Here is a 57,671-nt window from a genome sequence, read left to right on the forward strand (position 1 = left end):
CCCTATCCGCTATCTCTCGGTTAACTCATCCCTGAATTTCAGGAATAGCTCTTTCGCTTGTCCTGTACTCATGTTTGTCAGGTCTTTGATTTTCTTGACCATACCAATATCATTTTCGTTTTTTGAAAGCATTTGTCGTGCCATTTCTTCTTTGATTTCTGCTTCTTCTTCCTTCGTTAAATTTCTGACTTCTTTCTTTTTACCAAATAATCCCATCCTGCTCTCTCCTTCTTGTAAAATTTACACGCTTTTTACACTAGTCGTACTGAACCTAAAATGCCGTTTTTCTGTCCATGACTTGATTCCTATACCCTAATCTACCATTTCCGTCGAAATCGAGGAAATGGTTAGTTCTCCTTTTTATTTTTTGGGAAGATATAAAAATAAAACGCGGAGCCAATGATGATCGCTGGCGGCACAGAGATGCTCAATAATTTTAAAGCGGTGGTTAAAAATACTCCTAACTTTTCTTGAATAGAAAGATTCATAATCGTGCTGAAGTCTTGATTGAATGAAGTTACGATCATCGTGACAAAAAAGATCAAGCAAAAACTAATCACCCCATACTTGATGCTTACTTTTAGATCCTCATTGTCTTTCTTAGTTTCTTCCAAAAGTAATGTTTCTAATGAAATATCCAATTCTTCGGCTATTTTGATCATATTTTTTTTGCTAGGGTACGTAGCACCTAACTCCCATTTTGAGATCGTCTTGTCACTTACTTCTAATAATTCTGCTAGCCTACTTTGCGTTAGCTTGTTTTTTTCTCTATATTCTTTCAGCTTCATTGCTAATATCGTTTCTTTCATATCAACCACTCCTCATTCATTTCTACCTTTCATTTTGACATAAAACCTACCATTTAACAGGAATTCTTGAAAAAGAGAGTAGAATAGAGTGGCTTTTTAGCTATTTCTGGCGATTTGCCTGAAACATACTACCGAATCCTTCCTTACAACAATAGTTGCTGTGCATTATAGGAAACCTATTCTGATTACCTTCTAAATATTGTCCAATGAGACACAGTTAAATCAGAAATTAGAAACATGTGCAAATGACTAAAAGAGGGACAAAAACTTCTCAGTTTTGTCCCTCTCTCGTTTTTCAAGAAAATTTGATAATAGTAGATTTTCTCTCTATTAGAATTTTTCAAGCATTCAGTAAATCAATCTTATCCTATAGACAACAAGCTCATCCCTACAAAATGATTTCAGGACTTTCTTTACTTAGCACATAATCATCACCTGTTACGTTAAAATACTCTTGAATCAACAGACTTAATTCTTTGATTGCTTCATTCGCCCGAGCCCGTTGCGTTTCATTGATCGACTCAATGAATAAAACAGCATGGGTGGTCTCTTCTGTTAGCATCGTACGTTGGGCTTCCCGCCAATTCAAGCATCGGCAAATCGCACCTTTCTCATCATAATAAATGACTTCATTTGCCAAGGCTGGGGAGTCAATTTCTGCACCTAAAGGGAAAAAGGATTCGCCGCCTTTTGCAACGCCTAAATGAAGGTCGCCAACGATTGTATCGAGATCTTCTCCACCTAAAGGGACACCATATTTCAAGGAAATACTATTATAGATATCTACTAGGGGATTGATGGGAGAAAATTCTCTGTCTTGATTCACCCGTTTCAACAGTGCTTCGATGGAAGAGCGTACCCCTTTTTTCGTTTTAAATTGCTGAAAAGCACTTCGCCATTCTTGGATCACCTGATTTTCACTGAAGGTATCGGTCGTTAAGTAGCGCTTTGCTTGTTCTTTACTACTTTTTAGCAAGTCAGTAAAAAACGTTTCTTGTGCAGCATCGGCAACATTGTTTATATTTTTTACAACAAGGCAGTTGATTTGTGCTTCTGGAAACAGCGCCCAAAATTCTTGATCGATCATTATTTTCTTCACTTTCTCTACACTCCTACTAAGTTTATTTGAACAACTTCCTGTCCTTTATTTTTCAGGCTCTTTGTTTTTTCAGCAGACATCCTCGTTATATCCTTTTTAACAAAATATCAGCTACCTGTGCTTCCTTTCCTAGGTAACATGAATGTACATTCAATCAGAGCCAATCTCCCTAGCGGCGCTATTCGTTCAATAGTCTCTTTTGATCCCATTCTTGACGTTGACCCAATCAACTTCTACCGAAGATTTTATTTTTGCCAGCATTTCCGCAAGATTTTTTCTTTCTAAAGCAGATAACTGTTGAATCGCTACTTTATTTGAATAGTTATTTTCTCTTATGATTAATTGAACCGCCTGTTTTCCTTTGATGGTTGTGTATAAGTGTTTGATTTTTTTATTTTCTTTGTCTGACTCTTTTAGAATGAACCCATTTTCCTCTAACTTTTTTACTGCCCTGGACAAAGTCGTGCGATCAACTTTGATGAGTTCGGCTAATCGTTCAGGAATAATTCCTTCATTTTCAAATATACGAACTAAGTAAATGTATTGTCCTTTACTGAGTTGAACCTCTTTAAATTCAATATTAGCAATGGATTCCAACATTCTACTGATCGAACCTATCTCACGAAGTATATCCTCCACGAACTATCCCCTCCCTATCTAGCACTATAATAGCTCATTATTGTTGCATATGCAACAATAATGAGCTTGGTTTACTTTTTTACTCACTCTTAGAAAATGGGTGCATGGCATAAGCTTGTTGTTTCTGTTCTCAAAAAAAGCAGGAGAATACCGAGAAAAACTTCTCTGTACTCTCCTTTTACAATCATTCCAAGTAGAAATACTATCCGAATTTCTCCTAATTTCAAAATCAAATTCATAAAGACTGATTGCTTAGTACAACAGGGAATGAACCTACTTCGCTTTCATTTATTTTCCCAGAATCATATAATTCCTTCGCTTTTTGTTTGCTGAGTTTTTCTTCAGCCTTGTCTAACGTAGCTTGATTGGTTAAACCCAAATTGTTATCTAAAATCATGCAAAATCCCCTTAACTTTATGAAATAAATTTATGGAACGATCTCAAGCCTATTATACCGAGAGTTTACCCGCGTATCAAAAACTAAAAAGTTTCTGACCCCTTCCATTATGAATTAAATCAATTTCAAAATTCGCTGGTAATATCTCTTGCTACGGCTGATAGTAGAATTCAAAATTATTTTAGATATTTCTAAAGTCTTGAAAATTCTCTAGTTTTCTATCTTTTAACATGTATAGCTCATCGCAAATATTTGCTACGGAAGCGTCATGTGTCACCATTACAAAGCTCGTATTATTCCATTCAATTCTTTGAAAAATATCTAATACCATTAATTCTGTCTCTGAATCTAGTGAACCAGTTGGTTCATCTGCCAAAATAAGTTTTGGATCAGTAATCAGTGCTCGAGCAATTCCTACTCTTTGTTTTTCACCGCCAGATAAATAGCTAGGGTTCTCAGATAGTAAGTGTGAAATATCTAAGCGCTTTGACATAACATGAACTTTTTTCTCCACATTTTTTTTCTCCACACCTAAATATTTTAGTGGTAAAGCAATATTTTCAAAAACATTCTTACTTTCAATCATCGGATTATCTTGAAATATAAATCCAATATTCCTTAAACGATTGAAGCTTCGCTCATTCGCATTCATACTGCTTAAATTCTTTCCATCAAAAATGATAGCTCCTGTTTCTGCTTTAATCAATCCCGCAATTAGTTTTAACAATGTTGTTTTGCCACTGCCGCTTTTTCCCATGATTGCGACTTTTTGGCCTTCATTTAAAGTTAAGTTAAGATTTTCAAAAAGTTCTTTTTTATTCCGACCATCTTTTATTTGAAGTGCAACGTTTTGAATACTAATCATTTGTAATTCTCCATTTCTTAAGAATTATGGTTACTGAGAGATAAAATAATAAAAATAGTAATAACGCCAGGCATAGTAATGATATCAGAAAGCTACTGGTAACTACCCCTAAGTAATTGGTTATAATCACACTGATAATTACAACACTAGATAAAAGTAATATTTTTTCTCCAAGGAAGTACTGGCGAATTTCTTTTTTTGTAGCACCTAAAAACAAATGTAAATGGTAAACCTTTTTATCACGAAACATTTCTAAGTAAGAAAATACTATCGTTACCGCTATTAATACAACAATTGAAAAATAAGCAACTAGTTTTAGTAACCTATTGTTTTTAGTGATCGTATATAGAATAGAAGATAGATGAAATCCTGATTCTCCTATCAAATCAATTGTACCAACTTGGTAAGGCTGAGAAAGTTCATTCACGAATTTATACATTTGTTCTTGCGATAAAGAATCAGGCACCTGATAGTATCCATTAATTCCGTTTAAAAAATGTTTTTGAAAAAATGAAAAATCTTCTTTATTTAGTTGTTGGGGAGCCTTTTCGATGAAAGGAAGAATAATACGATCATCTAATACATAATCATCATACTCATTAAAAACAATTCTTTCCCCTTTTTCAACAAAACCGATTACTTTAGCTTCGAAATTCTTAAATAAATAAGAAATTTGAATTTTGTCTCCAACAGAAAAGTATTCTGAATAATTGTCTCCTAATATCACCGAAATTTTATTGTCATTGTATTGATAATCCTCTTGTGAGAACAAATTTCCTTGTGATAACCTAAGTTTAAAACGTTGAAGCACCTTATTGTTTATTTGCAGTGATTTATATGGAATTTCATCACTACTCATATTATCAATAACATTAACAATATGTTCATAGTTATCAATAAACTGAGTATCCAAATTGTTTTCCTCTAAATAGTTTATACCTTGGCTTCCAATCACTTGGTATTCTCCTATTGTGCTTCCCAATAATTCGTTATACATAGACGAGAGGTAATTTACACTCTGAAGATTTTTTAAAAAGTTCTCTTCGTCTTCTCCAATTAGATTATCAACTAACTTGAACGTTTTAGTATCTCCAGTGGAGATCCTTTTCTCTTCATTACTATTTTCTTGTGACATAACATTAGAAACTGAAAGTGTTAGAAATGAAAACAACAAAAACAAACTGTAGAAAAATAACAAATGTTTTTTTCGTTTAACAGATTCAAAAATCTCTGACAGATAATTACTAAATTTCATCAAGCTTCCTCCAATTTCTCAAGAAAAGAAGAATAAATAGGGTAGCTGCACTACATATGATAAGAAACTGAGAAGATATATAATTAGTTGTAAATGAATGTATCGAATCATAAATATATTTTTTAAAAGGAAAATATAGAATAGTTAAAACTAGAACACTCTCAACCAACCATACAGCTAATAACTGTTTTATCTCTTCTATAAGAACCGTATTTCTAGATATCCCTATAATTTTTTTTAAATAATTTGTAGATTGAGATAAAGTAAGATAGAAAAATATACAAATTCCTACCCCTAACAAGCAGAGTATTTGAAAAGAATAGCGCAACAAATTATTATTGCCTTCTGTATTTTTCGCATTATATATTTTGGTATCATCGGAATACGTAATGGCGGAAATATCATTGATCAAATGTTTTTTTACTTTTTCCATCGCTGATTCATTTGAGTTAATTTGATAAACACCTTGAGTTTGAGTTCCTTCCAGTGAATCAATGTTAATTAAAGCCGTTTTGTTTAAATTTTTTGAATAGGATCCGTCTAATACGCCAATGACTTCGTAATTTTTTCCTTCAATATTTACATTGTTTTTATTTTTAGAAGCCAATTCTTTTCCGACAATCGCTCTGTTCTTCCCATCATAGAAATCTTCTTTAACAAAGTTTCTCCCCTCAGAAAGTGGAAGATACCAGTCGTAGTTAGTATAGATTGCTTTATAGTAAAAATTACTTTCTAAATTTTTTACAACAAGCATTTTCTTTTGATCACCTAGCAAATTTCCCCATGTTTCGGAAGATAGATTATTATTAACAATAAGACGTACTGACTCTTTAGACGTAAAATTATTGGAAACAAAGTCTAAATTACTTTGATAAAAAAAATAAAAAAAGGAAAAAGCATTTATGAGTGTTGCAATCAGAAAAATTAGATTTGTTACGAAAAAAAGTGTTCTTTTCAAAAAATTCCCTCTTTTCTCTTTCCTAATGTTAGCATAACCTTTGGCGCTTATTGAATTAATCGGCCTAAATAAATATACCCAACTTCAAGAGTTGGGTATCCTAATTCGAACATTAGATTTTTTTAGCAATCAGCTTCCCCAGTAAGTATAAGTTACTAGATCTCGAACCCCTGTTGCTTCAGCATATGAATAAGCTTGCCCGTATTTTCTTCCCGAATCTACACGTACATCTTTAAGTATAGGGGCTTTTAGCTGCACACGAGAATAGTGGTAAACATTACGCCAGTAAGTCTCAGCCCATCCAGTTTTTTGTCGGGTAGTAACATTCTTGTTCCCACTATTATGATAGAAATCTTTTGCTCTTGCTGAAATTAAAGAGTTTGCATTTGTTGGTTTGTTTCCAAACTCCCCTTCTCCTTCTATCCAGCCACCAGAAAACTCAGACGTAGCTTCTGACGCTACAGCGGAATTGGGTTGATACGCAATAATACCTAATGATACAACACCAACTAAAAATAATCCTTTGATACTTTTTTTAGCAACACTAATCATTTCCATTATTTCCTCCTTGCACATTATATTTTATTCATTATTTCATAATAAAACGATATCATATAAAAACATTAAAAGTCAATAACAAAATACAAATAAGTTTATTCAATAAATTTATAAAACACACTATTTATGAAACGATTCGGTTTAAAAATAGCATTATATATAAATTCAGCTAAATTCTATAGTTTCTTTCAGTGCTTAACTTTATGATATGTCTAACAGCTGAAATTATGGTATCTTGAGCAAAAATTGTTTTCAGGGTTTCTATTTTTTTATCTGTCGTATTTGTAGACAAGACGATCATTTTTTCTAAAAAAGAAAAATTCCTTCTGTTTGCAATAGAAGGAATAAAGTAGTATTAGATTTCTTACCAAACTCTGTAACTCCATGTATAATAATAAGTGTCAAACCAAAGTCCTCTTTTGATACTGGTAGTAGTTCTCCCTGATTCTGAAACACCATTAGTGAACCAAATACTTCTCCAAGTTAGGACGGTTACCCCTCCCCAAACGTCCATTTTTTCTCTGCCCTTACATCAAGAAATCCCCATTCCTCACCCTTCCTCCTCCCAAGACAGCTCATCCAAGATCCTAATCAACTTCTGGACTTCTTGATTCAACATCGCACTCTTTAAATAGGCATATTGAATATAAAAGATTTCCTTATCTTCAGGGACCAATGGTATTTTCACTAAGCCTTCCATTTCTTGAAACACGGGAAATTCCGTCATCAAGGTAATGCCGATATTGGAACTGACCAGCTGGCCAATCGTCTGGACGTCTGAAAAATAAAAGGGGACTTCTGGCTTCTTCTTTGATTTCTCACTTAAATTCTGAAAGGCCCGCATATGGGTATAGCCTTTTTCCAATAGGATAAAGGGATATTCGGCAGCTTCTTCGAATGAGATTTCCTTTTTTTCTGCCAATGGGTTTTCTTTTGACACAAAGATAAAAAACTCTTGTTGATGCAGCAACTTCACCTGCAGATTCGGGTGGACGAGGGGATTGACACTGCCCAGCAAGCTAAAATCGATTTTTCCTGATAATAGTTTCGAAAGCAATTCATTGGATCCCCCAGATACTAAGTGGAAATTCGAAATAAAGCGGATGATCTCTTTTTCATCTAAGAGTTTTGAAAAGACTTTGGAACGAATGATTGGCGGCAAACCGATGTGGGTCCGATTGTTTTTAGCATGGTCGATGGCTCGGTCCAAGGTCACAAATTCATCTAAGATATATTGCGCATGAGCCTTCAAAATTTCCCCCTCTGTCGTCAATGAGATGGAGCGATGAGAGGCTTCTCGAGCGATCAAATCACAGCCATAATGCTCTTCCAAGCGTTTGATAGCGTAGCTGACGGTTGGTTGACTGACAGCAAATTTATGCGCCACTTGCGTAAAAGAAAGCATCTCTGCCAAAGCGTTAAAGTATTCTAAATCTCGTATGTTCATCGTCTGATTTCTCCCTTAGCCGATTCAAGCTCGCATCGGTTTTGTTATAAATAATTTTTATTATACCACCGATAGTTGACTATAATTCTGTCCGAGGATTAAAGTAGCTAATGGAAATGAACGAGTACTCAAAATATATCCATTGGAGGAACATAATGAAAGCACATGACATTTTAAATAACCCATTTTTAAACAAAGGAACCGCGTTTACGCAAGAAGAACGAAAAGAACTAGGGTTGATCGGTTTATTGCCCCCTCACGTGCAAACGATCGAAGAACAAGCAGAACAAGCCTATTTGCAATATGTCACCAAAGAATCCGACATTGAAAAACGTCACTTTTTAATGGAGATCTTTAATACCAATCGGACATTGTTCTACTATTTGTTCAACCAACATATCGTTGAATTCAATCCGATCGTCTACGATCCAACGATTGCTGATACCATTGAAAATTACAGCCGCCTATTCGTTGATCCTCAATATGCAGCATACTTAGATATCAATCATCCAGAAAACATCGAAGAAACGTTGAAAAACGCCGCTGGCGATCGGGACATTCGCTTGATCGTAGCCACAGATGCTGAAGGAATTCTTGGGATTGGTGACTGGGGTGTCCAAGGTGTCGATATTTCTGTCGGTAAATTGATGATTTATACAGCAGCTGCTGGGATCGACCCTGCTTCTGTTTTACCAATCGTGATCGATGCTGGGACCAACCGTAAAGAATTGTTAGAGGATCATTTGTATCTAGGCAATCGTCAAGAACGTGTCTACGGTGATGCTTACTACCAATTCATCGATCAATTTGTTCAAACGGCAGAATCATTGTTCCCTAAACTTTACTTGCATTGGGAAGACTTTGGCCGTTCAAATGCTGCAACGATTTTGGACAAATACAAACAATCGATTCCAACTTTCAATGATGATATCCAAGGAACGGGAATCGTTGTACTGGGCGGTATCTTCGGCGCATTAGATATTACAGGTGAAAAATTAACGGATCAAGTCTACTTATGTTATGGCGGTGGTTCCGCTGGTGCTGGGATTGCCAGTCGAGTCCATGCCGAAATGGTCAGCGAAGGTCTTTCAGAAGAAGAAGCCTACAATCATTTCTTTATGGTTGACAAACAAGGGCTTTTGTTCGATGATATGTCCGATTTGACTCCTGCACAAAAACCATTTGCCAAAAAACGGGCTGACTTTGCCAATGTTGGCGATATGACGCAATTGATCAATGTCATTAAAGTCGCAAAACCAACGATTTTGGTCGGTACTTCAACCAATGCCGGTGCCTTTACCAAAGAAGTTGTGGAAGCGATGTGTGAAAACACAGCTCGTCCAGTGATTTTCCCTATCTCTAATCCAACCAAAAAATTAGAAGCAACGGCTGAACAAGTAATCGAATGGTCTGATGGAAAAGCCTTTGTGGCAACCGGTGTCCCTTCAGGAACGATCCAATACAAAGGAGTCGACTACCAAATCGGTCAAGCAAACAACGCCTTGATCTATCCTGGTCTAGGGTTAGGTATGTTGGCTTCAGAAGCCTCTCTCTTGACCGACGAAATGATTGGTGCCGCTGCTCACTCATTAAGTGGTTTGGTTGATTTGAGCCAACCCGGTGCACCTGTTCTCCCACCATTTGAATACGTTGCGGACGTTTCTATCAAAGTGGCTGAAGCAGTTGCCAATAAAGCCAAAGAACAAGGACTAGCCCAAGCGCAAGAAACCGATATGGCAAAAGCTGTCCAAAATCTTAAATGGTATCCAACATACTAGGAAGGTCTGAAAAATGAATAAATTAAAAACGATGACGATTTCGGGAATTAGTCTTCCCTTGTATCTCTTTTTCATGGTTGTCATATTCAGTGCGATTGCCTTAGACAAGTTGCCATTAAATATGGTTGGGATCACCATTTTACTGGTTGCCTTAGGACACCTGCTGTATTTCATTGGGGAAAAACTCCCGATCATGAATTCTTATCTTGGCGGCGGGTCAGTTTTTACCCTGCTTGGTGCCACCCTTTTAGCCTCCTTCCATCTCGTACCCACGAAAGTCATTGACGCGGTCAGTGACTTCATGGGGGGCGGTTTTGGCTTTCTTGATTTCTATATTGCCGCTTTGATTTGCGGCTCGATTTTAGGGATGAACCGTAATTTGTTGGTGAAAGCTTCTACGAAATTCATTCCCGTTGCTTTGATCACTATGGTAGTAGGCTTTTTCTCCGTCGGCCTTGTCGGTATGCTGCTAGGCAATGGCTTTGCTGATTCGGTGATGTATGTATCTCTACCAATGATGTCTGGCGGGATGGGAGCGGGAATCACCCCACTTTCACAAATTTATGCCGATGGCTTGGCAAACGGCAATCAAGCTGCCATCTTTTCTCAATTAGCGCCAGCAGTTACTTTCGGGAATATTCTTGCCATTATTGGTGCTTTATTTATCGCCAAAGCTTTTGCTAAAACCAAATACAATGGCCATGGCACCTTGATTAATGCCACGAAAGAAGAATTAGAAAAACCAAAAATTACGCTTGATGCCCAACAAATCGGGGTCGGGATGCTCTTTTCCTTCTCACTGTTGGTCGTTGGTGCGATTTTAAGTGACTTTTTCCCTAAAATTCACGAGTATGCCTTTATGATCGTGATTGTCTTTATTCTGAAAGCCTTGAACATTGTCCCTAAGAAACTTGAAGATTCTGTGGTGATGTTCAACAATGTTGTGATGACGAATTTGACCCATGCGGTCTTGGCGGGGATTGGTTTGGCATTGATTGATCTGTCAACATTGGCATCTGCCTTTACTTGGCAATTTGTCGTGCTTTGCCTAACCAGTGTCGTATCTATGGGGGCTGCCAGCTGGTTCTTCGGGATGGTATTGGGGATGTACCCCGTTGAAACCGCAATTGGCGCCGGTATGATCAACAACTCCATGGGGGGAACAGGCAATATCGCTGTATTGTCTGCCTCTGATAGAATGGAAATGATTGCTTTTGCCCAAATGGCCAACCGTTTATGTGGTGCGATCGTGCTGATTTTAGGTGGGATCTTGATCCGTTTCTTCTATTCTTGATCTAAAACAAAAAAACAGGTGCTGCTGTGCATGACGCATAGCAGCACTTTTTTGCATTTATCAAACGAATTCGGCCAATTGGTTGCACGAATCAAACAAAGGTCCAATCATTTCCTCATAAAAGAGTCAAAAAGAGCAGTGCCTCCGCACTGCTCTTGCTTTACTGATTCATTCAAGGGTTACAGCTTCTTAAACAAGGTTGGTGCTTGATCAGGAGACCATGTTGTGTCCCCGTAATTTGAGTGGGTGTTGATCACGACATAGTTGCTGCCTTTATGGCTCACGTTTTCACCGCTTGTATACACTTCTGGTGAAGAGAAAGTACCTAGTTTCCACACACGGTATTCTGACTCCCCGCCTCCAGGTGTTTCCGTTTCTTCTTTGGTATTGGTTTTCACGCTCAGCTGGTTACTAAAGGCGGATTGTTCGCCCGTTTTGCTGATTGCTTTGATTTGGTAATTGTAGGTTGTATCCGCTGCTAGATTCGTGTCTTCATAGGTTGTTCCTGTGGCTGTAGCGATTTTGACGCCATTGCGGTAAACATCATATCCAGCGATCCCATTTGTATGAGTGGATGCTTGCCACATTAAGGACACGCTGCTGTCTGTCACACTCATTTGGTGTAGGTTTCCTGGTGTCGAAGGGGTTTCGACTTGATTGTCTGCTGAGGTAGTCACTTTCACTGCAGCACTTTTTTCTGAAACTAACGCCGTAAAGCCGACTGCTTCTACTTGATAGCTATAGGTCGTGTTGGCTTTTAATTGCGTGTCGGTAAAGGTTGGCTCAGTAGTCGTTGCCACTAAGGCACCATCACGATACACGTTGTATTCTTTCGCATCGGTTTGACCGTTCCATGCTAAAGCCACCGTGCTGCTAGTCACTCGTTCTGATCGGACATTTGCCGGTGCTGCTGGTTTTTCAGGAATGACTGTTGAACCAGAAACGTTAACGTCGATCACGTTATAAAAGGCATTTGGCGTATCGGCAACATCCCAGACCGCTAAAATGACATGGTAACCGAGACGATTTTCTGGAATGGTAATGGTATGGCTTGGGCTATTGCTGGCAGCCGATCCATCGTGATTCACAGTAGCGATCAATTCCAAGCTATCTCTTGAAAGTGGCGCGTTTTGATCCCATCCTGGTTTCGTGATATAGTAATGCCATTTTGTGGTCTTGTGAGGCGCTGTATAATGCCAGTTGACCCGCAATGGTCCTTGATTGATGTCTTGTTTGGTCCAACGATTGGTTCCTTGTTCATCAAGAACAAAGTCCCCGATTTGTCCGAGTCCACCATCTGCCGAAGCGATGCGACCATCTACTGGTCCTGCTTCTGGAAAGCCTTTTTTGGTTTCCAATGATTGTGGGTTTGAAATGACATTGCCATATTTTTCAAACGCAGCGCTCCACCCTAACGTATTGCGATCCAAAGACCCTTGATAGCCCCGACTGATCGGTGATTCCACATAACCATGAGCAAATACTTGTTTCCCCGTGAAGAACAAGGTCCCTCCAAGTAAGATTGCCACCCCGACCGACCATTTTACCAATGCGTTTTTCATACTCTGCCTCCTAAAATTTTTTATCATCGAATAAACCAAACTTATCAGTTTATTCCTTGATTCCGATTCAGTGAAAAGCAAACCCTCTATTTAAAAATAGTTTATTTATATATGTATGATAAACGACTAAATCATTATAAGATTATAATGACTAGTTTTCCGTCCTTTCAGTGAGAAATACAAAAAAACTTGAAACGATTCTCCTCCTAATCGCTTAAGAGGATTCGTTCCAAGTTTCTTTCTTTATATACGGTCTTTTTTAGGAAAAAACAGCCGCTTATTTCCCGTTTTCTTTCACATAGTCAGAGGATTGCGCGCCTGCTTGGCGACCAAAGACCATAATGTCGGCTACAGCATTGCCGCCGATTCGATTTTGTCCGTGGATACCGCCGGTCACTTCACCTGCTGCATACAAGCCAGTGATTGGTGTGCCATCTTCTTTCAATACTTGGGTCTTCGTATTGATTTTGACGCCGCCCATTGTGTGGTGGATCCCAGGTGCGATTTGAATCGTATAGAATGGCCCTTCCGTCAGATCATAGTCCATCGCCGTTTCACGACCGAAATCTTTGTCGGCTTTGTCTGCCACTGCTTGGTTCCATGTATCTAAGGTTTTCTTCAAGGTTGCTGGATCGACATCGATTTTTTCAGCTAAGGCTTCGATGGTGTCGGCTTCTACCACTACACCTTGTTCTTTGTAGTAATCGACTTGTTTGGCTCTGCCTGCTAACGCATTGTCAAAAATCAAGTAGGCATAGCTTTCTGGCAGATCTGTGATAGCAGCAGAAACATTGTCGCGGGTTTCTAATTCATTGTAGAAACGTTCTCCTTGTTGGTTCACCAAAATGGCGCCTTCTCCACGAACGGTTTCACTGATCAACATACCTGTATCTTGAACCACTGTTGGATGGACTTGGATTTGATCCATATCAACCGTTGCGCCGCCTAATTCTTCGATCATCTTGATGCCATCGCCTGTACTTCCTTCAGAAGTCGTGCTGACATAGCCTTTCAGATCTGGACGATATTTTTCGATCAGTTCTTTGTTGGAGCCAAAACCACCAGTAGTAACAACCACTGCATCACCAGCGATTTCTTTTTCTTCGCCATTGATTTTCACGTTGACGCCAGTGACTTTGCCGTCTGTTTCATTGATTTTTGTCACATCAGCATTTACAAATAAAGGAATTTCTTGCTCATGAATGTTTCTCAACAGGCCATCCACCAAATACGTACCGACTGCTGAACCGTCGTGAGGACGATGGATCCGTTTTACACTGGCACCGCCGCTGTAACTGATATTGTCTAAAGTGATCCCCATTGAATCCAACCAATCAATCGCTGAAGCAGAGTTGTCTACTAAATAATGCAGCAATTCTTGATCGTTGGTTCCTTTACCACCTTTAAGGGTATCTTCAAAAAATTGTTCATTCGAATCTTCAATGCCTTGGGCTTCTTGGAATTTGGTTTCTGATGCGTTCATTCCGCCAGAAGATTTCAAGGTATTTCCGCCTGCGATCGGCATTTTTTCTAAAATGACTGGATTCATTCCAGCATCTTTAGCCGACAAGGCTGCTGCCATCCCTGCACCGCCAGCACCAACGATGACGATATCATATTGATCTTTTAACTCTGCTGGATCGGTATACTCTTGTTGGGAAGCACCTGAAGTGACTTCACTTTCTGAAGAAGAGCTTGCCGCACTGCTGCTGGCTTTTGTACCGCCATCGGCACCACATGCACTAAGCAACAATAATGAGGCTGCCCCAATCACCCATTTTGACCATCCACTTTTTTTCATTTGTTTCCCTCCGTTTTTCTTGCTCTTTTCTCCTCACTGATCCCCGTCATATATGATAAGAAAAGAAGCATTTTTCTTGCGAACCCTGCTTAACTTGTTACTTTATTAACAATGGTAAACATCTTGCGATCGGACTATTTTTCTATTCGATAGCGATAAAAACATTGTTTAAGCAACGTTTCAACAGAGTTCTATTTTATTTAACCATTGTAACAAAAAAAGAAACTAAGTGTCTCGTAATAATTTGTGTATATTTTAACTATCCATTCTCATCTTTTTCTAATTTTATTGGAAAAAGATACTATATTTTCCTCGCTACTTTCTTCTATTCAAAGCTGCCACAAAGGTCCCGCTCATAGAATGACCGTTAAGTTCGCGGTCAAAAAGATATTGCCGCGATTGTTCTTTCACTGTTCTTTTCTCTTTGTCCTGCGCCTTCTTTTGTATAATAAAAGAAAAAGCAGAAATGGAGTGGCAAATGGAAAAATTGACCCGGATGTTCGAGCGAGTGATCAGTATCTGTATTGATAGCATGTTAGCGATCTTAGTCGTTGTCGTCTTGATTTTTATGGGAAAAGCGATTTTTATGATCAGCACGACGCTCTTTCCTTTAAGTGAAGCGCCCCACCTGTCCTTTTTGATTGAAGAAATTGCCACGTTATTCATTTTGTTAGAAATCATTTTGATGTTGCTGCGGTATATGAAGGACGGACACCATATTCCCGTCCGTTACTTGATTTTGATCAGTATTACTGCGATTTTGCGCGAGCTATTGTTGACGCAAGGCATGGCGAACGATGCCCTATTTTTTGCTCTAGCGATTTTTGTCTTGGTACTGGTCTTGCTAGTCCTGCAAAAAATCAATGCCTTCCAGCATGCCCAAGAAAAAGACCACTGAAACTAGCCCGTCGGATCAGTTGAGTTCAGTGGCTTTTTCGGGATCAGTTAGAGGAATACCAATATAAAAGGTGGTTCCTTTAGGCGTACTTGTAACATCGATCAACCAGTCGTTTTTTTCCACGATCGAAGAGACAGTAAAGAGTCCTAGACCAGTACCGCCAGTGGCACTCTTGGTCGTGAAGAAGCGGGTAAAGATTTTTTCTTGGATCGCTTCTGGTATGCCGGGACCGTTGTCGACGATTTCGATCAAAGCAAACTCCTGTTGTGCGGAGAAAGCTTGCTTACGAAACGGAAAGGTGGCGCTTTCTGTCGAAGTGCGACTCAATCGAATGCTGCAATCGGCATTTGCTTGGTACACATTCATCAACAAATTGTAAATAATGACTTGCAGATCGATCTTCTCGTAGACGGCATATCCTACTTCTTGGATATCATACGTAAGGGAAAAGGCTTTTGGCAACAGTGCGCGCATAGTATCGATGGCTTCTGTCAAGGTAGTAGTGATCGACTGCACAGTTTTATCGGCACTTTCGAGTTTCGAAAAACGTAGCACATTGCTGGATAACTCTTTGCCTTTTTCCGCCGCTTTGCAGACTTCTTGCAAGTCCTCCACTAAGACTTCATCGTGTTGGTTTTCCTCGATCAGCAATTGCAGATGACCAATCATTGGCGTCAAAAAGTTGTTAAGGTCATGGACGATTGAGGTCGTTAGCAAGCCAATGGTTTCCAGTTTTGATTCTTGCAAAATGTTTTTTTCGATTTCGTGCTTTTCTTTTAACAGCCGTTGTCGTTCTTTCAATGCTTGGTTTTCGACATAGGCTTGATTGCGTTTCATGTAGTTTTTGATCAGGACGGTCAATAAAATCATAATGACAAACAACAAACCCAGTAGGCCGATCAAAATCAAGTTGTCTTGTAAGAAGAGACCGCTTTGCTCCAAAAAATCGGCATTGCTAGCGACGATCAGCCGACTGTCGCCGATGGTGATCCATTGATAAGCAGCCAATTTCAGCACTTTTTGCAGTGTTTCTTCGTTCCACCAATAAGAATAATAGACGGAGGTGCCTTCTTCATTGTCGATTTGTTCTTGCTCCAAGCGCTCAAGATCGGTGAAATCCAGCTCTGGAAATTCTTTTTTGCGGCTCTCAACGATGGAAAAACCAATTTGTTCGTCCGATGGGTGCATAACGATCCGCATATCGGCGTTTTTGACCATCGTATAGCCGGAAACATTGCGATCGGTGGTAAATTCATGATGATACATGCGCTGCAGATTCAAAGGCATCACAAGAACCGCTTCTTTGTCGTCAAGGGTTAAGGACTGATACACATTTAAATAGGCCTGCTTGCCATCAAAATAGACTTGCCCATTTTGTACTTGTCGTCCTGCCAATACTTTGTCTAAGGATGGGTCTTTGAATAACAATTCTTGCACCGGCGGGTCTTCTGGTTTATTGACCGCCGTTACGGTATTTTGGGCGATGACCTGCCCCGTTTGGTCGATCAAAAACAATCCGACCATGGCATTGTTCGCGGAATTGATTACTGGTAACGTTAAGGGGCGCTGCAAATCAGCCAAGGCGGCGCCTTCGAGGTGGTCATCGGCATAATTGGTAAGAGCCATGTGGTACGATTCGATACTGCGACTAATCAGCTTGATCGCCGCTTGGTTGACCGTTTCCAACTGCCGCAACCCGACAGTTTCAGCTTGTCTTTGTGCGCTTTTATAACTTGTAAAGGTAAAAATAAGTCCAATCAATGTAATGAATAAGGTAGCGACCACACTTAAATACAGCCAAAACTTTGATGGCGGTTTCATTGTAAACCCCTTTCATATTTACTATAATACTATTGATACAGGAGGCGGATATTTTGCGAGATGAAAAAATTTTAATCGTTGATGATGACCCTGCCATTCGGCGGCTGATTTGGAAATCTTTACAGTCGACGGGTATTTTGATCTATCAGACCGATTCCGTTGAAAAAACGATTGCGATCAACTCTCGTGTCAGCTTTGATCTTTTTTTACTGGATATCAGTTTAGAGCATGAAAATGACGGCTATCATTTGGCACAACTGATTCGGGAAGAAAACCCCACGGTGCCGATCGTTTTTTTAAGCGGAAAAAGTGACGAAAAAGACATGATCAACGGCTATGAGATTGGCGCCGATCATTACATTACGAAGCCTTTTTCACCGGCACTCTTAAAAGCACAAATCGTTTCGATTCTTGATCGCCGCAACGTGCTGCGAGAAAAAGGGATCGCCAAACCGGAAGGCGATCTGTGCAGCGGCATGTTTCGTTTTGACCAAAAACGCTATCAGTTTTTCAAAAATGATCAGCCCATCAAGTTGTCTTCAAAAGAAATCATGCTGATGCGCTTTTTCATGGAAAATCCAGATCAAGTGTTCTCGAAAGAACAGATTTACAGCAATGTCTGGCAAGATGGCCAATTCGATGCCAATACCGTGATGGTTTTTATCAATCATCTGCGAAACAAAATTGAAGATGAGCCGAAGCACGCCCGCTTTTTAAAAACCGTTTGGGGGATCGGCTATACCTTTTTACCAGAAGGAGACGCCTTCTAGCTGCAAGAAATAAAGGGCCAAGGCTAAAAGATCCGCCGAGCCGCCGGGACTCAAATGGCGTGCGATCAATACTTGATCATAGATCGTTAATTCACGAAGCAAGTCTGTATCCGACAGATTGGCTTGGTGAATTTTTTGCATCTCCTGCTGCACGGTCTTCATCGCCTCGTAGCCGCCTCGGTGGACGAGGTTGCTGTCTTCGGTTTCACTCATTAGATAGACTAACCCGCGCAACAAGGAAACGGAGGTTTTTTGCGGTTGCTGCCGTAAGTACTCCAGCAGTTTTTTGACCGTTGGATACCCAGCAGCAGCTTCTCCACGAATCCCCATCGTGCCGTAGGTCAAATAATTTTTTTCTCCGTAAGACAATTGGTCTTTGTGGGTGATTTGCTGCAAGTCTTGCTTGACCAAATGCTGGCAGATATCAGCGGCAAGCTGCAGGATCTGATTGGTATCTTCAGCCGTCAGCTCCGCCTTGCCATTTTGTTGATAATAGACTCCTGTCGCCCCCAACAAAACTGCAAAGGAAAAATTTGCCCCTTTGTGGGTATTGATGCCTTTGGTTGCCTGAAACATCGCTTCTTCTGCTTCTTGACCGATGCCTCGTAACTGGTCAAATAGCTGGATCAGCGAGCCTGTATGGGCAAAGCCCGCTTGGCTATAGCGCTGAAAAAACGGCGCCAAACAAGTGCTACTGTTGATAAAGGTAAACACATTCATGTCCTGATGTGCACCAGATGAGCAAGGATCTACTAAACCAGGCTTGGGTGCTAACGCTACCTCATAAAGCAGCGCATTGACTGCATAGCTGCTGGCGGTAAAAAGACGGGAATCAGTCAATTTTTCTTCGCTCCATTTCAGCAAGAATAAATTGCAGGGAGTGATCCAAATGTTCATGGGTCAACAACGTGATCTGTTCCGTGTCATTGGTTCTCATGCCGCGATAAATCAGCCAATGTTCCGCCAATGCCGCATCCCTTCTTCTAGAAGAGCGAATCGCAATGTCACGAAAATACACGAGGTACGCTTGCAGATCTAGCACGATACTTTTTAACCGCAGCATTTGACTTTTTTCGTAAATAAACGCATTGAAGTCCGAAAAGTTTTTCAAGACCCCATCCACATCATCCTCACGATTCAGCTGTTCGCCATGTTCTAACAAGCAGCGCATCTCCTGGAAATCTTCCTCAGTCATCAAGTCCATCGCTTTGATAGTCGCCAACGTATCCAATGATTTACGGATATCGTAAATCTCATAAGCATCTTTAATACTGATCCCTTTTACGACGATGCCGATTTTTGGCACATGCTCCACCAGTTTTTCAGCCACGAGCTGAGTCATGGCGTAACGAATCGGAGTTCGGCTGATATTTAGCGTATCGGAAAATTCTTTCTCATTGATGCGAGAGCCTGCGGGAATATCTCCTAAAATGATGGTTTTTTTGAATGCTTCATAGATCAAATCTTTTAATGGTTTATTTTTGGTCAGATCCAGATTTTTATTTACTGCATCAATAATTGGATTCATGATTTACTCCTATCATACTAAAAACAAATGAGATTTTTGGGAAAAAATAAGTTTATCGATAAACAAGGAAAACTACCGAGCAAAATGGCAGCCTGCTCGATAGTTTCTGTATGAAATTACTGTGGAATATAAAACGGCATGTGACCTAATAGCACGATCGTAACGACGAAGATCACGAAAATCCCCAGTGCGTATTTCGCAGCTTCTTTTTGCCATTGCCCCATATCTAAGCCCGTCAAGCGCAACAGCAAGTAGATGAAGGCAACCAATGGACTTAGCAAGTGGAACGCTTGGCCCATTAAAGAGGCTAAGGCCATCTGCATATTGGTAAAACCATACGAACGACCTGCTTCTGCTAAGACTGGCAGGACCCCAAAGTAAAATCCGTCATTGGAAATAAAGAAGGTCCCAGGTGCAGAAATCAGGGCAATGACTAAGCCCCAGAAACCAGCCAATTGTTTAGGGATGATTTGCGTGAAGCTATTCGCCAAAGCCGTTGCCATCCCTGAGCCTTGGAACAAGCCCATGAAGACGCCTGCTGCAAAAACTAAAATTACGACTTGCACGGCGTCACCACCGTTGGCACCGATCCGTGACGACTGGTCTTTCAAGATTGGGTAGTTGACCATCAATGCGATACACGTACCTACTAGGAATAACAAGATTGGCGGTAAAGCGATACTAGAAATAAAGGAGCTTGCTACTAACCAGCCAATCAAGACGATCGTTAAGATACCGTTGAAGACAAAGTTTTTCGGACGGCGGATCGCTAATGTATCAGGATCAGTCACAGTTGTCATTTCTAAAATCTCATCATTCGTCAGCTCGGTAACTCCTAAACGTTTCCGTTCTTGGATCCCCATTCTGCGAGCTACGAAGAAAATCACATATAACAGAGACAAAATCATTCCTGGCAACAAATAAGAAAGAATATCCGCATCGACTTCCAGCACGGCCATTGCCCGAGCAGTTGGTCCGCCCCATGGCAACAAGTTCATGATGGTATTTTGCAAAATGATCAAGACACCAAGGTTCATCATTTTCATATTCAACTTCTTATAGATGGGAATAAACGCAGAACAGCAGATCAAGGTAGTGGTCGTTCCATCACCGTTCAAAGAGACTGCAGCGGCAACGACTGCCGTTGCCATCAAGACTTTCATGGGATCGCCTTTAGCAAAATAAATCATTTTTTTCGTGATTGGATCAAACAATCCCGCATCCAACATAATGGAAAAGTACAAAATCGCAAACAGCAACATGATCCCTGTGTTGGCTGTGGTGGAGATTCCCTCAAGGACAAAATCACCGATATTGCCTTTTTCTGAAACACCAGCAACCATCGCAACGAGGGTAAATAGTAATGGGATAATTACTAAGGATGTAAAGGGTGACATTTTTTTCTTCATGATGACGAACATGAAGACAATAATCATAGCATAGGATAAAATCGTTAAGAACATTTTCTTCTTCCTTTCATGCATCGAAATGTGTAAGCGTTATCAAAAAACATTTTAAAAAAATTACAGGCCCGTAATTTGTTAGCGACAAGCGTCACTAGTTTGTGAATCTTTTTCTTTTCTTAAAGGAAATAATGTTATTGAATGCTTTACACGTCTAAGAATAAACAATCAAGAAATAGAAAAAAAGACCCGTTTAAAAAAAGAACAGCAAAAAAACAATTTCTCTTTTCAAATCTTATTTTTCGTTTAAAAAGTTCTTAACAGAATATTAACGCAAGGAAAACATTGATAAATCAACGTTTATCGATGTTTTTTGCTCTTTTTTAAAAAAAGGAACACTGAAAAAACAATTTTTAGCCGAAATAAATCTCGCTGATTGAACGGGAGTTTCTATAATGAAAGGGAACGAATCATTGAGAAAGGAGAAACCCATGAATCTTATTAAAAGATTGTTCAAAAAAACGCATGATGAACCTGATGCGCCTGTCAGCTCCCCTTTGAAGCCACAGGAAATGATAACGGATCCACCCGCGTCTGATTGGCAAGAAGTGTCAAGCTATCAGCCAGCGCCTGCAGAAGATTATCCATTAGTCAGTCTGATAGCCGCCGCACTAGGGGCTGAATGTTACCCTGAAAGTCAGTTTGTCATTCGAAGAATTGAGAAACGCAATCCTGAATTTAAGCGAGTCGCCCTGATTGCTGCCAGTATTGCCGCAGGAGAGCTGCCTGATTCTCAGTTCACAATCAAAAAAATAGCCAAAAAAAAATGAAAACAAGTGAGGGAAAAACATGTTACGTAAATTTAAAATAGCGATCGATGGGCAAGAATACCTTGTCGAAATGGAAGAAATCGGTGCGCCGCAACCTACCGCTCCTGCCCCAGCAGTGCCAACACCGGCTCCTGCAGCGGTACCTGCTCAACCAGAGGCAGTCAGCACACCAGAACAAGAAGTAGCACCGCAGCCAGCGCCAGCTACGCTTCCTGCTGATGGCGAGCCGATTCATTCTCCGATGCCGGGAACGATTTTACGTCTCTTGGTCAATGTAGGTGATACTGTACAAGAAAATCAGTCGTTGATGATTTTAGAAGCCATGAAGATGGAAAATGAGATCGTGGCACCAAAAGCAGGAACCGTGGTTGCGATTGCAGTCAATGCGGGCGACATGGTCAACCCAGGAGAACTGCTGATTACGATCGGCTAATTTATTGAAAAGGAAGTGACGTAGTGGAAACGTTAATTGAAGGTGTAGTCGGGTTAGGATCGGAGCCGGGACGGATCGTTATGATGTTCATCGGTGGTCTATTAATGTATTTGGGGATCAAGAAAGAATATGAACCGACCTTATTAGTACCCATGGGATTGGGCACGTTGTTAGTGAACTTCCCGAACTCAGGTGTGTTAAGTGCTGGCGGAGAAGCTGGCCCGTTCCAAGTATTATTTGATATGGGGATCTCAACTGAATTGTTCCCCTTGCTTTTGTTTATCGGGATTGGCGCCATGATCGATTTTGGTCCCTTGCTGCAAAATCCATTTCTTTTGTTGTTTGGCGCTGCTGCGCAATTCGGGATCTTCTTTACGATCATCGTTGCCGTGTTGCTTGGTTTTGATTTAAACGACGCAGCTTCCATCGGGATCATCGGCGCTGCTGACGGTCCGACTTCGATTTTTGTCGCAAATACGCTGAACTCGAAATATATGGGTGCGATCATGGTAGCAGCTTACTCTTACATGGCGCTAGTACCGATCATTCAACCGGTTGCCATCAAAGCAGTGACGACCAAGCATGAACGAAAAATTCGTATGTCGTATCGTGCCGGCGAAGTTTCGCAAACGGCCAAAATTTTGTTCCCGATCGTGATCTCGATCGTAGCAGGGTTGATTGCGCCTGTTTCATTGCCATTGGTCGGATTTTTGATGTTCGGGAATCTCTTGCGGGAATGTGGTGTCTTGGATCGTTTGTCCATCACTGCTCAAAACGAACTAGTGAATATCATTAGTATCCTCCTAGGTTTATCAATTTCTGTGAAAATGCAATATGAAGAATTCTTACAAGTCGATACATTGATGGTTATTGGTTTAGGGCTGGTTGCCTTCATTATGGACTCCGTCGGCGGCGTGTTGTTTGCGAAAGTGCTGAACTTGTTCCGTAAAGAAAAAATCAATCCAATGATCGGTGCCGCTGGTATCTCTGCGTTTCCAATGTCTAGTCGGGTCATCCAAAAAATGGCGACAGATGAAGATCCGCAAAACTTTATTTTGATGCATGCAGCCGGTGCCAACGTTTCAGGACAGATTGCTTCGGTCATCGCCGGTGGCTTACTGCTGGCACTGATTGCTTAGGTCACTAGAAAGGAGAGGAAAACTATGAGTCAAGATTTACTGACTTCATTTGAATTGTTGTTATTCGGTTGGGGCGGCGTCTTTGTCGTGATCCTGATCATCTACTTCGCATCCTTGCTTTTGTCGAAGCTCTTCCCAGTAAAAAAATAAAGAAGGCATTGTATGTATACCCTAAAAAGAATCTGGCTGCAAAAAGATCCAGAAGTCTTTTTGCAATGGCAAAAATTGATCACCCTTGCTGGCTTAGCCGTCGGTGAAGAAGTAGCCTATACCGTTGGCATTTTTGACCAGCAAACCTTGATTGCTACTGCTTCTTGCTATGCCAATATCATCAAGTATGTGGTGGTCTGTGAAAAAAGACGCTCCGAACAGCTGTTGACGCAATTGATTTCACACCTTAGCGATCATATCAAAGACGAAGGCTTCACCAAGTCCTTCGTCTATACAGCACCGAAAAACCGCCTGTTTTTTGAATCCCTCGGGTTTCGTGAAGTGCTGGCAGCACAAGACATCTTGTTCATGGAACAAGGCGTTCCTTCTTTTGAAAGCTATGCCCAACAGCTGCAACGGCAGCGAATTGGACAAAACAACGGCGCGATCGTCATGAACGCTAATCCTTTTACTAAAGGACATTTGTACTTAGTCGAAACGGCTGCGAGTCAAAAAGAACAGGTTTATGTGTTCGTTTTATCAGAAGACCGCTCGCAATTTTCTGCCAGCGAACGGCTGCAGATGGTGACGGATGGTGTGGCTCATCTGCCAAATGTAACGGTGCTGACGACCAACAACTATCTCGTCTCTTCGGCGGTCTTTCCCAGTTATTTCTTGAAAGAGCAAGCACCTGAGGCGATCGCCAAAAAACAAGCCGCCTTTGATGCAACCCTCTTCAAAGAAAAAATTGCCCCGCTGTTGGCGATCACTACGCGTTTTGTAGGCTCAGAGCCTTACTCGCCCGTGACCCAACTCTACAACGAGGCAATGGCTGCCGTTTTTTCACCCGAGCTTGAACTGATCGTGATCGACCGTCTGAAGATCAACCAATCAACCGTTTCGGCTACAAACGTTCGGAAAGCGATTGCAGAAAAAGATTTACTTTCTTTGCAGCAATTTTTACCAGAAACAACGTTCTCATTTTTAATGCAGCATAACTATATTTAGAGGTGATAATAAGTGGAAATCAAAAAAAGTGCGGTTGCTGGCTCTGTTGAATCCAGTGATATCTTGATCGCGATCGAGCCTACCACAACCCAAACCATCGAGCTGACCCTCGATAGCAGTGTCGAAAAACAATTCGGCAAACAAATTCGCGCCGTCATCCTTGAGACGCTGAACCATCTAGGCGTGACACAGACCAAAATCACCGCCACCGATAAAGGCGCATTGGACTGTACCATCAAAGCCCGAACTCTGACCGCCGTTCATCGGGCCGCCGAACAAGAACAGTATGCTTGGAAGGAGATCGACACATGGAACGTTTAAGAAGAACGATGATGTTTGTACCAGGAGCCAATGCTGCCATGCTACGAGATGCACCATTGTATGGCGCCGATTCCGTTATGTTTGATTTAGAAGATGCGGTCTCCTTGAATGAAAAAGACTCCGCTCGGACACTGGTGCATTTTGCCTTAAAAACCTTTGACTATTCTGCCATCGAAACCGTCGTACGCATCAACGGCCTCGACACGGTGGGTGCCCTTGATATCGAAGCGATGGTCCTAGCGGGGGTCAACGTCATTCGTCTACCGAAAACCGAAACCGCCCAAGACATCATTGACGTTGCCGCTGTGATCACACAAGTAGAAGAAGAAAACGATCTGCCTGTAGGAACCACCAAAATGATGGCTGCCATCGAGTCTGCCGAAGGCGTTTTAAATGCCCGAGACATCGCTAAAGCTTCCGACCGTTTGATCGGGATCGCTTTAGGGGCAGAAGATTATGTCACCAATATGAAGACTCGTCGCTACCCAGATGGGCAAGAATTGTTGTTTGCCCGCAGTATGATTTTGCATGCAGCTAGAGCTGCAGGGATCGCCGCCATCGATACCGTCTTTTCTGATATCAATGACACCGATGGCTTTATTGCTGAAACGACTCGCATCAAGCAGCTTGGTTTTGACGGAAAATCAGTGATCAATCCACGGCAGATTCCCCTAGTCAATGGGATCTATGCGCCTTCAAAAGCCGAGATCCAACAGGCCAAAGAAGTGATCTGGGCCATTCGCGAAGCCGAAAGCAAAGGCTCTGGTGTGATCTCCTTGAATGGCAAAATGGTCGATAAGCCAATCGTTGAGCGAGCGGAACGCGTGATCGCCCTTGCCAAAGCAGCGAAATTGATTACCGAGGAGGAAGTGTAATTATGGTGTTAAACAAAGCAGGAAAAGACATCCCTGAATGCTATGCCAACCAATACGGGGTCTTTGAAAATGAAACGGCCAATATCCATGCCTACAAAGAAGCGAGTCGCAAGATCGAGCCAGTCCTGCCAGGCAAAAGTAAGGTCTTAGGCAGTATCCGTGAAGCCATTGAAAAAACAGGGCTAACGGACGGCATGACGATCTCCTTCCACCATCATTTTCGCGAAGGGGACTTTATCATGAATCTCGTTTTGGACGAGATCGCAAAAATGGGTATCAAGAATCTTGCGATTGCCCCTAGTTCCATCGCCAATGTCCATGAACCATTGATCGGACATATCAAATCTGGGGTCGTGACCAATATCACCTCCAGCGGTCTGCGGGACAAAGTCGGTGCCGCAATCTCCGAAGGCATTATGGATGCCCCAGTCATTATCCGTTCTCATGGCGGTCGGGCTCGTGCGATTGCCGCCGGCGATATCCACATCGATGTCGCTTTCTTAGGAGCGCCTAGCTCAGATGCGTATGGCAATGCCAATGGTACCGTCGGAAAAGCAACTTGCGGCTCATTGGGCTATGCGATGGTCGATGCAAAATACGCCGACCAAGTCGTGATCATCACCGACACCCTTGTGCCGTTTCCAAATACCCCAATCAGCATTCCCCAAACGGATGTCGATTATGTCGTGGAAGTCGATGCCATCGGTGATCCTGCAGGGATCGCAAAAGGTGCGACCCGCTTTACCAAAAATCCAAAAGAATTGCTGATTGCTGAGTATGCAGCCAAGGTCATTACCAGCTCGCCTTACTACCAACAAGGCTTCTCCTTCCAAACTGGAACTGGCGGTGCCGCATTAGCCGTTTCTCGTTTTTTACGCGAAGCAATGATCAAAGATGAGATCAAAGCCAGCTTTGCCCTCGGCGGCATTACCAATGCCATGGTGGAACTGTTAGAAGAAGGATTAGTGGAAAAACTGATCGATGTCCAAGACTTCGATCACCCTTCCGCACAATCGCTAGGAAAAAACGCCAATCATTACGAGATCGATGCCAATATGTATGCCTCACCATTAAGCAAAGGGGCGTTTATCAATCAATTGGATACCGCCATTCTTTCCGCACTGGAAGTTGATACGAATTTCAACATCAATGTCATCACCGGTTCTGACGGTGTGATCCGCGGTGCTTCTGGCGGCCACTCAGATACTAGTATGGCGTGCAAAATGAGTTTAGTGATCGCTCCTCTCGTGCGGGGACGGATCCCAACGATCGTCGATACCGTCAACACGATCGTCACGCCAGGCGCCAGCATTGATGTCGTCGTCACAGAAATCGGGATCGCCATCAATCCTGCTCGCGAAGACCTGATCAGCCATTTTGAAGCATTGGATATTCCCCAATACACCATTGAAGAATTAAAAGAAAAAGCCTACAGTATCGTGGGTCAACCCGAACCCATCAAGTACGGGGAAAAAACCGTCGCTTTGATCGAATACCGCGATGGCACGATCATTGATGTGGTCAAAAATGTCTGATGCCCTATTTTCAGGAACCCCTGTGACGCTAACCGACATGCTGCAGGCGCGAGAAAATAGAAGCTCCCTTCAACGGGAGCTTCTCGCTGCGGATGAAAAAGCGGCATTGCTTGTTGCCACCATGAATATTCCTGGTCCCGTGAAAAATTCTGCCTCATTGACCGCCGTTTTTGAAGAACTCATTACGGAAATCGAAGAGGTCGTCAAGGAACTGATTCCACTGGCAAACCTCTACCGCAGTTTGGAGACCGGACCAGAATATTATCTCGTACTGCCCACAGATCCTTATGAACTAAAACGAATGATGGTTCAAATTGAGACCAATCATCCTTACGGCCGGTTGGTGGATCTGGATGTCTTAACCAAAACTCAAGACCAGCTTTTACCTATCAGCCGCACCGAAATTGGACTGCCTGCAAGAAGCTGCTACGTCTGTGAACAAGACGCCAAAGTTTGTGGCCGTTCTAGAACTCATAGCGTGGCAGACATGCAGCGGCAGATCCGTAAAATCATTCAGGAAAGAGTGAAAGAATGAAAAAAATCCAATTTACCGAAACCGTCTTGCGGGACGGCCAACAAAGTCTGATCGCTACACGAATGCCTACCAGCGATATGCTGCCGATTTTAAAAACCATGGATCAAGCAGGCTATCATGCCCTTGAAATGTGGGGCGGCGCAACCTTCGATGCTTGTTTGCGTTTTTTAAATGAAGACCCATGGGAAAGATTGCGGGCGATCCGCAAAGAAGTGAAAAAGACCAAACTGCAAATGCTCTTACGGGGACAAAATCTCTTAGGCTACAAAAACTATGCCGATGACGTCGTTGCTGACTTTGTGACCAAATCGGTCGAAAACGGCATCGACATTCTTCGTTTGTTTGATGCCTTAAATGATGTCCGCAATTTGGAAACTGCCATCCGTGCCACAAAAGCAGCGGGTGGACACTGTCAAACGGCGATCTCTTATACTACTAGCCAGATCCATACCGTGGATTACTTCGTTGACCTTGCCAACAAAATGGCAGACCTCGGCGCAGATTCTATCTGTATCAAAGATATGGCAGGCGTTTTGACGCCGCAGACCGGCTACGAGTTGGTCAGCCGAATCAAAGACGCGGTCGATCTGCCGCTGGAAGTCCATACCCATGCCACCAGCGGCATTGCTGAGATGACTTACTTGAAAGTTGCGGAAGCTGGCGCAGACATCATTGATACTGCCATCTCCTCTTTTGCTGGCGGCACCAGTCAGCCAGCGACCGAATCTGTGGCGATCGCCTTAGAAGATTGCGGCTTTGCTACGGGACTTGATTTGCAGAAAGTCGCTGAGATTGCAGAACATTTCAATCCCGTTCGTGATCGCTTCCGTGAAGAAGGGCTGCTGAATCCGAAAGTCAAAGACATCGAACCCAAAACCTTGATCTATCAAGTACCTGGCGGCATGTTGTCGAACCTACTCAGCCAATTGACGGAACAAGGATTGCAAGACAAGTATGAAGAAGTCCTAGCAGAGGTACCAAAAGTCAGAGCGGACTTGGGTTATCCACCGCTAGTGACCCCATTGTCGCAAATGGTCGGCACTCAAGCCTTGATGAATGTAATTTCAGGAGAACGCTACAAACTTGTCCCAAGTGAGATCAAAGATTACGTCAAAGGACTTTATGGACAATCGCCAGCACCCATCAGCGACGAAATCAAAGAAACAATTATCGGAGATGCTGAAGTGATCACTGCCAGACCAGCTGATCTACTGGCACCGCAATTGCCAGCCTTCAAGGAAGAAATCGCTGAGTATGCCAAAAGCGAAGAAGACGTGCTGATGTACGCCCTCTTCCCTCAGCAAGCCCAAGACTTTTTAGGCCGACGAGAAGATCCCTTTTATGATGTCCCCGTACAGACCGTGTCTGTGAGGATTGCGGTGGATTAAGGTACCGTTCCAGCTTCCGACTGCCTTTAACTAAAAATCTAAAAAAGAGGAACAGCGAAAAACTGTTCCTCTTTTTTAGGCAATTAATGTTATTTTTTATTAATCCTATCTGCTTATCATTAACAAGCTTTGGCTGGTTGCTTTGTAGTGTGTGGCACCCTTTCCGCATACCTAACTTTTTTACTAGCGCTAGCTGCTTTGTTGGCTGCAATCGGATCGTCCTTTTTCAAAGAACCGCTTTGTTTAGTTACGGTTTTGTCTTTTCCACCAATCAAGGAAAACAATGATCAAAAAAATACTTGTGGCAAAGAGTGAAATTATCAATCCGACGGTATAGCCAGGAGCGTTGAAATTCCCAGTGATCGTTAGTGTGCTGTCTGCTGGCAAATTTGCCAATTGGATTAAACCGCCAAAAGCTGCTTGATAAGGATATGCTTCTCCATTTATCTTGAAGCTCCACCCTGCCTCATAAGGGATTGGTAAGACCAGATTGGTTCGCTCTCCTACATGAATTTCTCCTGTAAAACTTGTCTGATCGATCGTATCGATTCTCACCCCGTCATTGGTCTGCTGTTGCATCAGTGTCGTTAATTTTTCCTGATTGATCATCATAAAATACAGCGAAAAATCACGAACCACTTGATTCTCTTCCCACACCAAAACGAACTCATTGCTTTCTGGATCTATTTGATGCCACCCAGGCTCGACCTGACGGCTTTCTAAGTGAGTCACATAGCGTAAGTTATTGGCTAATTGATGAGGAAAATAGACATATAGCAACTCTTCCTTTGTTCCTTTCGGCACATCAAATGAAAAAGAGGCCGCATCAGCAATTTGGTTCACTTCATTTGCTTCAATTTTTACGCCAGCTGTTAGTTTGTGAGAAACCTTCTCATACCGAATATATTCAGCTGGATCCCCTCCAAGACTTGTAATAATTCGCTGCTGCAAATTCCGAGGAACCTCGGCTGTTACTTGCGCATCATCAAAAAAAAGACCCGTTGGATTCTCATATACAGTTTGAAATAATGTACTCTGATCCGCAAAAGCTATCGGCTGATAGTTTGCCGATACTTCAGACGTTTGGTCATTCTTGATCACTTGATATTGATTTCCTAGTATAATATCAGTAATCGCTGTTCCGCCGCCTCGCTTGGCTCGTACAGCACTCGTTGAATACCCTAACTCCGTTAGCATAAGCAAATATTGCTTATTATTCATTGAACTAAAACCTGATACAGAAGGAAAATGATAATACAAATTATCCGTATCAAACGTCATGTAATTAGAAACTACTTTTTTTAACGGCTGCCACTTTTCTCGATACGCAATAAATTCGGTTTCTGCCTGAGTAATTGTTTGATCATACAAAGTGAAAGGAGTTACCTGATCCATTTTTTTTACTGTCGTTAGCTGATGAACTGTAACTTCTGCAAACGTCAGAGCGACGAAAAGCAGGCCAATGAAGGTTCGCCATTTCTCCCCTTCAGTAAACAAGGCAATCAAAACAAGCAGGGTCAGCAATACTTGATTCCAAAACCACGATGTAAAGTTAATTTCTTGTATCACTAACAAAAATCCTAAAACCAAGGACCAAATCAGACAGCTAAATGTCACAGGTTTCACTCTCCATACTCCTTGTTCTAATGCTCTTGCAGTGAGATAAATACTTAGAAAACTAAAAAGAAACGCAAAACGATAAGGAAACCCCGTTGGATAAACGAATGCATGCCAGATATTTCCCACTATTGGTACGCAAAAACTGATAATGAGGAATAAGTAAAGGACACCATAAATCAATCGTTCTCGGCGAGAAATCTGTTTTGAAAAAAAGAGCGGCGTAATAACTAGCGTTAAGATTCCGCTGTAAATATGTGGATATACTGATTTTGATGTATTGACAAAGGAACGCTGATAATAGATTCCATTAAAAAGTTTTGCTAACAATTTAGTAAAAGAGAACTTTGATTCTGTTATATGTATTGTATTTCTGATCCCCTCGGTTAAATAAAACAAAGTCGGTAAGATGATTACTGCTGCCATCAGCAATGCCAAAAGTGCATAACCCGATAGCCGAAGCAGTAATTTGCCGAGCTTTGCCAGTCGTATTTTTCTACGAGAACCTTCAGCAAAAAAATAAAGCACTGAAAAGAGCGCAACCATATAAGCAATATAAAAATTTGCCAATAATAGAAGAAATACTAGTACAACAAATCGTTTCCGCAAAACATAGTTTCCGAGAAAAAAATGAATCTCTCCAATAATCAATGGCAAGAAAATAAACGCATCTAGCCAAATAATATTAAAGAAATAGCCTACGAGCATGCCCGAAAAAGTATAGTTCAGGGCTAGTAGCAACGCAATTTCTGGCTTGTTTTTAAATGTATGGATCAAAAAGTAATACATTGCAGTAGAAATGCTAGCAAATTTCAAAGCAATCACTAGAACGATCCCAAAATAAAAATAGCTGTCTGGAATAAAAAGAAACAGCAGATTATACAAACTTCCCATATAATAGGCAAAATTTCCCATCATATTACTCCCACCAAAAAAATCCCAGCTATATTGCAATGATTCATTTCCTAAAAAAACTTGTTTTGCATACATGATAAAGCCACGATATTGAGCGAATAAATCAGAAATATAAAGACTTTTTTCGCCAAAAGGATAAAAGCCCATCATCTGATACACGATCAACAAACTAAGTAATGGCAAAAGAAATGCAGCTAAAAATGCATAATTTTTTTTCAATGTCTTCTCCTTATGTACGTGATTTCAACAAAGAAAAAATCAGCTATCCTTCAGCTGATTTCTTCTTTGTTCCTCACTTATCTCCTTGGTTACTCACTTATTTCCATTTGAGCTTTATAGCTAATCCCAAAATAACAATACCTGCAATCGTTAGAACAGGTGTCAATCTTTCTCCAGTAGCTGGTAGCTTTTTAGCATCTGAGGAAGAATCCCTCGTTTGTGTCGTGTCTTTTGTCTCATTTTTTGAACTGCTTAATGCCGTATCTTCCGTCGTAGAACTACTAGATTCTGAAGTACTCGTTTCTGTTTCTGATGTACTAGGTTCTGTCGTGTTGGTTTCTGTCTCAGACGTACCGGTTTCTGTCGTGCTCGTTTCTGTTTCTGATGTGTTAGTTTCTGTCGTGCTCGTCTCTGTTTCAGACGTACTGGTTTCTGTCGGACGTTCACGGTAAACAACGGTAAATTCTAAATCTTCATCACCAAACCTGACAACCTGGTCCTGTAACACTTCTTCTGGAAGGTCTTTGACTTCCCAATTTGCAAGCTTAGGTAATGGATCATGCCCTAAACTAGCACTTTCTGGTTCATAACTAACAGCGCCCGTTACATCATCCACGATTTTTTTAAGCTCATCGCTATTGAGTACTGTCGCTGGTGCCAGTTCATTGCCTTCTTCATCAACATAGCGAACGATTTTTTTGACGCTATCCGTGGAAATAGTCTTATGATGCATATAAACTACCTTATAATGCAAGTCATCGTCTCCAAATTTGACTGTTTGTTCTTCAAAAACTTCTTGCGGTAATTCCTTTATTTCCCAATTAGGAATATCTGCTACTGGTACAGCTCCCAGCGTTCCCGTTTCAGGTTCATAGGTAATGGTGCCGGTTGGTCCATTTTCAATTTTCTTTAGCTCCCCACTGGATACCTCAGCTGGCGCAACTAATTCATTGCCCTCTTCATCGACAAAATGGACGATTTTCTTCACTTCATCCGTCGAAACAGTATCTTCAGCATCCGGAATCAATGACAAGTAATCAGAAGCTGTTGGCACATCTTTATTTTCCGTTCCATCAACCTGCGTTAAAATTTCAGAAATTGTTCCTTGTGCCGTATCAAAAATGTAATCGGCAGAAGTATAGCCACCCACAAGTCCCTTACCATCGACATAGGCTGTATTTTCAACCGTTTCTCCCACTGCACCATCGTTGATTGTTGTTTCGAAAGAAACAACAACAGAATCGCCGCCGACCAATCTCTTAGTAATCGGTACATTCAGTTCATGCGTCGATTGGTCATACACTTCTTCTACTGCCACATGCTCTACCGTGCCATCGCTATAGGTTAATTTGATATCAGTAGGGCTAGTGAGGTATTGATCCAATTGATCCGTCATTACACCTGACACCAGCATTGAACGTTCAACAGTGTTCGTCACTTTGATTTGATATTCTAAACGGTCTCCGACATAAAAACCCTTACCCGTCAAATTGGTCACTGACTTTTCGACAGACAACTCAGGCTCTGCTGATTTGATAAAGTACGAAGCATTTTGCTGCTCACTATCTACCAGTTCTGCATTGATGAAGCCTGTTGCGTCAACTGAGAAAGTGCCATCCTTAAAAGAATACGCATAGACCTCATAGTTATTGCTTAGAGAACTCACCCCACCCCGCCAATTGTCGATCCCGGTTGGTGAGATAATTTCGTATTTTTGAACGAGAGTGATCGTATCTCCAGGCAATAATTTAAAGTCACGCGCGTTATCATAGTTATTTTGATTGACCTCTTCTGATCCAGATAACGAAGTCAGCGTTTCCACCCCGATCTCTTTAACTGTTGGGACGCTACTTTGTTGACTTTTAGCACTTTCAATACTACTTCGCACATTGATCCCCATCACAGATGCAGAATGATTACTCATAGTGATCGTACGGACAATAATATCCCCTACAGCTGTATCCGCCAGATCGCCACTTGTTTCATTCGTAAATATCGAAGCGAAATCAAAGCCGATAGCATTGTCTTTCACGGATGAAGTGGTTTTACCATCACTCATATTGCTTGTGCTCGTTTTAGATTGCTTTTTCTCTATATGTATAGAATCGTGGGTTCCTTCTTCTGACGTCTGTACATTTTCCGACTCCGTAGAGACACTTGAATCCATCACAGACTGACTCGTTTCACTTTGAGAAGATTGCATCGTACTCAAAGTCTCATCACTTACCGATACTTCTTGTGCAAGAGCACTCTCGGAAAAAATCATCCCAGCAAATAAGCAACTCAATAATTTTACCCTTTTTTTCATTTTCTACTCCTCTTACTTTCCGTCTCTTTTTGGTTTAATGTCTGAGATTACTACCTCATTGCTCTTCTCATAAACTTTTTCTACATTTGGACTATCAGTATCTTCTGTATAACTGGTCACACCAAAGTAATTCACTAATGCGTAGCCCGTTCCAATTCCTAACATAAACAGGATCAATACCCCCGCAACCACACTACGAACGGAAATCTTTAGTTTTTTCTTCATGTTTTCCCTCCATTTCTCTCCCAAGTGGATCAACCATTTACTCGCCCTTTTTAACGTTCGTGAAATGATGCACAGGAATATTTTCTAGGACCTTTTAATGATTATTATTTATAACACTAGTACTCTAATTATAATTTATATTCAAAGGAGCAACACGACAGACTCGGTCGTTCTCCTTACTTCTTTTGTCGCCATCCTTCGATAAAAAAAGCGAAAAATTTCTGCCTTCTCCACTTCGTAAAGGAAGAATCTATCTTCAACTCCTCTTCAATCAAATGCGATTGATTGGTCCTTTAAGATTGAATCATTCTAGCTAAACCAAGTAATGAAACAGATACCCACAAACGAATATTGTAGGTATCTGATAAACAATATAAAACTTTTTACGAGGTACATTGCGAAGCGTTTAACGATGAGCGCTTATTTGTTTCTGAGAAGCCAGGATTGTGCTTCCGCTCCATCCATTCTATAATCAGCTATAAGAAGCGTTTTAAAGGAGGGTCTAGCCATGCAACGATATATCGCTTTATTAAGAGGCATCAATGTCGGTGGAAAAAATAAAATTTCTATGAAAGAATTGAAAGCCGGTTTTGAAGAACTGGGGTTTAGCAATGTGGTCACTTATTTGAATAGCGGCAATGTGATTTTTTCCAGTGAAGGGGATGATCCACAAGCCCTTGCCGAAATGATTAAAGCAATGATCAAACGGTACTTTTCCTTTGATATCGCTATTTATATCATTCGCCAAAGAGACCTGCAGGAACGCTTGACCCATATACCTGACTGGTCAGGAACGGAAGATAAAACCATCTATGACAACCTGATCTTTTTGATGCCTTCACTGACCTACGAGGTGTTATCTGAAAAACTCGGGGCTCCAAATGCCGACCTTGAACAGGTTTTCCCTTACAAAGACGTCGTTTTCTGGTCCTACATCCGCAAAGACTATCAAAAAACCAATTGGTGGAAAAAAACAGCCAGCACCAGCGTCGGCAAGCAGATTACGATCCGGACCATCAATACCGTAAGGAAGATTGCGGAGATGTGAGGAATAGCAAGCCTTCTAATAATTATAAAACCCGTCAGGCAGACTCTTCTGACGGGTTTCTTATAACATTCTAATGTCTCATTAGTTCTCGTTACTACTATTCGTGACGCGCTTTAACTGACGTTAAGTTTCTACGCAATCATCCCAACTAGAAGCAATAAACTACCGAGAAGAATAATAGATTTTCACATCGTGTATTTCTATACTGAATATCTATGATAAAACAAAACCCAAGCATTAAGAAGCAATTTGAGGCAACTAGACAATAGTATAGAACGAAAGAAAAAATTCTTATTTGCGACATTCGATTACGCAAAAAATATATATGAACATCTATTATTAGCCATCCTTTTTACTAGCTCTCATTTTAGTTAACCTTTTTATCTATCCTAACTGCTATAAAAACTCTCTCACACGTTCTTTAACATGCTGCTATTGTTCGAACTTCTTTATTGCTAAAGCTAAGCAGCCGATCAAACCTGCATCGTCAGCAAGCATTGGAGTTAGTAGGTATTCTTCAAGAGCAGGGATATCCACATAGGAACCCATTTTTTCTTTAAACGCTTGGCGAATCAACTCGAGTAGTTGCGGCTGTTTCATTACACCCCCACCTAAAATTATTACTTCCGGTGCATATAGTAAAGTTGTGTTATACACACACTGAGCAAGATAATCTGCCTCAATCGCCCAATAAGGATGATCAAATGAAATGGTCTGGGCTTTTCTTCCAAAGCGTTTTTCAATCGCGGGGCCTGAGGCTAACCCTTCCAAACAATCATGATGAAAAGGACAGATTCCTTCAAATTGATCTTCATTATGACGTTGTAAGAGCATATGTCCCATTTCAGGATGACTGAAACCTGTGACTATTTTTCCATCGACTACAGCACCACCACCAACACCAGTACCAACGGTGTAATAAAGAACACTATTTTTACCTTTTCCATACCCTGCCATATATTCTCCATAACAAGCAGCATTTACATCGGTAGTCCAATAGATGGGAACCGACAAGGCGTTTTCCAAAGCTCCTACAAAATGATAATTTTGCCAAGCTAACTTCGGGGTGTTGGTGATATATCCGTAAGTTCTTGATTCGATTTGAATATCAATAGGCCCAAATGATCCTACACCAATTGATGCGATATTTCCTTTGTACTTATCAAAGAAATCAAACACTTGCTTCATCGTTTCTTCTGGTGTTGTGGTAGGAAAACTTTTCCGTTCTATCACTTGTAATTGTTCGTTACCAATCCCACAGACAAACTTTGTTCCACCAGCTTCTATCCCGCCATATAACATTTTATCTACACCTTTCATTCACTCATTTTCAAAAAAAGAAACGTATTTGCACTAAGCAAAATCGTTTCTCACTAAAGGTTTCGTTGTGCCACCTTCGCCAAATTCAATCGGCAATACGGTACGTTTTTCTACTGTCTCTCCATTAATGACAGCAATTAATTTTGCCACTGCCACTTCCGCCATTTGCTTTGTAGGTTGGGCAATCGTTGAGACTAGATAAGGATCTCCTTCTGTCATCTTTTGACCATCAAATCCGATAACTTGGACATCCTCTGGTACGTTTTTCCCTATTTTTTCAAGCATATCAATGACAGCTAATGCCATTGGATCGTTGATCGTAAAAATACCATCGATATCGGGATTCTCTAACAAAAAATTTGTTACACGTTCTGAGAGATGGTCTAAAGGTTCTAACATATCTAACGCTTTATAGGAAATCCCCAATTGACGGCACTCAATCTCAAAATATTTTCGACGACTCTTCGTTTCATTCGGTGTTTCTTGGTACCCACCGATATATGCTACATTCTGACATCCTCGGCGATAAAGTTCATTTGCAGCCAAACGTCCACCGGCCGCATTGTCAGCGGTCACATAAATCACCTCTTCAGTGAAATAACGGTCAATACTAACAAAAGGCAGATTACTCGAAATGTATTCATCGATATCTGAATAAGTAATTCCAATGATGCCATCTACTTTATTTTGGCTGACCATCTGGATATATTCTTGTTCTTTTTCACTATTCCCACTGGAGTTACACAAATAAAGCTTGTAGTTTTGTCTTTCTAATGCTGTTTCTACATGGTAGGCAAATTCGCCAAAAAATGGATGCCATACAGTGGGTAGAATCAAAGCAACCGTGTTCGTATGCTTCATCTTTAACCCCCGGGCGTAAAAATCTGGTTGATAGTTTAACTCTGTCATTGCTGCTTCAACTTTTTCTCTAGTAGAAGCTTTAACAGAGCCGTTATTCAATACCCGGGAAACAGTTCCTACTCCGACACCTGCTAATTTTGCGACATCTTTCATTGTTGCTTTCATAGTTGATCCCTCACATTTCTGCACAAGTTTAGTATAATGAATTTTGTCATAAATTACTAATTTTTTCAAAATACTAATAGCAAAGCCATGGGAAATCTAGCTATCTGTTCTTTTCTAAAAATATTATCCTTCAAAACCTATTAAATAATTGATACACCGCCTAAGCAATCAAACATTTATTTCACACTCGCTGTTTCAAAAGCTTGAATACGACTTTCTCCAATCGAATGAAACAAGATATCTCGAGCTTTTTCCAGCTCATAAAAAGTAGCCGTCATAACTTCTAAACCATTAATAAAGACTTCAACTGATGAGGTATCTCTAAAAATCTCAAGAACGAGCTGATTATCAATCAAAGGTACTTCAACTTTTCGGACATTCAGAGATTCTTCTTCCGCCCCTGTAAGCTCTCTTCCTAGTTTCTGACGATCCAATTCAAAAACCTGTTTAGCAGTGTCATAAGTTAGTTTGAGACAATCCGTCTTAGACCGCAGTAATTCAATTGTAAAAACTTCTGCTTTCTCCAAATCTGCGACTAGATGTAAATATGAAGAATCCGACAGTGCGTTTCGAAATACGACTGATGTGTCAGTCACTGCGATATTTTCACTGCCTTGTTGATAAACTAAATGACTATATACAGTTGAGATGGGCTTTTGTACCAATCGATTTTTTTTCACTCTTAACTCTCGGGGCAAACTCATAGAGCCTGCCCAAAGATGGCCTAACTCATGTGTAGGCAATGTACGATCCCACATCTGCATCCAAGCAATCATCACCCGTCCACCATTAGGATCTGTTGTTGTTTGTGGTGCATAAAAATCCATTCCAAAATCCATTTCATGGAAATTATCAACTATCATCTGACCTGTTTCCCAGTTTACCTCACCAATACAAGCCATGGTAGAACTGATATTATGATATTCCAGTCCGTTCTTCTTGATTTGTATCGGAGACATGATTAAGACATCTCGTCCGTCTAAATGGAATAAATCAGGACATTCCCACATTATTCCTTGCTCTGAAGTCCCTTCTAGCAACACAGAGTAAAAGTGCCAAGTATACAAATCTGACGATTGAAACATCACTATTCTACCAGTAGACTGTGTAGATTTAGTAGCTACTACCATATAGTAAGCATCGTTGTGAACAATTACTTTAGGATCACGAAATTCTTGTATCAGCCCATTTTCACCTAGCTGTTTTTCTGCTACCACAGGATTACCACTGTATTTGCTAAAATGAATACCATCTTCAGAGACCGCCAAACATTGATGCTGATGGCTAATACCATCAATTTCTTGACAGCCTGTATAAAATAAATATAGTTTTCCGTCTCTTTCAATTGCACTTCCTGAGAAACACCCGCCGCTGTCATAAGGTTGATCTGGGGCTAACGCTACTGGTAGATCTTCCCAATGGACCAAATCACTACTGCGCGCATGCCCCCAATGCATGGGCCCCCATCGACTATCGTAAGGATAGTATTGATAGAAGAGATGGTAATGCCCTTTGTAATATATAAACCCATTGGGGTCATTTATCCACCCGATGGGTGCGGAAAAATGATAGTTTTGTCGATACTGAGGGTTAACTTTTCCTCGCATCATTTCAATAAATCGATTTGCTTTATCCAAAATCGCCGTTTCTTCTACTAACACTTATTGTGCTCCCTTCAAAAAATTATCATAGCCAGTTTGTTTTATTTGAATCCATTCTTCCAAACCTACACGTTCCAATTCAGCAAGGTATTCTTCCCATTCTTCATCGATTTTACCGCCGGTGATCCACTCTGCTCTTTTGCGATAGATGTAATCCCACATATCTGTTTCAATTTTTGCTAATCGATCTGTTTCTTCTTTTTCTAAAAAGACACGTGGATAGATATTGTCTTCTGTAATATATGGCAAATACGTGTCATGCATCAAATCTAAACGCCACTTCGCATCATCTGGCATAGTAGTGACTGTGCCGTAATAAGAATCAAGAACCGCTAATGGTCCTCCAGCTTCGGTTTTTTGTCTTAGTTCCCCCGGTGCTGTCCCCTCTAAAGGCAAATGTTTTAACATACCATCCTTTAATTCAAAAATATTCGCCTGTGCTTCATCACCGTAGGTTCCCCAGTTATTTTGGACAGACTGTAACGGTTCATACATTTTATCTATCCACCTAGCTGTAAGTTCCAAGTTTTTATTCGCACTAGTAATTACGAAACGATCTCTTGAGAAACCCATGCCATTCGTACGAGTAACGTGTTTCGTTCCATCTGGTCCCGCTAAGACTGGCAAGACGTCATAACTATCATCTGCACCCGTGATATTTGCTTTATCCCAAGTAAAGTACACGCCATACTTATGTTCTTTCCCTTTGGCAACATACGTATTCCAATCTTGTTCGAAAGCCTCTTTATCAATAAGACCTTTATTATTCATTTCGTTGAAATATTTGATGGCTTCTTTATACCCTTCTTTGTTAGCAGTAAATTGTACTTGGCCATCGTTATCAACGACTAAGTGGTCATCATTATCACCTAGACCGAATGCCCCCATTAAAAATTTTAAGTCTTCATTTCCTCCATTGTTAATAAAGCTAAAAGGAATTTCATCTGCTTCACCATTACCATTTGGATCTTGCGTCTTGAAAGCCTCCAACACAGTCATCAACTGATCAGTGGTTTGCGGCATTTCAAGACCCAAATTATCCAACCACTCCTTGTTGATCCAAGCCATCCCATTTACTGTATGAATCGACTCTTTTCCTTCGCCTAATTCTTCAATCCAAGGCATAGAGTAAATGTGACCATCAGGTGCAGTAGACATTTGTCGGTATTCGGGGTTTTCATCAAAAATTTTCTTCAGATTTGGCATATAATCTTCGATCAAATCTTCAATCGGTACAATAACGCCACTTTCCGCCCAGTTTAATAAATCATAGTCACCTGCAGCGGCGTTGAAGATGGCATCTGGTAAATCCCCACTAGCGATATCCAAATTTCTTTTTTCGGCAAAATCACTACTGTAGTTTGTCCAATCAATATGGAGATTGGTCTCTTCTTCTAACCGTTGGAAAATCAATTTGTCATTAGGATCATTGGGAGCCAAAGGGGCACTTTGAGACATCATTTTTAAAGATACTTTTTCTTTCAATGGAAAAGAGACATTTTCTAGTTCATAATCAGGGCTTGATGTACTCTTTTCTTTTGAGCCTCCACAAGCCCCCAAAATTAGTACGGAAGTAAAAACGATTGGCAGCATCCATTTTGCTTTCATCTTAAAATCTCCTTTATAATTTTTATTCATACAAATAGTGAACAATACTTATCCTTTAACAGAACCAACTAAAACACCTTTATCAAAATATTTTTGGAAGAAAGGATACATTATGATTAATGGCAGACTAGAAATGACAATCGTTGCGTATTTGATCAACTCAGCAATTTGTTTCATTTCTGCCATGGCTGTATTGGCTCCCACCATGTCTTGTGAGGGTTGGTTTTGGATCAAAATATTTCTTAATACGAGTTGCAACGGCTGTAAGTCGGGATCTTTGATATAGATCATGGCATCAAAATATGAGTTCCATTGCCCAACAAAGGCATATAAAAACAATACGAACATAATTGGTTTAGCTAATGGAAGCATGACTTTGAACAGTATTTGCAAGTCATTGGCGCCATCGATAGTAGCAGCTTCAGAAAGTTCTTTTGGCAAAGCACTAAAATAGGTACGCGCTAAGATAATATTCCACACATTTATAGCACCTGGTATGATAATCGCCCATACACTATCTAACATGCCCAAGTTCTTTACCAATAAATAGGTAGGTATCAAGCCGCCACCAACGAACATTGTAATGACAAAAAAAGTCATAATAATCTTTTTCCCAGCCAAGTTAGGTCGAGATAAAGGATACGCAGTGATCATCGTAATAAATACAGTCAATAAACTGAAGCTAAAAGAGTAAAACAACGAATTTACAAAACCGCGTAAAATGGAATCATCTGCAAATACCCGTTGATATCCTTGTATTGTCCAATCTTTCGGATTGAAGCTTATACCTTTATTGATCAAAGTAGCTGGGTCCATAAAAGAAGCTACCAGTACATAAATCAGCGGAACAATGGTGATGACGACTAAAAAAGTTACAATCACTCGATTCAACCATAAGATTTGACGGTCGATTTTTGATAAAGCACTATTCATAATTTTCTCCTTTCATTACAAGCCTTGACCATCGTTTAGCCGCTTGGTTATATTGTTGACAATCAGTAATAAAACGACATTAATAATCATATTGAACAGACCAACAGCAGCAGAGTAGGCATAATCACCTGATTGCAAGCCGACTTTGTATACATAAGTGGAAATGATTTCTGAGGCAGGGATGTTCATTGAAGTTTGCATCAAGTAGGCTTTTTCATATCCTACATTCATAATACCGCCGGCGGCCAAGATGAAGCTGATCACCATCACAGGCCTCAATGCAGGCAAATCGATATGCCAAATCTTTTGTAAAATATTTGCCCCATCGATATTTGCTGCCTCATATAAATCGGTACTGACTCCCGCCAGCGTCGCGGTGTAAAGAATGGATGACCAGCCGATTCCTTGCCAAATTCCCGATAAAATATAAATCGTTCTGAAATAAGCTGGATTAGACATGAACATAATTGGTTGCCCCGTAACCTTTTCTACTAACCCATTAATAGGTCCATTTGCGGATAGGAACAAAAACAGCATCCCCACGATAATAACTACTGAGATAAAATTCGGCGCATATAGAATCAACTGGATTTTCTGTTTTATTTTTTTATTGATAATTTGATTCAAGCTCAGTGCTAAAATAATTGGTGGAAAAAAACCTAACAATAAACCATAAATGCTAATTTTTAATGTGTTGCTCAGCAAAAGCGTAAAATTTGGTGAACTGATAAATTCCCTAAAGTGATCTAGTCCTACCCAAGGACTTTCCAAAATTCCTAGCATAGGATTATAGTCTTTAAATGCAATCACAGCACCGTACATTGGCACATACTTAAAGATAAACGTCATGATGATACCTGGTAAGAGCAACAAGTACATCCACTTATCACGCCGCAACTGTTTCTTTAATTTTTCCCACTTCGAGATATTTTTTTTATCCCGTTGTACCGCCCTTATCTCACCACCTGGTCCCAATGTCTTTTCCAATTCAATCTCCTCCCAATACATTTTAGAAACGTTTCCATTTTCGTTTAAAAAAATAAAAATTTAACGAAGATGCGTTTTGGAAACGTTCCCACTATTTTCGTTTATAGATTACCATAGCCATTTTTTTAAGTCAATATTTTTTTGTAATTATTCTTTCACCCACACTAAGCTTCCTTCAATTCATTTATGGTTTTCGAAAATTGTTAAAAAATATGGATCTCGATTATTTCATTAATCCTATTTTTCTCTACTTTTCTAGCATTCTTCTTTTATGAGTTTACTTATCACAACTCGCATCCTCTAATCTCTTTTCTACCAATCATTCACTATTTAACCGTTCCAATCGGAAGATTATCTGGTTAATTATTTAAAAATAGCTCGGATTCACATTTATTTTTTTGCTTTTTAACTAACTAAAAGCGAAAAGATAAGAGTTAGATATGTAAATGTATATAAGGTTAGGAGCTGTTAGATGAGCTTTTTAGGGGAATCTCGGAAAACTAAGGTCGCCAATCAGGATTAAAAAAAAATGCAGGAATTAGGAGTATTCACTTTTCATCCGTCAACTGAAAGAAATTAGCGAAAAAAGAGTAAACTCACAAAAATTGTGAATTTACTCCAAATCAATATACGGCTCTTCTTTTATGGAATCAAATTTTCTAACGATGAGCTAGTATTTTCTCGCATATAGCTTCTCCCTACTTCACCGATCCCAACATCCCAGCCACAAAGTACTTTTGCAGCGAGAAGAAGACCACCATTGTTGGCAGAGTTGCGATCACGATTGCTAACATCATTAAGCCATAATCTGGATTATTGGCGGCGCCGATGGCAGAAATCATCAAAGGAAAGGTTTGCTTTTCTGGTGATTGAAGGGTGATCAACGGCCACAGGTAGCTGTTCCAACTATTGATGAAGGTAATGATGGCAGCTGCCGCATAAGTTGTTTTCATGGTTGGCATGTATATTCGGAAAAACAAGCCTAGCTCCGAAAGGCCATCCATTCGCCCAGCTTCAAGCAGTGACTTGGAAAACATTTTTGTGTTTTGTCTGAAAAAGAAAATCAGAAATGCGGTCGATAATGTTGGCAAAATGACTGAAGCTACTGTATCGAGTCCAATAAAAGGAATCGTCGTTGAAAAGCTGCCGAACATTCGAAACAGCGGAATCATGGTGGCGGCAAAAGGCAACATCATCGACAAGAGCAACATATTAAAAAGCATATTTTTTAATCGGCTTTGATAGATCTCAAATCCGTAGCCTGCCAACGAAGCGATCGTCACAGATAATATCGTCTGTAGCAACGCAATCCTTGCACTATTAAAGAATACTTGTTTCAAGTCATAGGTTGCGACTAGGTTACGCCAGTTTTCTAGCAAATGGGTACTTGGCAATAGTTTGCCTTGCATGATATTTACGGTAGGATTGGTGATACTCACTAACATGAAATAAAAGGGAAAGGCAAACAGAATGGTAAAAACACCCAAAAATACATACGTGCCTACTTTTTTCATTTTTCCTCTCCTCCGATCTTAAATTGGATCATGGAAAAGAAGATGACCATGACGACAATGGCATAGGAAACTGCAGAGGCGTAGCCAAAATCTGGTGTATAGCGAAAAGAAAGATTATAAATATATTGGGAAATCGTCGATGTGGCGTTTCCTGGCCCCCCTTGGGTCAAGTTCATCGGTTCATCAAATAACTGTAGTGTCCCAATCGTTGACGTCACAGCTGAAAACAAAATGACTGGCTTCAGCAAAGGGACGGTGATTTTAAAAAATTGTTTGGTCGGAGAAGCGCCATCGATTCTAGCAGCTTCATAAATTGCTGGGTCAATGTTTTGCAAAGCCGATAGAAAGAAAATCATATTGTAGCCGGTCCAGCGCCAAGTGATGGCTAAAATGATAATGACTTTTGCCCAAAAGGGACTGGAGAAAAAGGCGATTGGCTCAGAGACAATCGACAGTCTCACTAAAAGGGCGTTCACCACGCCATTTGTTGCAAACAGTGATTTAAAGACCATGGAGTATGCGACTAATGAAGTCACTGCTGGCAAAAAAATGATCGTCCGAAACAGGCCTTTCAGCTTTAGGGTTTTCTGATTGAGCTGGACGGAAAAGAACATGGCCAACAAGACCATGACAGGCACTTGAAAGCCCAAAAAGATCAAGGTATTTTTCGTGGCTGTCAAAAAGGTTTGATCCGAAAACAGCCGCCGATAATTCGCTAGTCCGCTAAAGGTCAGCCCGGTGCCGCTTCCTGATTGTAAGGATAATAGAAATGCTTGGATCATTGGATAAAAAGAGAAAAAGAAGATTAAGAGTGTCGGGATAGCAATAAACAGCCACCCCGTGATCACTCCTTTTTTATAAAATAATTTATTTTTCATCGTACATGCCCCTCAGTCCGTGTTAATTCAATTGATTGTCAGCAATCATTTGCGTGTTTTTTAAGACTTCGTCCAAATCTGCTCCATTGACATAGTCCAAAAAGCCTTGATTCATGATGTCTTCCAACGCATAAGTGTTTTTCCCAAAGTTTACCGAAGGAATTTCATTTGCCCAGTTCATGAAATCTTGATAGATAGCCTGATCATCAAAGAAAGGATCTGGTGCATGATACGCATCTCCTTGTGAAGCAGGAACGTAAGAACCGATTGCTCCAACGGTTTGAATCAGCTCTTCGTAAAAGGCAATATTTTTGCCGAATACGTCAGCAATATAGCTCAGGGCTTCTTCTTTCCCATCAATGTCTAACACATAAATTGACGAGCCTCCGAGATTGGTCGCATTGACAGAACCTTCGATCGATTCTTGCTTGGGCACTGGAACGACTGCCCAATCGCCACTTTGGCTTTCTTCTGCTTTCACCGATGGCGTGATCCAGTTGCCTTGTAAAACGCCTGCTACTTCGCCGCTGTTAAAACCTGCCAGCATTTGGTCCCAGCCATTGTGCGTTGTCATTACTCCTGAATCAAGCAGCATTTTCAAATCTTCAAGCCCTTGTTTCAAAGAAGGATTGCCGTCAATAAACGGCGTTTCACCATCCTCTGCGGTATACCAATAACCACTGGAATGCATCATCATTCGCAAATGTCCTAGATCATTCATATCGATGGACAGCAATGGTTTGCCAGTTGCTTCTTTCACACGGATCCCCAATTCATTAAAGGTTTGCCAAGTGATATTGGTGAAATCTGACAGTTCCAAGCCCGCTTCTTCAATGATCGATTTTCGCAAGTAAACGCCCGCTACCCCTGAATCAAACGGCATCCCATACTGCTCGCCATCGATCGAAGACACCTCGATTTTGTAATCCATAAACTCGTCAACATTTATATACTCAGTCAATGGAACGAAATACTCTGGAAACACTTCTAAAAAATTACGAGCGCGAAAATCTTCAATCAAGACGATATTAGGCAATCCTTGGGTACTGCCTGAACTAAAGATGGTATTCATTTTTTGTACGCTGTCTTGTTGGGAAATCTCAGTGACATTGATTTTGAAATCAGGATTTTCTTCTTGATGATACGATTCCGCCAACTCAAAGGCTGCGATATTGAATTTTGGGTCCCACGCCCAAATGGTGATTTCCTCTGCGCCGTTTTGATCGCCCCCCTCACGCTCTGGCGTATCGCTGCCATTCCCACAAGCAGCTAAGCCTCCTAGTCCTATCATTGCCATACATAAAGCTATTTTTTTCATTGTTTTGCTCCTTCCACTTCTTTTTGATAGTTCATCTGAAAATCAAAGGCAAATGCCTGATTTTGCAATAAATACTTCGGTAAAATACCGGGACCGCAACTGGCACTTCCTAATCCTTGCACCCCATAGTCAATGTTGACGGCAACAGCGTCGCTGGTTTCTAATTGATTGGTATGGGTCGCTTGTTCCAAATTGTTCTGAGTGTAGTGATGCACACTAAAATTCAGCGATTTGCTGGAAATAGTCAGTCCACCTCCAGAAGGCTTAGACAAACGGAAGAATTTGGTCTTCATGTGGTTGCCATTTTCTTGCGGCCGCACATACGGCGTGTGCATCTCTGGAACGGTTCTTTCCCACCAATCGAAAAACCCGCTTTGGCAACTATCAGGATAGGTTTCATGCGGCCCAAGTCCCAGCCACTGCACGTTCTGATGTTCTTTGTTGATCATCAGCTGCACACCGATTCGCGGTAGAGTTTTCGGCCCATTGCCAAACGGGGTTCCTTTGACTGCTACACGGATGTCGCCTACCAATGAAAGACAATACGTAAAGGACAATTCAATTCCCCAGTCGAGGGAAATAGGCATGCTGTTGCGGCGAATCTCGACTTTTATTTCATCTGGGCGCTGTTCATAGGTAAACGCGAGCACACGCTCCTTTAAGTAGCGAATGCGAAACGCTTCCCATTCCTTGGCGATGCTTGCCGAACCAAACTCTTCACTGCCTAACAAGTCGTTGTCAGTCGGTGCCCGCCAAAAGTTCATTTCAAGCGGTTCAGTAAGCAATGCTTGCCCTTCGATGAGCCACTGGCTCAAGGTACCTGTTTTCTTATGAAAAATATAGGTCTGCTCAGCCAAAGTAATCCTCAGTTCATCGGCCGTTTCTGAACAGTGAAAGGCATCCGCTTTAGGTATTTGTACGCTTTTTATTGGTTGATCAATGACGGCTTGCTCCCAAGCAACTGCGTGTTCTAAAGAAAAATCTGGGGCACTTTCTTCAAAGAAAAACAGCGTGACCACTGCTTGTGCTCTTCCTGCTAAGCTCAGCGTAGCTTCTTCTGGCAGGGAAATGGTTGTTTCTTCCTGAGGCAGGAGATTGATTCTGGGCAGCTCTTGTAAGAAAATCACCTGATCGTCTTCCTTGATTTGCAGGACTGGCTGTAAAGACGCTAAATTTCGAAAGTCGAAACGGCTAGTGATACGACAGGTCTGTTCTGAGAGCTGGAAGGTGATTTTGACAGGCTGAATCACTTTCTTATACTCGAACAATGCTGGCGATGGCGTACGATCTGGAAATAGCAACCCATCAATCACAAAGTTGCCATCATGGATTTCTTCTGCGAAATCACCGCCATACTTGTAGTACGTTTCACCAGAAAAGCGGTCTATGCTCTTGATACCATGATCGATCCACTCCCAAATAAAGCCGCCTTGCAACCGAGGATAGCGATAAAACAATTCCAGATATTCGCTCAACCCGCCGGGGCCATTGCCCATCGCATGACCATATTCACATAAAATATGCGGTTGTGTTAGTGAACGTTCCCCCTGTTCTGTCATTTCGCCAACAGATGTATACATAGTCGAAATGACATCAGACGCTTGGCACGCTTGCCATTCTCCCAAGGATTTCAAGTGCCGTGCTTCTCCTTCATAATGAACCAGACGACTGGGATCTAATTCCTTGATCAGCTGCGCCATCTTCAAATGGTTTTCCCCATAGCCAGACTCATTTCCTAACGACCAGAAAATGATCGAAGGATGGTTTCTATTTTTTTCGACCATTCTTTTTGCTCGGTCTAAATACGTCGGCAACCATTCCTCACTACTGCTCAGTTCATTGATCCTTTGGGTGATATCCATCCCATGGGTTTCAATGTCTGCTTCGTCAATGACGTACAGCCCATAACGATCACACAGGTGATAAAACTTTGTGTCTGCTGGGTAATGAGAACACCGTACAGCATTGATATTGAATGCTTTCATCATCTGCACATCTTGTTCCATCATCTCAACCGTCAGACTTCTACCAGACTCACAATGCCACTCATGGCGATTGACACCCTTCAGAACCACCCGTTTTCCATTGATTTGGAAAATACCGTCAACTATGGAAATCTGTCTAAAGCCGACTTGGAACGGAATGACCTCCAACAGTTCCTCGCCTTGATACTGTTTCACCAACAGATGGTATAGATACGGTTCTTCTGCGTTCCAAGGAATTATCTCTTCAATGGTTGCGGAAATCGTCCAATCCGCTTTTGTTCCTCCTTGGCGTTTCTCAGTTTTCTTTAAAACGGTTACATTTTCTTGATCTAGCAATTCGATTTCTATCGTACGTCCTAACTGCTCTGGTATTGTAGGGTTAAAGAAAAGCGAAACTTCCAAGATGCCATCTTTGTATTGATTGCATAAATCTGCTTGGATCGTTACATTTTGGATCGACTGCGGCTTACGGGAAAACAAGTAGACTTCTCTAAAAATTCCGCCAAGCCACCACATATCTTGATCCTCGACATAGCTCATCGCGCTCCATTGCTTCACCTTTACACTAAGCACATTTTTGCCCTTTTGAAGATAGGGTGTGATATCAAACTCAGAGACCAAGCGACTGCCGGTGCTATAGCCGACATACTGATCATTGACATGCACTTCAAACACCGATTCCACACCTTCAAAGTGAAGCACATGCTCAAGATCAATGTCCTCCACAATAAATGCTTTTCGATAAAAGGCGGTTGGATTCTCCATCGCAACAAATGGCGGATCAATTGGAAAAGGATACTGGACATTTGTGTAGATTGGTTTTCCATGCCCTTGAAACTGCCAATGAGCAGGTACCTCAATTTTTTGTTCATACACAATTTGATTTTCTGCCTCACCCAAATAAAAATCCCACAGACCATTTAATGACTGATACCCAAAAGATGCCTGTGGATCCCCTTGCATAGCTGTTGCGACCGTTTCATAACTAAAAAAACTGGTTCGAGGCGACAAGCGGTTTTCATGTAGTATTGCTGGATTGAATATTTTTTCTTGAAACATAGCTTCCTCCTTAAAATATATAGATAATATCTTGTTGCATCTACGAAACTAAGACAATTTCTTTCTAATTGTGATTACTCTCCTCTCTTCTTATGATTTCTATTTGATAAAATACTTAAAATCTCTCTTACAATTTTTGCTAAAAGTATTTTTACTTTTAAAAATATAAATAAAAAAGCTGTCTATTGATTGCTTAATGAGTAACACAATGGAAAGTATTTTATTTTACGATACTTATATAAGCATCAATAAAAGGAGTGATTCTTGTGTATAAGGAAAAGGTATTAGTAATTCATATTCAGGAGCTTGTAAAAAAACATAATATTTCTTTAAGGGAGCTTTCAAGGCGAGCTGATATAGATATTGCACGGCTAAGTGAACTATCCAGCGGAAAACGGCAGCGTATCAATATTGAATATATCGAGCGAATAGCTGAGGCTTTAAATATAGATGACATTCGTGATATTTTGACGATTGAGGACAAATAAAATTTCATAAACACCTCAATATAATAATCGCTTTTTGAGTTAATCTATTTTGTTAGTAAATTATTAAATCCGATTATCTCAAACATGTAAAAACAATTGAATCTCAATTAGAATTGCTATCGATCTACTAAAAATAAATAATAAGCACCGAGTGATACTTATATAAGTATCACTCGGTGCTTATTATACTAGCTGTTACCTTCATAAGCAACAATTTTATAATTTTTTTTCTAAGCTATTACCGTCATTAATTACGTTTGATAAATCTTCGATAAATTCATCCCTTTGAGAATGATTAAAAAACTTCACTCCTGATAACTTTACATTCTCATCTTCTCCAATTATGGATATCCCTTCTCCAATTTGTATTTCTTCAAGTAAGTTTTGTTTCCATAAATCTGTTTGAACTAAATGTTTTCCTTTTGGTTCAATGTAAACTTGAAGAATATGTTCTTCATTTTGCAGATAAAGAACGAAATCTGGCATAAAGCCTCTTACACTATCAAATTCCCTAATTGTTAATCTTGTGCTTCTATCGTCATTTCTTATAAGAAATACTGTTGGATATTTTTCTTGGATTGTTGAATAAAGACTATCTATTAGCACTAGCAAGTCATATTCTAAGTGGTTCATAACTGCTTTATCATACACGTACCATTTGAAGTTAGTAGTAGATTTATCCACAATACGTTGACTAACCTCATTGTGAAAAAGATCTTTCTCAGTTGTTAAAATTGCATAGTCTTTGATTCGCTCTCTTATTGGGACAGGTTTGAAGGTTCTTAACCCATGAACCTTTTTATAATTTCTTCGCATTTTACTTTCTATATATAAAAGATATTTTTCAGTAATAACAAGCATATCTTTTCTTGTTAGTTCGTTGGGAGACATATGGCTAGGCAAAAAAACTCTAATGTTTCTATTACCTAAAAAATTCTCATCCTCCAAAAAATCCACTTTCCCTGTAAGAATAGGTGCGTATTCTTTTAAACGGTTGAAATGAAAAAACTTATTTCTTTGCATTGCTTTTCTGACTATCGTTTTATCTAATGGCATTAAATAGCTGATCCTATTGCTTAATAGTTGGTCAGTTTGATTGTTTAATAAATTTTTTTCAGCTACTCTTGAAATATAGTCTATTTCCCAAATACCATCTATACCATAAGCTGAAAGTGAAGAATAGTCTTCTGCTGTAGTTTCAGTTGTTTCATTTTCATATAGCTTCCCGAATTTAAAAACCTCATTTTTGACAAAGGATGTTTTTAATTTAGCTTCTAGCACCTTTTGAGTTCCATCAATATCACTATCTAAATTAATTGCATCTAATGACTGCTCCAAGTTTTTTAAATATGCAGATTCATTAGTTGTATGATAATGAAGTGTTTCCAAGATAGCTAATGAATTTGTTTGTTTATCAAATCGTCTTCTGTAGGATTTATCATTCTGATAAATGAACGGATAGTATCTGGCTCCACGTCCAATTAATTGGGCTTCACTATCAGTTGCACTTTTTGTAGATGCTGCCCCTTCACCTACTCGTACAATATCGTATAGGTTTAGAACATCCCAACCTTCATTTAGTTTAGCTACAGCGAAAATCACACGTACCGGGTTATTGGGTTCTTCTAAGGTATTTAATAATGTAGCGTTACTGACACTTAATAATTCCTTACCATTAGCATTCAAAATATTCAAATAGTGGAAATCTTCTTTTATTTCAACAATCAATTGATTAATTTCTTTATTTTCTTTTTCTAGATAATAGCTATACATAGTATATAAGATAGAATTACCTGAAACTGACAAAAGTCTTCTTTTTATATGCTCTAACAAATTATTTTTGGATAGATTTTCAACTAAAGCTTTAAATTCGGACTCCTTGTTATTGGATACTTTTATCGTATTAGATTTAAACATAACAATCGGTTTCAAATAAATGCCATTATCTTTCGCAATAAGCTTACGATACTGGCTCATAAGTAAAGCATCCATCATTTTAATATCATCTGTTTCTGTAGCTTGCAATCTCACCACGTTTTTTGAGTACTTATCTTGCATAAATTGTTTCAGATCATAAGAGAAAATTATTTTATCCAAATATTTTTCTTTAATAGTTGGATTACCCATATCAAGAGTTGCTGTAAATTCGAACAGTTTATTATTAACAAACTGTCCTCTATCGTTGCGTAGATAGAGAATATTCTCAATAGTTTTCTCCCATGATAAAGCTTTCACCTCATCTTTAGACAATTTTTTTTTCTTAGTATCAGCATTGAAATGGTGCGCTTCATCGCCTAACATAATTACTTTATTTTGTTTCAAACTATTATAAGTAATAGCATTCTCTCTAGGATTGTTTAATTCTTCGTGTAACCCTTGTATGGTCGTTAATTTCAAATATATTGTATTTTCACTAGGATTTATTGGAAAATCTCTAACTTGCTCTATCTCAATACTATTCCCATTAATCACAATGCCATCTCTTGAAAAAAGATACTTGGAGGATTTAGGATTTAAGAGATTTTCTTTTGTTTTAGAAACAATCGCATCTGTATTGACAAAAAATAAAAAGTTTTGATATTCGAATTCCTGATACATATATAGAATAATACTTGCCATTACCATGGTTTTACCTGAACCTGTTGCCATATTAAATAATAGTTGTTTGTTTTGGTAGCCTGAAGAGGTAATTACACTAGCATTTTCTTCATTTAACATAAACTCTAAAGATTCTAATGCTCTTTTTTGATAGGGTCTTAAAATATCGCTTAAATTACTTTGAATATAGGACGGTATTTCTTTCTTACTATAAAAAATATTATTCAACATTCCATCTGTAACTTGGTTTTTTTTATTCTTGTTTCCAGATAGCCATTCAAACAGTTTTTCTCTCGGCATCAACTAACACCATCCTCATAAAAACTAAAGTTAAATGCTTTATCTCTTATTGACACGTTATATTCTTGATCATCTATTTCAGAATAATTGACATATAATTGATTAATATCCATGAGATCTATTAATAATTTTTTTTGCTTTTCTAGGCCTAAGTCCTTAAAAGATAGTCTCTCCTTAGTATTTTCATCAATAATAATAGATTTATTTGATAACTTCTCTAATTCTAATAAATAATTTAAATTTGCATATTTTTTCACTGATTTTAGTACTTCAAATATTTCTGAAGTAGTTTCAGCTTTTTGAATATCTTTAATAAAGATATTATTTAAATCCATTAATTCAGTATAAATGAAACTTCCTCCACCTTGCCAGCCAACATTTTTTGAGATACCCCCACTCTCACCTTGCATTACTTTTATTAGGCGAGGAACAGATACTGTATTAATGTAATCCATTTGTTCAATTCCTATAAATTGTCTATTCATTTTCATTGCAACTGCTTGAGTAGTAGCTGATCCCATGAAGAAATCTAAAACCAAATCTTGTTCATTAGTAGAAACTTCTAAGATTTTTTCAATCAATATCTCTGGTTTAGCATAATTAAAACTATCTCTACTAAAGAGTGTGTCTATTTCCTCGTTACCTTTTTTGTTTTTAGCATTACTTAATAATGTTGTAATAAAATCTTTTATCAAAAAATCACTTATTACTGATGATGGTCTGTTTTTTTGTTCATCTTCATCTTTAAAAATACGTCTAAATGGAGTATTTCCACTCATGAAATCATAATCATCTGGAAAACCTATTCCTCCTTTTTCATACCATTCAGTAAAAGTTTCTTTAGACACTGCCCAACTTCTATTTGGATTCACAGGATATTCTTTGCCAGTTCTAGGATTAATCATTGTAAAGTCAGAGTTCGGACGTTCCTTTACGGTTGTTTGTTTTGTTAAATCTGCTTTTCTCCATGGTCTATTAGGGAAATCCCCAGTCTCAATATATTGTCTTTCCACAGAGCGACCTACAATAGTATCAGATTCAGTACCCTTTGTATATATAAGTATCCAGTCAAAATCTTGTGAAAAATTAAAAGGGACATCAGATTTACCATCTCGTATTTTTCTTGGAAGGGTACCCACAAATTTTTCTTTCCCGAAAATTTCATCTGCCATTACTTTTAGATAATGCATGCCATCTTCACTGATATTTATCCATATAGAACCTTTTTCAGATAATAATTCTTTTGCGACTTCTAATCTATTTTTTAAAAAAACTAACCAACTAGACATTCTAAAATTAGAATTATATTTAAATGAATCTTCTGATATTTTTTTCTTAAAATAATACGGGACATCAATATAGACAAGCTTTACTTTTCCTGCATATTTTTTCTTTAAAGAATGTAAAGCCAGTAAATTATTTCCTTTAATGATAAGGTTGTCAGTTGCTGTAATCTTTGATACTTCTTCTTCACCATCTTTTGTGTATTTTCTCGTGTTTGTGAAAACTTTTGGCGATAGTAAAGTATCAACCTCATCACGTGCTATAACTTTATTATAATAAACTTCTTTCTTGCCTAGATCTTCTTTAGTCATACCACCTTCTAAAATACAATCTTTGAAAGGAAAATCTAAAACAATATCTGAATCATAATCTAAATATTTCCCTTGAGCAGTTAAGCCAATTTTGTTTGAGAATTTAGTATAACTATCCTCCCAAAAATCTTTGTAGGTAAACAATTGAATAAATTCTTCAATTTTAAATATACTTGTTCCATTAATATTTATTTCAAATTGCTCTCTAATTTTTTTATTTGTTAATAATGCAGTAATTAAATCAGAATTGTAACTTCTTAGATCTTCCACTACTTTATTTTTTAACAGAACCTCATTATCCCAGTACTGATGAAATTTAGATAGTACTAGTTGAGTTTCTTTCAATAAGACTGTTTCAGGCATTTTATCCTCCTATTTTTATGATAAGTATTCTAATAAACTTTCCATACTTCTCATTTCATTTAATTTTTTCTGCGGAGCTTCACGTTCTTCTCCCTTGTACGATTTAAAACAATCAATATCATTCTTACCACACCAGCTAATAATCCCCATGTTATTGATTGTAGGTACTGTTATTCTAGGCTGGTTATACAGATCATACCAAAAATATACTTGAATATTTACATCAGTTAATTCATCCTTCGTAGTAGCTATTTTGAAATTGGTTAATATATCATCCGGTTTTTTCATTGCTGATATAGAAGATTTTACAGAACATTTAAGATTCCTGTTATCTTTGCTTTTTAAAATAATATCATATCCAGAGTCAGGCATACCTGAATCTTTCACTATTGCTGATTTAGCATATTTATCCTTTTTATTTAACCATTTGATTACGGAATATTCAGCAATCTCCCCTATTAGGATATTAATCAATCGATCTAAACTGTCTCTCTCATGCAAATTTTTTCTGTCTTTTATATTTTTCAGTATATGTTCTGAATTTGATAAAAGCTTAATAAACTCACTATCTGTAATTCCAATGTCGCTACTAAAAACAATATCATTTTTTAACAGCATTAAAAATCCCTCCAATTACCGTAAAATAATTATGTTTTATTTTATCGTAATTCTCCAAATAATTATTTTTATAATAAATTTTACACTAATTTTGTTCTGTCCCAATATTAATCAATTCATTTCCTATATCAAATGTTTGGGAAAGTCAGTACTATATCATATCATTTTCTTAATCATTTGTGGTCATATCGATGTTTTATCATTTTTGTATCGTTTTTAATACTAAGATTATAGATGTTTAATATTTATAAAGTCATTGTTATTAATGTAAATCATAATCAAGTATTTTATAACACGAGTTATTAATATAATTACTTACACTAATTTATTTCAAAATTCGTAATACTTTTGAATAAAAGCATAATAATAGAGAAAGCTATAATTGGAACTCTATAAAATTATTGATTTCAATCAGAACAATATATAATTTTCTCAACAAACCTCTTTATAATTTAATATATTATCTATATGCCTATTATCCATAATGAGTAATTTAGTCACAATTTATTAATTGTATTTCCATCACATTAATCTAAACAATGTAATACGTGAAGAAAGTTTTGCTCAGATATCTTTCATATCAAAAAACTTCTCAAATTAATTATGAATCTTCTTACGTAGATTTTAAAATTCTATCTGAAAGTTCTTATGTTTTTTTGTTCTCCCAGTTAATTTTGGACTCTTTTATATAGCAATCGTTATGATGATTAACCATAATATGGAAGATTTCTCACTTAGCAATGCCTATCTTTATAATGTAACAGTTGGGAGATTTCATCTACATTTAAAAACAACTAATGATAACTATCAAAAGGATTTGATAATCTACCATTATTATTAACGAAATCATCTAGCATAGAGTTATTATCAAAGTAAACTTGTTGAGCATAAAAGTAAAAGACAACCAGCTTTTGTGTGTATTCATCCTGAATACGTGTAGTTAAACCTATAGATTTAATCAAATATGCATATGCTTCGCTATAACAATCAGATTTAGTCCTATTTGATAATTTAAGTCTTGCTTTTTCCGCCGCATATTTACGCTTTTCAATTGTATTAAAAATGGTATTCATTTTTTCAACTTCCCTTTGAATCTGCAGTGAATATGATTGGAATGTCATACTATTCATTGTTTGAATCCTCCTTTTTATAGTATTGCATTTAGAATCATAGGTGTGCTTTTTTATGTGCATTTAGCTATACTAGTCCGCACTCCTTAATGATCATCTGAATTTAAATATACTTTTCAATAAAATATATTAACCAATTAAAACTTATGAAAAACAAAAGAGTAATATACAATTATTCATTCATCTCAAAAAAGACAATTACTCATCTTTTTTACATACATGTTTGTAATAACAATAAATAACGAGTTTTAATATATAGTTCAACTGTAAGTTTCGTTGCATAGTATCTGGTTTAAGTTCCCATTGCATTTTCTCTAAATTTTCAAGAATATCAGTACCAATTAAAAATCTTGGCGTGATGCTACCGACATCAAGAATCCCTTGTTTTTTAAGTTCTTCTTTTGCTGTTTTTTTTGCTTCTTCTGATATTTTTAACCAATCAGAAGGAGTCAATTTTAAAGACTTACTATAATGATAGGCAGCTTCAACAATACTTCCACTAGAAACAGAAATTAACAATGTAGGAGAATAATTTTTGAATTCCTCAGATGCTCTGAGTTTATCTTCATACTCTATAATCAACTTATCTTTATCCTTTTTTAGTTGTTCTTCATATTTTGAAATAATATCATTCAACCATTTTTTAGTTTCATATGCAATTCTTACAGATTTATATATTCTAGGCATTTTCCCTCTCCAGTCTAATAGTGTTTTATACTTATATTATAACATTTTATTGAAAGGCTATCAATATTATTTATGGATAACAATAATCTAGTATGCGAAACAAAAAATTTATAATGCTTATCCAATCTTTTTTCGTTTCGGTCACGTCACGTAATCCAAAAAAGCACCTTCCAAA

The 57,671-nt window shown here is 39.4% G+C and carries 49 protein-coding genes and 1 pseudogene; 16 read left to right on the plus strand and 34 right to left on the minus strand.

Features of this window, described 5'->3' with window-relative positions; translation table 11 throughout:
* Window positions 1-9: 9 nt before the first annotated feature.
* The 10 genes and pseudogenes from IGK61_RS16845 to IGK61_RS16890 form a co-directional block, all read right to left on the minus strand.
* Window positions 10-216 (minus strand): hypothetical protein, encoded by a 207-nt coding sequence (locus IGK61_RS16845; RefSeq protein WP_005230526.1) that lies wholly within the window; start codon window positions 214-216, stop codon window positions 10-12.
* 131 nt (window positions 217-347) lie between these two features.
* Window positions 348-809 (minus strand): helix-turn-helix domain-containing protein, encoded by a 462-nt coding sequence (locus IGK61_RS16850; RefSeq protein WP_010748922.1) that lies wholly within the window; start codon window positions 807-809, stop codon window positions 348-350.
* Between the two features lie 388 nt (window positions 810-1,197).
* Complete coding sequence (locus IGK61_RS16855) at window positions 1,198-1,908, minus strand: B3/B4 domain-containing protein (protein WP_010748921.1); 711 nt, start codon at window positions 1,906-1,908, stop codon at window positions 1,198-1,200.
* A 186-nt stretch (window positions 1,909-2,094) separates the two neighbouring features.
* Entirely contained in the window at window positions 2,095-2,547 is a 453-nt protein-coding gene (locus IGK61_RS16860) for a MarR family winged helix-turn-helix transcriptional regulator (RefSeq protein WP_010748920.1), read from the minus strand.
* Window positions 2,548-2,812: 265 nt separating this feature from the next.
* A pseudogene (locus tag IGK61_RS16865) lies at window positions 2,813-2,944 on the minus strand (mobilization/cell filamentation-like protein); the annotation flags it as partial.
* 181 nt (window positions 2,945-3,125) lie between these two features.
* Entirely contained in the window at window positions 3,126-3,809 is a 684-nt protein-coding gene (locus IGK61_RS16870; RefSeq protein WP_010748918.1) for an ABC transporter ATP-binding protein, read from the minus strand.
* Entirely contained in the window at window positions 3,802-5,064 is a 1,263-nt protein-coding gene (locus tag IGK61_RS16875; RefSeq protein ID WP_074536228.1) for a hypothetical protein, read from the minus strand. The genes IGK61_RS16870 and IGK61_RS16875 overlap by 8 nt, the downstream gene beginning before the upstream one ends.
* Window positions 5,054-6,022 (minus strand): ABC transporter permease, encoded by a 969-nt coding sequence (locus IGK61_RS16880; RefSeq protein ID WP_010748916.1) that lies wholly within the window; start codon window positions 6,020-6,022, stop codon window positions 5,054-5,056. The genes IGK61_RS16875 and IGK61_RS16880 overlap by 11 nt, the downstream gene beginning before the upstream one ends.
* A 129-nt stretch (window positions 6,023-6,151) precedes the next feature.
* Window positions 6,152-6,580, minus strand: a complete 429-nt coding sequence (locus tag IGK61_RS16885) for a hypothetical protein (RefSeq protein ID WP_074536230.1) — start codon at window positions 6,578-6,580, stop codon at window positions 6,152-6,154.
* A gap of 550 nt (window positions 6,581-7,130) precedes the next feature.
* Window positions 7,131-8,027, minus strand: coding sequence for a LysR family transcriptional regulator (locus IGK61_RS16890; RefSeq protein ID WP_074536231.1), 897 nt, complete (start codon window positions 8,025-8,027; stop codon window positions 7,131-7,133).
* Window positions 8,028-8,143: 116 nt separating this feature from the next.
* On the opposite strand from IGK61_RS16890, the gene IGK61_RS16895 reads away from it, so the two are divergent.
* Window positions 8,144-9,805 carry a malolactic enzyme gene (locus tag IGK61_RS16895; RefSeq protein WP_276526192.1) on the plus strand — a complete coding sequence of 554 codons (1,662 nt, stop codon included), beginning with the start codon at window positions 8,144-8,146 and terminating at the stop codon, window positions 9,803-9,805.
* Window positions 9,806-9,818: 13 nt separating this feature from the next.
* The gene (locus IGK61_RS16900; protein WP_005230514.1) at window positions 9,819-11,099 is read left to right on the plus strand and encodes a 2-hydroxycarboxylate transporter family protein; all 1,281 of its coding nucleotides are present in this window, start codon (window positions 9,819-9,821) and stop codon (window positions 11,097-11,099) included.
* Window positions 11,100-11,278: 179 nt separating this feature from the next.
* Here IGK61_RS16900 and IGK61_RS16905 read toward each other — a convergent pair whose 3' ends face one another.
* Window positions 11,279-12,661, minus strand: a complete 1,383-nt coding sequence (locus tag IGK61_RS16905) for a lytic polysaccharide monooxygenase (RefSeq protein WP_074536235.1) — start codon at window positions 12,659-12,661, stop codon at window positions 11,279-11,281.
* A gap of 277 nt (window positions 12,662-12,938) precedes the next feature.
* Window positions 12,939-14,462, minus strand: a complete 1,524-nt coding sequence (locus tag IGK61_RS16910; protein WP_074536237.1) for a flavocytochrome c — start codon at window positions 14,460-14,462, stop codon at window positions 12,939-12,941.
* Window positions 14,463-14,940: 478 nt separating this feature from the next.
* Here IGK61_RS16910 and IGK61_RS16915 point away from each other — a divergent pair, with 478 nt between their 5' ends.
* Window positions 14,941-15,360, plus strand: a complete 420-nt coding sequence (locus IGK61_RS16915; RefSeq protein ID WP_008381850.1) for a phosphate-starvation-inducible PsiE family protein — start codon at window positions 14,941-14,943, stop codon at window positions 15,358-15,360.
* 15 nt (window positions 15,361-15,375) lie between these two features.
* On the opposite strand, the gene IGK61_RS16920 is transcribed toward IGK61_RS16915, so the two are convergent.
* Window positions 15,376-17,181 carry an ATP-binding protein gene (locus IGK61_RS16920; protein ID WP_074536239.1) on the minus strand — a complete coding sequence of 602 codons (1,806 nt, stop codon included), beginning with the start codon at window positions 17,179-17,181 and terminating at the stop codon, window positions 15,376-15,378.
* Between the two features lie 53 nt (window positions 17,182-17,234).
* Here IGK61_RS16920 and IGK61_RS16925 point away from each other — a divergent pair, with 53 nt between their 5' ends.
* Complete coding sequence (locus IGK61_RS16925; protein ID WP_005230498.1) at window positions 17,235-17,951, plus strand: response regulator transcription factor; 717 nt, start codon at window positions 17,235-17,237, stop codon at window positions 17,949-17,951.
* Here IGK61_RS16925 and citG read toward each other — a convergent pair.
* The 3 genes from citG to IGK61_RS16940 all read right to left on the minus strand — a co-directional run bounded on the left by citG (window position 17,928) and on the right by IGK61_RS16940 (window position 20,942).
* On the minus strand, window positions 17,928-18,791 hold the full coding sequence (citG, locus tag IGK61_RS16930) for a triphosphoribosyl-dephospho-CoA synthase CitG (RefSeq protein WP_254777456.1): 864 nt from the start codon (window positions 18,789-18,791) through the stop codon (window positions 17,928-17,930). The genes IGK61_RS16925 and citG overlap by 24 nt on opposite strands.
* Entirely contained in the window at window positions 18,784-19,479 is a 696-nt protein-coding gene (locus IGK61_RS16935; RefSeq protein WP_005230494.1) for a GntR family transcriptional regulator, read from the minus strand. Before IGK61_RS16935 ends, citG begins: the two co-directional genes overlap by 8 nt.
* 116 nt (window positions 19,480-19,595) lie before the next feature.
* Window positions 19,596-20,942: a CitMHS family transporter gene (locus IGK61_RS16940; protein WP_034872423.1), complete on the minus strand. Its 1,347-nt coding sequence runs from the start codon at window positions 20,940-20,942 to the stop codon at window positions 19,596-19,598.
* 431 nt (window positions 20,943-21,373) lie between these two features.
* Between IGK61_RS16940 and IGK61_RS16945 the strand changes: the two genes are divergently transcribed.
* The 10 genes from IGK61_RS16945 to IGK61_RS16990 are packed head-to-tail and all read left to right on the plus strand — an operon-like array spanning window position 21,374 to window position 29,096.
* Entirely contained in the window at window positions 21,374-21,712 is a 339-nt protein-coding gene (locus IGK61_RS16945) for a hypothetical protein (protein WP_240934922.1), read from the plus strand.
* 19 nt (window positions 21,713-21,731) lie between these two features.
* Entirely contained in the window at window positions 21,732-22,145 is a 414-nt protein-coding gene (locus IGK61_RS16950) for an acetyl-CoA carboxylase biotin carboxyl carrier protein subunit (protein WP_074536244.1), read from the plus strand.
* A gap of 23 nt (window positions 22,146-22,168) precedes the next feature.
* Entirely contained in the window at window positions 22,169-23,284 is a 1,116-nt protein-coding gene (locus tag IGK61_RS16955) for a sodium ion-translocating decarboxylase subunit beta (protein ID WP_005230469.1), read from the plus strand.
* Between the two features lie 24 nt (window positions 23,285-23,308).
* Window positions 23,309-23,434 carry an OadG-related small transporter subunit gene (locus IGK61_RS16960; protein ID WP_008381833.1) on the plus strand — a complete coding sequence of 42 codons (126 nt, stop codon included), beginning with the start codon at window positions 23,309-23,311 and terminating at the stop codon, window positions 23,432-23,434.
* 12 nt (window positions 23,435-23,446) lie between these two features.
* The gene (gene citC / locus IGK61_RS16965; protein ID WP_074536246.1) at window positions 23,447-24,442 is read left to right on the plus strand and encodes a [citrate (pro-3S)-lyase] ligase; all 996 of its coding nucleotides are present in this window, start codon (window positions 23,447-23,449) and stop codon (window positions 24,440-24,442) included.
* A gap of 12 nt (window positions 24,443-24,454) precedes the next feature.
* Window positions 24,455-24,763 carry a citrate lyase acyl carrier protein gene (gene citD / locus IGK61_RS16970; RefSeq protein ID WP_074536248.1) on the plus strand — a complete coding sequence of 103 codons (309 nt, stop codon included), beginning with the start codon at window positions 24,455-24,457 and terminating at the stop codon, window positions 24,761-24,763.
* On the plus strand, window positions 24,751-25,638 hold the full coding sequence (citE, locus tag IGK61_RS16975) for a citrate (pro-3S)-lyase subunit beta (protein ID WP_074536250.1): 888 nt from the start codon (window positions 24,751-24,753) through the stop codon (window positions 25,636-25,638). The genes citD and citE overlap by 13 nt, the downstream gene beginning before the upstream one ends.
* A gap of 2 nt (window positions 25,639-25,640) precedes the next feature.
* The gene (gene citF, locus IGK61_RS16980; protein WP_074536251.1) at window positions 25,641-27,173 is read left to right on the plus strand and encodes a citrate lyase subunit alpha; all 1,533 of its coding nucleotides are present in this window, start codon (window positions 25,641-25,643) and stop codon (window positions 27,171-27,173) included.
* Window positions 27,154-27,708, plus strand: a complete 555-nt coding sequence (gene citX / locus IGK61_RS16985) for a citrate lyase holo-[acyl-carrier protein] synthase (RefSeq protein WP_050759624.1) — start codon at window positions 27,154-27,156, stop codon at window positions 27,706-27,708. Before citF ends, citX begins: the two co-directional genes overlap by 20 nt.
* On the plus strand, window positions 27,705-29,096 hold the full coding sequence (locus tag IGK61_RS16990) for an oxaloacetate decarboxylase subunit alpha (RefSeq protein ID WP_074536253.1): 1,392 nt from the start codon (window positions 27,705-27,707) through the stop codon (window positions 29,094-29,096). Before citX ends, IGK61_RS16990 begins: the two co-directional genes overlap by 4 nt.
* A gap of 243 nt (window positions 29,097-29,339) precedes the next feature.
* Here IGK61_RS16990 and IGK61_RS16995 read toward each other — a convergent pair whose 3' ends face one another.
* The 3 genes from IGK61_RS16995 to IGK61_RS17005 all read right to left on the minus strand — a co-directional run bounded on the left by IGK61_RS16995 (window position 29,340) and on the right by IGK61_RS17005 (window position 34,380).
* Window positions 29,340-31,847, minus strand: coding sequence for a YfhO family protein (locus tag IGK61_RS16995; RefSeq protein ID WP_074536262.1), 2,508 nt, complete (start codon window positions 31,845-31,847; stop codon window positions 29,340-29,342).
* Window positions 31,848-31,944: 97 nt separating this feature from the next.
* A complete protein-coding gene (locus IGK61_RS17000) occupies window positions 31,945-34,155 on the minus strand; it encodes an isopeptide-forming domain-containing fimbrial protein (protein WP_074536264.1) in 2,211 nt (736 codons plus the stop codon).
* 12 nt (window positions 34,156-34,167) lie between these two features.
* Entirely contained in the window at window positions 34,168-34,380 is a 213-nt protein-coding gene (locus IGK61_RS17005) for a hypothetical protein (RefSeq protein WP_074536266.1), read from the minus strand.
* Between the two features lie 508 nt (window positions 34,381-34,888).
* Between IGK61_RS17005 and IGK61_RS17010 the strand changes: the two genes are divergently transcribed.
* Entirely contained in the window at window positions 34,889-35,428 is a 540-nt protein-coding gene (locus IGK61_RS17010) for a DUF1697 domain-containing protein (protein ID WP_074536268.1), read from the plus strand.
* Window positions 35,429-35,860: 432 nt separating this feature from the next.
* Here the strand turns inward: IGK61_RS17010 and IGK61_RS17015 are convergent, their stop codons facing one another.
* The 10 genes from IGK61_RS17015 to IGK61_RS17060 all read right to left on the minus strand — a co-directional run bounded on the left by IGK61_RS17015 (window position 35,861) and on the right by IGK61_RS17060 (window position 49,717).
* Complete coding sequence (locus IGK61_RS17015; protein WP_074536269.1) at window positions 35,861-36,730, minus strand: ROK family protein; 870 nt, start codon at window positions 36,728-36,730, stop codon at window positions 35,861-35,863.
* 51 nt (window positions 36,731-36,781) lie between these two features.
* Window positions 36,782-37,774: a LacI family DNA-binding transcriptional regulator gene (locus IGK61_RS17020; RefSeq protein ID WP_015510589.1), complete on the minus strand. Its 993-nt coding sequence runs from the start codon at window positions 37,772-37,774 to the stop codon at window positions 36,782-36,784.
* 176 nt (window positions 37,775-37,950) lie between these two features.
* Window positions 37,951-39,435: a glycoside hydrolase family 32 protein gene (locus IGK61_RS17025; protein WP_034869507.1), complete on the minus strand. Its 1,485-nt coding sequence runs from the start codon at window positions 39,433-39,435 to the stop codon at window positions 37,951-37,953.
* A complete protein-coding gene (locus tag IGK61_RS17030; protein WP_002323465.1) occupies window positions 39,436-41,043 on the minus strand; it encodes an ABC transporter substrate-binding protein in 1,608 nt (535 codons plus the stop codon).
* A 48-nt stretch (window positions 41,044-41,091) separates the two neighbouring features.
* On the minus strand, window positions 41,092-41,976 hold the full coding sequence (locus IGK61_RS17035; RefSeq protein WP_010748894.1) for a carbohydrate ABC transporter permease: 885 nt from the start codon (window positions 41,974-41,976) through the stop codon (window positions 41,092-41,094).
* A 15-nt stretch (window positions 41,977-41,991) separates the two neighbouring features.
* The gene (locus tag IGK61_RS17040; RefSeq protein WP_005233042.1) at window positions 41,992-42,984 is read right to left on the minus strand and encodes an ABC transporter permease; all 993 of its coding nucleotides are present in this window, start codon (window positions 42,982-42,984) and stop codon (window positions 41,992-41,994) included.
* A 677-nt stretch (window positions 42,985-43,661) separates the two neighbouring features.
* The gene (locus tag IGK61_RS17045; RefSeq protein WP_002323468.1) at window positions 43,662-44,477 is read right to left on the minus strand and encodes a carbohydrate ABC transporter permease; all 816 of its coding nucleotides are present in this window, start codon (window positions 44,475-44,477) and stop codon (window positions 43,662-43,664) included.
* Window positions 44,474-45,355: a carbohydrate ABC transporter permease gene (locus IGK61_RS17050; RefSeq protein ID WP_115232999.1), complete on the minus strand. Its 882-nt coding sequence runs from the start codon at window positions 45,353-45,355 to the stop codon at window positions 44,474-44,476. The genes IGK61_RS17045 and IGK61_RS17050 overlap by 4 nt, the downstream gene beginning before the upstream one ends.
* A 22-nt stretch (window positions 45,356-45,377) precedes the next feature.
* A complete protein-coding gene (locus IGK61_RS17055; protein ID WP_074536272.1) occupies window positions 45,378-46,673 on the minus strand; it encodes an ABC transporter substrate-binding protein in 1,296 nt (431 codons plus the stop codon).
* Window positions 46,670-49,717: a glycoside hydrolase family 2 gene (locus tag IGK61_RS17060; protein WP_074536274.1), complete on the minus strand. Its 3,048-nt coding sequence runs from the start codon at window positions 49,715-49,717 to the stop codon at window positions 46,670-46,672. Before IGK61_RS17060 ends, IGK61_RS17055 begins: the two co-directional genes overlap by 4 nt.
* Before the next feature lie 266 nt (window positions 49,718-49,983).
* On the opposite strand from IGK61_RS17060, the gene IGK61_RS17065 reads away from it, so the two are divergent.
* Complete coding sequence (locus IGK61_RS17065) at window positions 49,984-50,205, plus strand: helix-turn-helix domain-containing protein (protein ID WP_074536276.1); 222 nt, start codon at window positions 49,984-49,986, stop codon at window positions 50,203-50,205.
* Window positions 50,206-50,421: 216 nt separating this feature from the next.
* Here IGK61_RS17065 and IGK61_RS17070 read toward each other — a convergent pair whose 3' ends face one another.
* The 5 genes from IGK61_RS17070 to IGK61_RS17090 all read right to left on the minus strand — a co-directional run bounded on the left by IGK61_RS17070 (window position 50,422) and on the right by IGK61_RS17090 (window position 57,496).
* A complete protein-coding gene (locus IGK61_RS17070) occupies window positions 50,422-53,103 on the minus strand; it encodes a DEAD/DEAH box helicase family protein (RefSeq protein WP_074536277.1) in 2,682 nt (893 codons plus the stop codon).
* Window positions 53,103-55,061 carry a DNA methyltransferase gene (locus IGK61_RS17075; protein WP_074536278.1) on the minus strand — a complete coding sequence of 653 codons (1,959 nt, stop codon included), beginning with the start codon at window positions 55,059-55,061 and terminating at the stop codon, window positions 53,103-53,105. Before IGK61_RS17075 ends, IGK61_RS17070 begins: the two co-directional genes overlap by 1 nt.
* Window positions 55,062-55,076: 15 nt before the next feature.
* Entirely contained in the window at window positions 55,077-55,679 is a 603-nt protein-coding gene (locus IGK61_RS17080) for a hypothetical protein (protein ID WP_074536279.1), read from the minus strand.
* A 794-nt stretch (window positions 55,680-56,473) separates the two neighbouring features.
* Window positions 56,474-56,809, minus strand: coding sequence for a hypothetical protein (locus IGK61_RS17085; RefSeq protein ID WP_074536280.1), 336 nt, complete (start codon window positions 56,807-56,809; stop codon window positions 56,474-56,476).
* A 198-nt stretch (window positions 56,810-57,007) separates the two neighbouring features.
* Window positions 57,008-57,496 (minus strand): hypothetical protein, encoded by a 489-nt coding sequence (locus IGK61_RS17090; RefSeq protein ID WP_074536281.1) that lies wholly within the window; start codon window positions 57,494-57,496, stop codon window positions 57,008-57,010.
* Window positions 57,497-57,671 lie beyond the last annotated feature (175 nt).

The sequence above is a fragment of the Enterococcus sp. AZ063 genome, from assembly GCF_051715045.1.
Lineage (GTDB): Bacteria > Bacillota > Bacilli > Lactobacillales > Enterococcaceae > Enterococcus_D > Enterococcus_D casseliflavus.

Bases quoted from the DNA above. Each gene is read 5' to 3' on its own strand.
- IGK61_RS16845 (WP_005230526.1), bottom strand. From the start codon at position 216: ATGGGATTATTTGGTAAAAAGAAAGAAGTCAGAAATTTAACGAAGGAA.
- IGK61_RS16850 (WP_010748922.1), bottom strand. From the start codon at position 809: ATGAAAGAAACGATATTAGCAATGAAGCTGAAAGAATATAGAGAAAAA.
- IGK61_RS16870 (WP_010748918.1), bottom strand. From the start codon at position 3,809: ATGATTAGTATTCAAAACGTTGCACTTCAAATAAAAGATGGTCGGAAT.
- IGK61_RS16875 (WP_074536228.1), bottom strand. From the start codon at position 5,064: ATGAAATTTAGTAATTATCTGTCAGAGATTTTTGAATCTGTTAAACGA.
- IGK61_RS16885 (WP_074536230.1), bottom strand. From the start codon at position 6,580: ATGGAAATGATTAGTGTTGCTAAAAAAAGTATCAAAGGATTATTTTTA.
- IGK61_RS16890 (WP_074536231.1), bottom strand. From the start codon at position 8,027: ATGAACATACGAGATTTAGAATACTTTAACGCTTTGGCAGAGATGCTT.
- IGK61_RS16895 (WP_276526192.1), top strand. From the start codon at position 8,144: ATGAACGAGTACTCAAAATATATCCATTGGAGGAACATAATGAAAGCA.
- IGK61_RS16900 (WP_005230514.1), top strand. From the start codon at position 9,819: ATGAATAAATTAAAAACGATGACGATTTCGGGAATTAGTCTTCCCTTG.
- IGK61_RS16905 (WP_074536235.1), bottom strand. From the start codon at position 12,661: ATGAAAAACGCATTGGTAAAATGGTCGGTCGGGGTGGCAATCTTACTT.
- IGK61_RS16910 (WP_074536237.1), bottom strand. From the start codon at position 14,462: ATGAAAAAAAGTGGATGGTCAAAATGGGTGATTGGGGCAGCCTCATTA.
- IGK61_RS16915 (WP_008381850.1), top strand. From the start codon at position 14,941: ATGGAAAAATTGACCCGGATGTTCGAGCGAGTGATCAGTATCTGTATT.
- IGK61_RS16920 (WP_074536239.1), bottom strand. From the start codon at position 17,181: ATGAAACCGCCATCAAAGTTTTGGCTGTATTTAAGTGTGGTCGCTACC.
- IGK61_RS16935 (WP_005230494.1), bottom strand. From the start codon at position 19,479: ATGAATCCAATTATTGATGCAGTAAATAAAAATCTGGATCTGACCAAA.
- IGK61_RS16940 (WP_034872423.1), bottom strand. From the start codon at position 20,942: ATGTTCTTAACGATTTTATCCTATGCTATGATTATTGTCTTCATGTTC.
- IGK61_RS16945 (WP_240934922.1), top strand. From the start codon at position 21,374: ATGAATCTTATTAAAAGATTGTTCAAAAAAACGCATGATGAACCTGAT.
- IGK61_RS16950 (WP_074536244.1), top strand. From the start codon at position 21,732: ATGTTACGTAAATTTAAAATAGCGATCGATGGGCAAGAATACCTTGTC.
- IGK61_RS16960 (WP_008381833.1), top strand. From the start codon at position 23,309: ATGAGTCAAGATTTACTGACTTCATTTGAATTGTTGTTATTCGGTTGG.
- citC (WP_074536246.1), top strand. From the start codon at position 23,447: ATGTATACCCTAAAAAGAATCTGGCTGCAAAAAGATCCAGAAGTCTTT.
- citE (WP_074536250.1), top strand. From the start codon at position 24,751: ATGGAACGTTTAAGAAGAACGATGATGTTTGTACCAGGAGCCAATGCT.
- citF (WP_074536251.1), top strand. From the start codon at position 25,641: ATGGTGTTAAACAAAGCAGGAAAAGACATCCCTGAATGCTATGCCAAC.
- citX (WP_050759624.1), top strand. From the start codon at position 27,154: ATGTGGTCAAAAATGTCTGATGCCCTATTTTCAGGAACCCCTGTGACG.
- IGK61_RS16990 (WP_074536253.1), top strand. From the start codon at position 27,705: ATGAAAAAAATCCAATTTACCGAAACCGTCTTGCGGGACGGCCAACAA.
- IGK61_RS17000 (WP_074536264.1), bottom strand. From the start codon at position 34,155: ATGAAAAAAAGGGTAAAATTATTGAGTTGCTTATTTGCTGGGATGATT.
- IGK61_RS17005 (WP_074536266.1), bottom strand. From the start codon at position 34,380: ATGAAGAAAAAACTAAAGATTTCCGTTCGTAGTGTGGTTGCGGGGGTA.
- IGK61_RS17010 (WP_074536268.1), top strand. From the start codon at position 34,889: ATGCAACGATATATCGCTTTATTAAGAGGCATCAATGTCGGTGGAAAA.
- IGK61_RS17015 (WP_074536269.1), bottom strand. From the start codon at position 36,730: ATGTTATATGGCGGGATAGAAGCTGGTGGAACAAAGTTTGTCTGTGGG.
- IGK61_RS17020 (WP_015510589.1), bottom strand. From the start codon at position 37,774: ATGAAAGCAACAATGAAAGATGTCGCAAAATTAGCAGGTGTCGGAGTA.
- IGK61_RS17030 (WP_002323465.1), bottom strand. From the start codon at position 41,043: ATGAAAGCAAAATGGATGCTGCCAATCGTTTTTACTTCCGTACTAATT.
- IGK61_RS17035 (WP_010748894.1), bottom strand. From the start codon at position 41,976: ATGAATAGTGCTTTATCAAAAATCGACCGTCAAATCTTATGGTTGAAT.
- IGK61_RS17040 (WP_005233042.1), bottom strand. From the start codon at position 42,984: ATGTATTGGGAGGAGATTGAATTGGAAAAGACATTGGGACCAGGTGGT.
- IGK61_RS17045 (WP_002323468.1), bottom strand. From the start codon at position 44,477: ATGAAAAAAGTAGGCACGTATGTATTTTTGGGTGTTTTTACCATTCTG.
- IGK61_RS17050 (WP_115232999.1), bottom strand. From the start codon at position 45,355: ATGAAAAATAAATTATTTTATAAAAAAGGAGTGATCACGGGGTGGCTG.
- IGK61_RS17055 (WP_074536272.1), bottom strand. From the start codon at position 46,673: ATGAAAAAAATAGCTTTATGTATGGCAATGATAGGACTAGGAGGCTTA.
- IGK61_RS17060 (WP_074536274.1), bottom strand. From the start codon at position 49,717: ATGTTTCAAGAAAAAATATTCAATCCAGCAATACTACATGAAAACCGC.
- IGK61_RS17070 (WP_074536277.1), bottom strand. From the start codon at position 53,103: ATGCCGAGAGAAAAACTGTTTGAATGGCTATCTGGAAACAAGAATAAA.
- IGK61_RS17075 (WP_074536278.1), bottom strand. From the start codon at position 55,061: ATGCCTGAAACAGTCTTATTGAAAGAAACTCAACTAGTACTATCTAAA.
- IGK61_RS17080 (WP_074536279.1), bottom strand. From the start codon at position 55,679: ATGCTGTTAAAAAATGATATTGTTTTTAGTAGCGACATTGGAATTACA.
- IGK61_RS17085 (WP_074536280.1), bottom strand. From the start codon at position 56,809: ATGAATAGTATGACATTCCAATCATATTCACTGCAGATTCAAAGGGAA.
- IGK61_RS17090 (WP_074536281.1), bottom strand. From the start codon at position 57,496: ATGCCTAGAATATATAAATCTGTAAGAATTGCATATGAAACTAAAAAA.